50 protein-coding genes (2 of these 50 only partly in view) are annotated in these 57,671 nt (G+C 33.7%); 24 read left to right on the top strand and 26 right to left on the bottom strand.

The genetic code is table 11. The features are described 5' to 3' along the window. Together BC781_RS18885 and BC781_RS18880 are read right to left on the bottom strand one after the other, a co-directional pair. Window positions 1–1,144, bottom strand: partial view of a hypothetical protein gene (locus BC781_RS18885; RefSeq protein WP_109620736.1) — the 5' portion only. 425 nt of this gene lie to the left of the window's left edge; only the first 1,144 of its 1,569 coding nucleotides appear in the window; it begins with the start codon at window positions 1,142–1,144; the stop codon falls past the left edge of the window. A 10-nt stretch (window positions 1,145–1,154) separates the two neighbouring features. After that, window positions 1,155–1,931: a hypothetical protein gene (locus BC781_RS18880; protein ID WP_109620734.1), complete on the bottom strand. Its 777-nt coding sequence runs from the start codon at window positions 1,929–1,931 to the stop codon at window positions 1,155–1,157. A 393-nt stretch (window positions 1,932–2,324) separates the two neighbouring features. Between BC781_RS18880 and nth the strand changes: the two genes are divergently transcribed. From nth to lysS, 3 genes are all read left to right on the top strand, one after another. Next, a complete protein-coding gene (gene nth, locus BC781_RS18875; RefSeq protein WP_109620732.1) occupies window positions 2,325–2,960 on the top strand; it encodes an endonuclease III in 636 nt (211 codons plus the stop codon). Between the two features lie 67 nt (window positions 2,961–3,027). Then, window positions 3,028–3,663, top strand: coding sequence for a deoxyribose-phosphate aldolase (gene deoC, locus BC781_RS18870; protein WP_109620730.1), 636 nt, complete (start codon window positions 3,028–3,030; stop codon window positions 3,661–3,663). Between the two features lie 186 nt (window positions 3,664–3,849). Further along, window positions 3,850–5,616 carry a lysine--tRNA ligase gene (gene lysS / locus BC781_RS18865; protein WP_109620727.1) on the top strand — a complete coding sequence of 589 codons (1,767 nt, stop codon included), beginning with the start codon at window positions 3,850–3,852 and terminating at the stop codon, window positions 5,614–5,616. Window positions 5,617–5,674: 58 nt separating this feature from the next. Here lysS and BC781_RS18860 read toward each other — a convergent pair whose 3' ends face one another. Continuing rightward, a complete protein-coding gene (locus tag BC781_RS18860; RefSeq protein WP_109620725.1) occupies window positions 5,675–6,472 on the bottom strand; it encodes a PKD domain-containing protein in 798 nt (265 codons plus the stop codon). A 15-nt stretch (window positions 6,473–6,487) separates the two neighbouring features. Further along, entirely contained in the window at window positions 6,488–7,360 is an 873-nt protein-coding gene (locus BC781_RS18855; protein ID WP_109620723.1) for a PKD domain-containing protein, read from the bottom strand. Window positions 7,361–7,730: 370 nt separating this feature from the next. Here BC781_RS18855 and BC781_RS18850 point away from each other — a divergent pair, with 370 nt between their 5' ends. Further along, window positions 7,731–8,996, top strand: coding sequence for a flavin monoamine oxidase family protein (locus BC781_RS18850; RefSeq protein WP_109620721.1), 1,266 nt, complete (start codon window positions 7,731–7,733; stop codon window positions 8,994–8,996). A 93-nt stretch (window positions 8,997–9,089) separates the two neighbouring features. Continuing rightward, window positions 9,090–10,166, top strand: coding sequence for a LacI family DNA-binding transcriptional regulator (locus BC781_RS18845; RefSeq protein ID WP_317047245.1), 1,077 nt, complete (start codon window positions 9,090–9,092; stop codon window positions 10,164–10,166). Window positions 10,167–10,275: 109 nt separating this feature from the next. On the opposite strand, the gene hemN is transcribed toward BC781_RS18845, so the two are convergent. Continuing rightward, complete coding sequence (gene hemN / locus BC781_RS18840) at window positions 10,276–11,643, bottom strand: oxygen-independent coproporphyrinogen III oxidase (RefSeq protein ID WP_109620717.1); 1,368 nt, start codon at window positions 11,641–11,643, stop codon at window positions 10,276–10,278. A gap of 388 nt (window positions 11,644–12,031) precedes the next feature. Here hemN and BC781_RS18835 point away from each other — a divergent pair, with 388 nt between their 5' ends. Continuing rightward, the gene (locus tag BC781_RS18835; RefSeq protein ID WP_109620715.1) at window positions 12,032–13,858 is read left to right on the top strand and encodes a fasciclin domain-containing protein; all 1,827 of its coding nucleotides are present in this window, start codon (window positions 12,032–12,034) and stop codon (window positions 13,856–13,858) included. Window positions 13,859–13,951: 93 nt separating this feature from the next. Here the strand turns inward: BC781_RS18835 and BC781_RS18830 are convergent, their stop codons facing one another. Continuing rightward, window positions 13,952–15,451, bottom strand: coding sequence for a SusD/RagB family nutrient-binding outer membrane lipoprotein (locus BC781_RS18830; protein ID WP_109620714.1), 1,500 nt, complete (start codon window positions 15,449–15,451; stop codon window positions 13,952–13,954). Between the two features lie 14 nt (window positions 15,452–15,465). Then, the gene (locus BC781_RS18825) at window positions 15,466–18,738 is read right to left on the bottom strand and encodes a SusC/RagA family TonB-linked outer membrane protein (protein WP_109620712.1); all 3,273 of its coding nucleotides are present in this window, start codon (window positions 18,736–18,738) and stop codon (window positions 15,466–15,468) included. Between the two features lie 489 nt (window positions 18,739–19,227). Between BC781_RS18825 and BC781_RS18820 the strand changes: the two genes are divergently transcribed. Then, window positions 19,228–20,046, top strand: a complete 819-nt coding sequence (locus BC781_RS18820; protein ID WP_109620710.1) for an META domain-containing protein — start codon at window positions 19,228–19,230, stop codon at window positions 20,044–20,046. Between the two features lie 71 nt (window positions 20,047–20,117). Here BC781_RS18820 and BC781_RS18815 read toward each other — a convergent pair whose 3' ends face one another. The 8 genes from BC781_RS18815 to BC781_RS18780 all read right to left on the bottom strand — a co-directional run bounded on the left by BC781_RS18815 (window position 20,118) and on the right by BC781_RS18780 (window position 26,392). Then, complete coding sequence (locus BC781_RS18815; RefSeq protein ID WP_109620708.1) at window positions 20,118–20,366, bottom strand: GlsB/YeaQ/YmgE family stress response membrane protein; 249 nt, start codon at window positions 20,364–20,366, stop codon at window positions 20,118–20,120. 87 nt (window positions 20,367–20,453) lie between these two features. Beyond that, complete coding sequence (locus tag BC781_RS18810) at window positions 20,454–20,951, bottom strand: CAP domain-containing protein (RefSeq protein WP_109620706.1); 498 nt, start codon at window positions 20,949–20,951, stop codon at window positions 20,454–20,456. A gap of 52 nt (window positions 20,952–21,003) precedes the next feature. Then, window positions 21,004–21,867 (bottom strand): hypothetical protein, encoded by an 864-nt coding sequence (locus BC781_RS18805; protein ID WP_109620705.1) that lies wholly within the window; start codon window positions 21,865–21,867, stop codon window positions 21,004–21,006. 138 nt (window positions 21,868–22,005) lie between these two features. Next, window positions 22,006–23,400: a cell envelope integrity protein CreD gene (gene creD / locus BC781_RS18800; RefSeq protein WP_109620703.1), complete on the bottom strand. Its 1,395-nt coding sequence runs from the start codon at window positions 23,398–23,400 to the stop codon at window positions 22,006–22,008. 214 nt (window positions 23,401–23,614) lie between these two features. Further along, window positions 23,615–23,917: a winged helix-turn-helix domain-containing protein gene (locus BC781_RS18795; protein ID WP_109620701.1), complete on the bottom strand. Its 303-nt coding sequence runs from the start codon at window positions 23,915–23,917 to the stop codon at window positions 23,615–23,617. Then, window positions 23,914–24,516, bottom strand: a complete 603-nt coding sequence (locus BC781_RS18790) for a hypothetical protein (protein ID WP_109620699.1) — start codon at window positions 24,514–24,516, stop codon at window positions 23,914–23,916. Before BC781_RS18790 ends, BC781_RS18795 begins: the two co-directional genes overlap by 4 nt. A 76-nt stretch (window positions 24,517–24,592) precedes the next feature. After that, window positions 24,593–25,777: a hypothetical protein gene (locus tag BC781_RS18785; RefSeq protein WP_109620697.1), complete on the bottom strand. Its 1,185-nt coding sequence runs from the start codon at window positions 25,775–25,777 to the stop codon at window positions 24,593–24,595. A gap of 3 nt (window positions 25,778–25,780) precedes the next feature. Beyond that, window positions 25,781–26,392, bottom strand: a complete 612-nt coding sequence (locus BC781_RS18780; protein ID WP_109620695.1) for a DUF350 domain-containing protein — start codon at window positions 26,390–26,392, stop codon at window positions 25,781–25,783. 204 nt (window positions 26,393–26,596) lie between these two features. Here BC781_RS18780 and BC781_RS18775 point away from each other — a divergent pair, with 204 nt between their 5' ends. From BC781_RS18775 to BC781_RS18765, 3 genes are read left to right on the top strand one after another with little or no spacing between them, the layout of a single operon-like run. Next, complete coding sequence (locus tag BC781_RS18775) at window positions 26,597–27,079, top strand: CIA30 family protein (RefSeq protein ID WP_109620693.1); 483 nt, start codon at window positions 26,597–26,599, stop codon at window positions 27,077–27,079. Window positions 27,080–27,113: 34 nt separating this feature from the next. After that, window positions 27,114–27,797 (top strand): SDR family NAD(P)-dependent oxidoreductase, encoded by a 684-nt coding sequence (locus BC781_RS18770; RefSeq protein ID WP_109620691.1) that lies wholly within the window; start codon window positions 27,114–27,116, stop codon window positions 27,795–27,797. 24 nt (window positions 27,798–27,821) lie between these two features. Continuing rightward, entirely contained in the window at window positions 27,822–28,232 is a 411-nt protein-coding gene (locus BC781_RS18765) for a hypothetical protein (RefSeq protein ID WP_109620690.1), read from the top strand. Here BC781_RS18765 and BC781_RS18760 read toward each other — a convergent pair. Continuing rightward, entirely contained in the window at window positions 28,229–29,506 is a 1,278-nt protein-coding gene (locus BC781_RS18760; RefSeq protein WP_109620688.1) for a replication-associated recombination protein A, read from the bottom strand. The two genes, BC781_RS18765 and BC781_RS18760, sit on opposite strands and share 4 nt — an antisense overlap. Before the next feature lie 282 nt (window positions 29,507–29,788). Between BC781_RS18760 and BC781_RS18755 the strand changes: the two genes are divergently transcribed. From BC781_RS18755 to BC781_RS18735, 5 genes are all read left to right on the top strand, one after another. Next, window positions 29,789–30,454, top strand: coding sequence for a hypothetical protein (locus BC781_RS18755; protein WP_109620686.1), 666 nt, complete (start codon window positions 29,789–29,791; stop codon window positions 30,452–30,454). Window positions 30,455–30,500: 46 nt separating this feature from the next. Further along, on the top strand, window positions 30,501–31,085 hold the full coding sequence (locus tag BC781_RS18750) for a hypothetical protein (RefSeq protein ID WP_109620684.1): 585 nt from the start codon (window positions 30,501–30,503) through the stop codon (window positions 31,083–31,085). A gap of 169 nt (window positions 31,086–31,254) precedes the next feature. Continuing rightward, a complete protein-coding gene (locus tag BC781_RS18745) occupies window positions 31,255–32,085 on the top strand; it encodes a hypothetical protein (RefSeq protein ID WP_109620682.1) in 831 nt (276 codons plus the stop codon). A gap of 40 nt (window positions 32,086–32,125) precedes the next feature. Continuing rightward, window positions 32,126–34,741, top strand: coding sequence for a leucine-rich repeat domain-containing protein (locus BC781_RS18740; protein WP_109620680.1), 2,616 nt, complete (start codon window positions 32,126–32,128; stop codon window positions 34,739–34,741). Window positions 34,742–34,802: 61 nt separating this feature from the next. Beyond that, entirely contained in the window at window positions 34,803–35,300 is a 498-nt protein-coding gene (locus BC781_RS18735) for a hypothetical protein (protein ID WP_109620678.1), read from the top strand. Between the two features lie 89 nt (window positions 35,301–35,389). Here the strand turns inward: BC781_RS18735 and BC781_RS18730 are convergent, their stop codons facing one another. Then, window positions 35,390–36,343 carry a hypothetical protein gene (locus BC781_RS18730; RefSeq protein WP_109620676.1) on the bottom strand — a complete coding sequence of 318 codons (954 nt, stop codon included), beginning with the start codon at window positions 36,341–36,343 and terminating at the stop codon, window positions 35,390–35,392. A 231-nt stretch (window positions 36,344–36,574) separates the two neighbouring features. Between BC781_RS18730 and BC781_RS18725 the strand changes: the two genes are divergently transcribed. Then, complete coding sequence (locus BC781_RS18725; protein ID WP_158281524.1) at window positions 36,575–37,648, top strand: acyltransferase; 1,074 nt, start codon at window positions 36,575–36,577, stop codon at window positions 37,646–37,648. A 49-nt stretch (window positions 37,649–37,697) separates the two neighbouring features. Here the strand turns inward: BC781_RS18725 and BC781_RS18720 are convergent, their stop codons facing one another. The 3 genes from BC781_RS18720 to BC781_RS18710 all read right to left on the bottom strand — a co-directional run bounded on the left by BC781_RS18720 (window position 37,698) and on the right by BC781_RS18710 (window position 41,344). Continuing rightward, entirely contained in the window at window positions 37,698–39,263 is a 1,566-nt protein-coding gene (locus BC781_RS18720) for a cation:proton antiporter family protein (RefSeq protein ID WP_109620674.1), read from the bottom strand. Window positions 39,264–39,456: 193 nt separating this feature from the next. Next, window positions 39,457–40,377 (bottom strand): YeiH family protein, encoded by a 921-nt coding sequence (locus tag BC781_RS18715; protein ID WP_109620673.1) that lies wholly within the window; start codon window positions 40,375–40,377, stop codon window positions 39,457–39,459. 79 nt (window positions 40,378–40,456) lie between these two features. Beyond that, the gene (locus BC781_RS18710; RefSeq protein ID WP_109620671.1) at window positions 40,457–41,344 is read right to left on the bottom strand and encodes a LysR family transcriptional regulator; all 888 of its coding nucleotides are present in this window, start codon (window positions 41,342–41,344) and stop codon (window positions 40,457–40,459) included. Window positions 41,345–41,812: 468 nt separating this feature from the next. Here BC781_RS18710 and lgt point away from each other — a divergent pair, with 468 nt between their 5' ends. Both lgt and BC781_RS18700 read left to right on the top strand, forming a co-directional pair. Continuing rightward, complete coding sequence (lgt, locus tag BC781_RS18705; RefSeq protein WP_109620669.1) at window positions 41,813–42,634, top strand: prolipoprotein diacylglyceryl transferase; 822 nt, start codon at window positions 41,813–41,815, stop codon at window positions 42,632–42,634. Window positions 42,635–42,766: 132 nt separating this feature from the next. Then, window positions 42,767–43,693, top strand: coding sequence for a WD40 repeat domain-containing protein (locus BC781_RS18700; RefSeq protein WP_109620667.1), 927 nt, complete (start codon window positions 42,767–42,769; stop codon window positions 43,691–43,693). A 57-nt stretch (window positions 43,694–43,750) separates the two neighbouring features. Here BC781_RS18700 and BC781_RS18695 read toward each other — a convergent pair whose 3' ends face one another. After that, window positions 43,751–44,416: a LolA family protein gene (locus BC781_RS18695; RefSeq protein WP_109620664.1), complete on the bottom strand. Its 666-nt coding sequence runs from the start codon at window positions 44,414–44,416 to the stop codon at window positions 43,751–43,753. A 193-nt stretch (window positions 44,417–44,609) separates the two neighbouring features. Here BC781_RS18695 and BC781_RS18690 point away from each other — a divergent pair, with 193 nt between their 5' ends. Further along, window positions 44,610–45,608 carry a hypothetical protein gene (locus BC781_RS18690; protein WP_146201732.1) on the top strand — a complete coding sequence of 333 codons (999 nt, stop codon included), beginning with the start codon at window positions 44,610–44,612 and terminating at the stop codon, window positions 45,606–45,608. Here BC781_RS18690 and BC781_RS18685 read toward each other — a convergent pair. Continuing rightward, a complete protein-coding gene (locus BC781_RS18685; protein ID WP_109620660.1) occupies window positions 45,547–47,994 on the bottom strand; it encodes an ABC transporter permease in 2,448 nt (815 codons plus the stop codon). The genes BC781_RS18690 and BC781_RS18685 overlap by 62 nt on opposite strands. Window positions 47,995–48,006: 12 nt before the next feature. Then, window positions 48,007–48,693 (bottom strand): ABC transporter ATP-binding protein, encoded by a 687-nt coding sequence (locus BC781_RS18680; protein WP_109620657.1) that lies wholly within the window; start codon window positions 48,691–48,693, stop codon window positions 48,007–48,009. Between the two features lie 354 nt (window positions 48,694–49,047). On the opposite strand from BC781_RS18680, the gene BC781_RS18675 reads away from it, so the two are divergent. Together BC781_RS18675 and BC781_RS18670 are read left to right on the top strand one after the other, a co-directional pair. Then, entirely contained in the window at window positions 49,048–49,443 is a 396-nt protein-coding gene (locus BC781_RS18675) for a type III secretion system chaperone family protein (RefSeq protein WP_109620655.1), read from the top strand. Window positions 49,444–49,454: 11 nt separating this feature from the next. Then, the gene (locus tag BC781_RS18670) at window positions 49,455–50,171 is read left to right on the top strand and encodes a PspA/IM30 family protein (protein ID WP_109620653.1); all 717 of its coding nucleotides are present in this window, start codon (window positions 49,455–49,457) and stop codon (window positions 50,169–50,171) included. A gap of 73 nt (window positions 50,172–50,244) precedes the next feature. Here BC781_RS18670 and BC781_RS18665 read toward each other — a convergent pair whose 3' ends face one another. Next, window positions 50,245–52,293, bottom strand: coding sequence for a TonB-dependent receptor plug domain-containing protein (locus BC781_RS18665; RefSeq protein WP_109620651.1), 2,049 nt, complete (start codon window positions 52,291–52,293; stop codon window positions 50,245–50,247). 206 nt (window positions 52,294–52,499) lie between these two features. Here BC781_RS18665 and BC781_RS18660 point away from each other — a divergent pair, with 206 nt between their 5' ends. Then, on the top strand, window positions 52,500–53,459 hold the full coding sequence (locus BC781_RS18660) for a magnesium transporter CorA family protein (protein ID WP_109620649.1): 960 nt from the start codon (window positions 52,500–52,502) through the stop codon (window positions 53,457–53,459). 21 nt (window positions 53,460–53,480) lie between these two features. On the opposite strand, the gene BC781_RS18655 is transcribed toward BC781_RS18660, so the two are convergent. Together BC781_RS18655 and BC781_RS18650 are read right to left on the bottom strand one after the other, a co-directional pair. Next, the gene (locus tag BC781_RS18655; RefSeq protein ID WP_109620647.1) at window positions 53,481–54,587 is read right to left on the bottom strand and encodes a hypothetical protein; all 1,107 of its coding nucleotides are present in this window, start codon (window positions 54,585–54,587) and stop codon (window positions 53,481–53,483) included. Window positions 54,588–55,083: 496 nt separating this feature from the next. After that, on the bottom strand, window positions 55,084–56,469 hold the full coding sequence (locus BC781_RS18650; protein WP_109620645.1) for an NAD(P)H-dependent flavin oxidoreductase: 1,386 nt from the start codon (window positions 56,467–56,469) through the stop codon (window positions 55,084–55,086). 349 nt (window positions 56,470–56,818) lie between these two features. Between BC781_RS18650 and BC781_RS18645 the strand changes: the two genes are divergently transcribed. Continuing rightward, complete coding sequence (locus BC781_RS18645) at window positions 56,819–57,397, top strand: PhnA domain-containing protein (RefSeq protein ID WP_109620643.1); 579 nt, start codon at window positions 56,819–56,821, stop codon at window positions 57,395–57,397. A gap of 195 nt (window positions 57,398–57,592) precedes the next feature. Then, window positions 57,593–57,671, top strand: the beginning of a protein-coding gene (locus BC781_RS18640) for a carboxypeptidase-like regulatory domain-containing protein (protein WP_109620641.1). 5,843 nt of this gene lie beyond the right edge of the window; the window shows 79 of its 5,922 coding nt (coding positions 1–79); the start codon lies at window positions 57,593–57,595; its stop codon lies beyond the right edge, outside the window.

Raw genomic sequence — 57,671 nt, 5'->3', positions numbered from 1 at the left:
TAATAGCATCCCCATCTTTTAAATATTTCCACGCATAACGAAAGATTAAGCCTGTTTCTGTATTTTCCAATCCACAAGGGTAATATCCTTCAGGTAAATTATTGAGGTTTATAATTACACGAGAATTCTGAGTACAATTTGCTGAAGAAAACCAATCAAGATTCCAATATGATAGGTGATCAACTTCCATTCTTGCATATAACTTCCCTGACTGACTATTCAACTCTACTACAGTTGTCCCTTCTAATTCCCATTGATTTGTTGAAGTACTCATGCTCCAATAAGGAATTTCATCTCCTTCTCGTATAGTTCTTCCTTCTTCAGGATTATATATTTCGGAGTTAATTTCTATATCTACCAAGATTGACTCTGAAAAAGTTTTTACACTTTTTCCTCCGCTTTCCATCGTAATATTAACCAAACCAGCAGAGGTAAAAACACCTGCCTCTGGCTCATTATTATCGATGTTAGCATACACTTCTAAACCTCCAGGAAATGCTCTAAGAGCTTCTTCAGAAGTAGGATCAAAATAGACTAACTTTACTTCTAAATCTCCTTCTATTTGATTTCCATTTTGAGCAAAGACTTGAGTACCTTCTGCAATTTGAATGTAAGCGGTTGTTTCGGGGGCTTGTTCTGGGCTAGCGCTAATTACAGTATTAGCAGTAATTCCATCACTACTATTTTCTATTTGTGGAGCTGTTGCATAGACTCCCTCGGGTGTATTATCAGGATGTACTAAACCTAAAACATAACTATTTATTTCTTCTCCATAAAAACTAATATGAAGAGAAGAACTGACATAACCATTGGCATTTACTGTAACATCAAAATCTACTCTTTCTACATTTTCAGAACTATGTTGAATAGCAAAGGTGATAATACCTTGTTCATTTACATTAAAATTCTTTCCTCCATTAAAATTGACAATAGAACTTTTGTCAGCACCTGAAAGAGTTAGAGTTAGATTATTAGGAACCTCACCTGTCACAGCATCCATAATTTGTAATGTTGCTATTGGCTGAACTTCTTCTTTTAGTGTAACTATTATATTAACTCCATCAAAAAAACTGGAACATGAGCTACTAAAAAGTAAACAGGTTAATGCTAAAGCTAAGGTAGATTTTATTTTTTTAAGTATCATCGTAAGAGTATTAGTGTAGTCTATAAATTAGTTTTACTGAGAGATTTGGATAGAATTGAAAGAAACTGAGATTACTTTCAACTTGTTCTTGTTGCTCACTATTTCCTTCCAAAAAGTTTGTCCCAACCAAATTAACTCTTGGTTTTCCATGATAAATTAATCCTAAATCAAATCCGATTTGATACTTAGCCCTTCTCTTATTGGGTACATTCCAAGCAGAACCTAATCCCAAATAAGGAGCTACTCTATTCGTAGAAACAGTCGCTACCACATCACCAATTTCTGAGGGGCTATACTCTGTTCCATTCAAAACAACTCCATTCATTCGATAAGCCTTAGCATGATATTTCACATAAGCGAAATATGTTAAGCCCATTACAAACTTAAAATTCCGTTTAAAATTAGTGAGACGCCCTCTCTTTTTATGAAAAGGAAAATATTCATAATAAGCCTCTATAGACATATTTTGAATAGTATAGTCCACATTAAAATTAGCTCCTGCTAATGTCATTTCTTGATCTGTCCCAAAACCAAAATAGTTTATACCAAATCGGACACCAGAGAGTTTATTTATGGTATATGCATAATTTACTCCTACACCTAAAGCACCTAATTTCAATGCGATATACTGATGGGGTCTATGATAATAATTTGTCTTTACAGGAGCTATTGTTGCTCTATCTTTATCCGTTTTACCTTTTTCTTTATCTGTACCTAAAGCAGTTAGGTTTAATAAGATGAAGAGAAATAAAAACATACCTGTAGAGATCCTCTGACTTTGTTGCATAGTAGTTATTAGTAATGGGTATTAGTAGTTCTAGCTTGCCTATGTTTTGATAGTAAACACACATGTACGATGTTAAGAAAGGAAAAAAAATAAGAGAAATGGAACTAAAGCTTTTCATGCATATTCTAAAGAATGCACAAAATTGTATTCAAAATATTATCGATTATTTATAAAGTGACCGTAATCATTATTCTAAAGTGTCCATCATCAATGTTATTAAAAATCAAACAGCCTACATTTGTTCTTGAGTTATGAGATGAGATAATTACAAGATTTATTTCTTGTTTAAAATCCGATTATTCGGAAGGAGAGTCCTATTTTGATTGAGATAGGATTCTTTTTTTTTAGATAAAAACTATATTTGCCATCAACTTTTCAATCTAAATTAGATCAATGACAAAAAAAGAGAAGGTAGAAGATATCATAAACATCTTAGACAAACTTTACCCTACCCTACCGATTCCCCTAGATCATAATGATCCATATACACTATTAATAGCAGTACTATTATCTGCTCAGTGTACTGATGAAAGAGTAAACAAAATAACTCCACTTCTATTTGAAAGGGCTGATAATCCTTATGATATGGTTCAGCTCACAGTTGAAGAAATCAAAGAAATTATTAAACCTTGTGGATTGTCACCAATGAAATCTAAAGGGATTCATGGTCTATCAGAAATTCTCATTCGAGAACACAATGGAGAGGTACCAGTATCGTTTGAAGAATTGGAAAAGTTACCAGCTGTTGGCCATAAGACTGCTTCTGTAGTCATGTCGCAAGCATTTGGTATTCCAGCATTCCCAGTAGACACCCACATTCATCGCCTAATGTACAGATGGGGATTGACCACAGGAAAAAATGTAGAACAGACTGAAAAAGATGCTAAAAGATTATTTCCAAAAGAAAAATGGAATGACTTGCACCTTCAAATCATCTATTTTGGAAGAGAATATTGCCAAGCACGAAAGCATGATCCTAATGAATGTCCTATTTGTAGTAAACATGGACGAAAAACTTTGTTTAAATAATATAAAGCAATCTTAGGTTGATTATAAAATCTTTCAAGATGCTAATTAAGGTTGTAAACATATTTTTATGCTTTCCACAAATAGTTCTATTGAACTTACAAACTTAAAGCCTATAGTTACTGAATCCGAAATAATAGAATTAGTTGAAGAGGCTTTAATGAAAAAATATAAAGCTGTATGTATTCCTCCATATTGGGTAAAAAAAGTAAGAAGAGAAATCCCAAGCTCTGAGGAATTGCAATTGGTAACTACAGCAGGCTTTCCTTTTGGTTTTAGCAGATCCGAACCAAAACTACTAGAAATAAAAAAAGCTTTGGAAGAAGGTGCTGATGAGATTGACGTGATGATGAATCTAACAGCATTTAAATCTGACGTAAAAGGTTGGGCTAAAATTGAAGTGGCTCAATTTGCGAATATTATTCACGAACATCAGAAATTATTCAAACTTATCATTGAAATGCCCTACCTCAATGATGAAGAAGTTGAAACTGCATGTCAAATAGCTAAAGCTGGTGGAGTTGATTTTATCTCTGTCACTTCAGGTTTTGCCACAAGACCTGCTACAGTTTTCGATACAATGAAACTAAAAAAGTTATTAGGTTCAGCTGTTGAAATAAAAACACAAGTAGATTCTACTTTGGATGTTGAAGAAGCTGTACAACATGGAGCAAACCGTGTTGCTGTAGTTTGGGGTAAAGAATAAATGATCAGTTACACAGATTATTGAGAACGTTTTATACAATTTATCCTTTATAATCTTAAGGAAATACCCAATAATTTGAAATCTGATCTTAAAGTGAACATTTATTTTCTATTTTTGCATTCTGAATTAGTGTAAAGTTTTAAATATATACACTATTCTTTTGCACGAATACTAGATAGCAATAAAATGCAAATACTTAGCGAACAGGAAATTTTAAGAAGGGAGAAGAGACAACAACTTATGGATATGGGAATTGATCCTTATCCAGCAGAAAAGTTTGAAGTAAATACTACAGCAAAAGAAATGCTTGCTGAGTTTGACTCAAACGAAGGCAAATTCGAAGAAGTCTCTCTTGCCGGTCGTATTATGAGCTTTCGTGTAATGGGGAAAGCTTCATTTGCTGAACTTAAAGATGCTACAGGTAGAGTTCAAATCTATGTAAATAGAGATGATCTTTGTCCTGGAGATGACAAAACACTTTACAATACTGTCTTCAAAAAGATGATGGATATTGGTGATTTTGTTGGTATCAAAGGTTTTGGCTTTAAGACTCAAACAGGTGAAATCAGTATCCACGTTAAAGAGCTTAAACTTTTAACTAAATCACTGAAACCCCTGCCTGTCGTAAAAACAGCTAAGGATGAAGAAGGTAATGAGACTGTTTATGATGCATTCTCTGATCCAGAACTTAGATACCGTCAGCGTTATGTTGATTTAGTAGTAAATGATGATGTGAAAGATGTGTTCATGAAACGTATCAAAGTCATCAACGCTATTCGTAACTATTTCAATGAAAATGGTTATTTAGAAGTTGAAACACCAATTCTTCAGTCAATTCCGGGTGGTGCTGCGGCAAGACCATTTATCACACACCACAATGCTTTAGGTAACGATTTATATTTGAGAATTGCGAATGAGCTTTACTTGAAAAGATTAATCGTAGGTGGTTTTGATGGTGTATATGAGTTTTCTAAAAACTTCCGTAACGAAGGTATGGACAGAACTCACAATCCAGAGTTTACAGCAATGGAAATCTACGTTGCTTACAAAGACTATATCTGGATGATGGAATTCACTGAAAACCTTTTAGAGCGTGTGGCTACTGAGGCTATCGGTACTACTGATGTTCAATTTGGCGATAAGCAAGTGAGTTTTAAAGCACCATACAAGCGTATTACAATGTATGATGCAATCAAAGAATATACTGGTTTCGACATTTCAGGTATGAATGAAGCTCAACTTCGTGATGTTTGTAAAGAACTTAATATCGAAGTTGATGAAAGCATGGGTAAAGGTAAACTTATCGATGAAATCTTCGGTGAGAAATGTGAAGGCAACTTCATCCAACCAACTTTCATTACTGATTACCCTGTAGAAATGTCTCCACTTTCAAAACGTCATAGAGACAATCCTGAATTAACTGAACGTTTTGAATTGATTATCAATGGAAAAGAGGTTGCTAATGCTTATTCTGAGCTTAATGACCCTGTTGACCAACGTAATCGTTTTGAAGAGCAAGTAAAATTGCAAGAAAGAGGTGATGATGAGGCAATGTTTATCGACCAAGACTTTATCAGAGCTTTGGAATACGGTATGCCTCCTACATCAGGTCTAGGTATCGGTATTGACCGTCTTGTGATGATGCTTACAAATAATCCTTCTATTCAAGAGGTATTATTCTTCCCTCAAATGAAGCCTGAAAAATGGCCTGTAGCTTCAAAAGTTGAAGAATGGGAAGCTATTGGTGTTGAAAGTGGACTAGTTCAAGTAATGCATAAACTTGGCATGTACATGATCATTGACCTTGCTGAGGCTTCTTCTGGTAAATTCATGAACGACTTTATCGGTATGAAGAAAAAATTGAAGCTTAAAGAAATCAAAAATCCTTCAAGAGAAGATTTCGAAGCTTGGATTGAAAAAGCTGTTGCAATTAAAGAAGAATCAGAAAATTAATACTGGTTTTTATTTAAAATATTAAAAGGTGTGAGTGTTAAAACTCACACCTTTTTTTCTATTGTAAATCATCTAAAGTCGTTACTTTCTCGAGATAAACATTCACATATTCTCCCAGTGTTATTTTGAAGGTTCCATTTTCTTCAACTACTTGTGAAAAGGGATCTCCGATATCTGCGACTAACATAATCTCCGATGTAGATTCTTCATTTGCATCTTCATCATCCAAATCAAAGCAAGCAAACTGATAATTTGCATAAGTGAAAATCATAGGTGAAACTTCAAACTCTACAGGCAAGTTAGCCGTATTGAAGTTTTCATAAAAATCAGAAATTCCCGAAAATTCACCAGTATTCGCATTATAAAAAGCAGTAACTAAATCTGGGTTTGCTGCATCTCCTTCATTAGTTGCATCCCAAGCAACTTCTATCAATTCCGAATTTTCATCTTCAGGATCAGATAAAACTTGTTTCATTGAAGGCAACTGAAGTAATTCAACACGACTGACTGTATAAGTAAATACAGAAACCTCTTCTTTATAATTACCTAATACTTCGCCACTATTATTCTTTACCGTTAATCTTACAGTATAATCACCTGGAAGAGAATAAACATATCTCATAGTAGTTTTACTTACATCAACTTGGATAGGACTACCATCCCCAAAATTCCACTCATACACATCACCTACTTGACTTGTATTTACAGCTTCAAATGTAGAACCTAAAGGAAGATCAGTTGCTGTAAGAACAAAAGAGGCACTTACATCTGGTGTAGCGTCATCGCCCTCATCACATGCATGAAGTAAGACAAAAAGACTTAAAAGGAAAGTCTGTAGTATATATCGTATTTTCATAGGATTCTAATTGGATTACATTGAAAATTGATTCAGTTTATCTTCAATTCTTTTAGGTAATTGAAGTTCTTTTTGCTTACGTGCTGATTGTTGTAGGAAAACAGTATCAGTGAATAAGTATAGCTGAGATTGAAGACTTACTTCTAAATCACTTGTTTCAGTCTCAAAATCACCTGAAAAACTTAGAGGGTCAGAGGTAGAACGTTGTAATTCATTGAAAGGAGTTTCCACTAAGATTTCAGAATTCATTATGAATAGATTGCTAATCCCATCAACAGTATCTTCTTCTACCGTAGTTATGATGAAAGGGTCTCCGGCCAACCAAAAGCCTGACTGTTCAAAACCACTCATACTCATTGTTAGAGGAAGGTCAGTTTCTTCTAGATTAGGGTACAAATCAGATAAAAGATAGTTAGAGCCTGATTTCAACACTGCCAATCTAAGGTCTGGTCCACTATCCTCATCCCACGGGATTTCAGTAATTTGCCCTAAATTATCAATTGTATCCATCAACGGATAAGCTCTTAATTCTGCACTTTGTAACTCTAGTATCCCAACTCTAATAATCATTGAAGACTCAACTTCTTCCCCACTAGAAGAAACAGAAGTAAGATATACATGAAAATTACCGACATTGGTAAAAGTATGTTGTACAGGTGTAAACTTATCCTTCAGCTCTTCTTTCGCCGAACCATCACCAAAATCCCAAATGTATTTTTCAGCATCATCACTCGTATTCTGAAAAACTACAGTTTCTCCCATTCTCAGGAAGGTTTGGCTTGCTGTGAAAGTAGGTGTAGGCGGCAAATCACCTGCACTGTCTTCCGTGCAATTGGTGAATAAAAAACCGATTGGGGCAAGTAATAAAATGACCAGCCTAATTTTCATAAGAAATTGTATTGAGTTAAGAAATTGGATTATAGCTTAGCTTTTAATAATAATTGAAGGGTTATAACTATTTGAACATAAACATTGTAATTTTCTTCATTAAAGAGATTGATTGAGTACTTTTCTCATAAACCCTACTCAAGTATAAAAAGCTTAACTTTTATAAAAAATAAATTATAGCTTGACGAACCCATATCCAATTCACAATGTTACTAAAGCTTTTTTTTCACAAAATTAAACCACAAATTCAAGGCTATATCCAACTATTCAATCATATTGTTTTTAGTAGTTAGAAGTTTTTCTTATTTATACATATTGAAGCAAATAACTTAAGATGTCAGTTAAACTTAATTTTTAACCATTTTTCAATATGAATAGTATAGTAATCGTAGGAGCAGGAATTAGTGGACTTTATGCGGCCTTTTTACTAAAGAAAAGTATCTCAGATATAGACATTAAAATACTGGAATCTTCTGACCGAATTGGAGGACGTATATATTCTAAAGTTGAGGAAGATACTTTCTTTGAACTTGGGGCAGAACAAATTCATGGTAGAAACCATATATTTTTTGAGCTACTCGAATACCTTAAAATAAAGGTTTATCCCGACTCAGGAGATTACTACTACTTTTGGAAGGATCAGTTAATAGATGAAGATCATTCGCATTCAGTACCAGAATTACTTCAAGCAAAGCGTTTTTTCAACTCTTTTGAAAATTATGATGGCCCAACAGAGAATCTTAAGGATTACTTAAATGAAAAAGGATACATGTCTTCTGAAAGTGAACACTTATTTCAAGGATTTGCGGCAGAATATGGTACTGATTTAGATAGTTTGGAGATTCAAAGTTTAGTAAATGAGGAGAGATTATGGACTTCTGGAGAAAAGAATTATCACTTAAAAGGTCCGATGAATCAAATCATTGATTTTTTTAAACAAGAATTGAGTGATAATATCATTTTAAATACTGAAGTTGAAAAGATAGAATACAGTAACGATCTAATAAAAATACAATGTAAAGACTCAAAAAGCTTTACTGCTGACTCATGTATCATTTCTACTTCATTAGGGATTCTCAAGCAAGATAAAATAACGTTTTCTCCTTCACTTCCTCCTCCTCATAAAAATGCAATTGAGCAGCTCGGGTTTGATAGAGGTTTTAAATTTTTGCTTCAATTTTCAGAGAAATTCTGGGATAAAGATACTCGTGAAATTATAGGAGGACAGATTGCCCCACTCTATTTATTCAGTGATCAGGAACAGCCTGTTGTCTGTGCATATATGATGGGGAAAAATGCTAAAATCTTAGAAACCTCTTCCAAAGCATATATAGAAAGGCTTTTTGTCGATGAATTGAATCTGATGTTCAATAGAAGAGACTTAGGCTTACTCATACAGAAAAGTATTTTTCATGATTGGGGTAATGACCCTCATACTTTAGGAACCTATTCTTATGCCGTACCGCATAGTTTAAAACTCAGAGAGAATTTATCAAAACCTATCGAGAACAAACTCTTTTTTATTGGAGAAGCTTGTAATAGTGAAGGACATGCAGCTACAATTCAAGGGGCAATGGAAAGCGCTGAAAAATCTTGTGAAATTATTTTGAGTATCTATAATGAAAATAATTTGTAACAAAATTGTCCAATGTTTTTGCATTATTGTCAAAATAGATATCTTAATATTTGGTTAGAAAGCACAACTTTATGTAAAAAATACATTTAATGACTGCTCTCTAAAAATACAGAACTGATCTTAATAAATTATTTTATGCGGAAGGCTCAACTTACAATGCAGGATATTGCGGATCGATTGGGGATCTCGAAATCTACAGTTTCGAGAGCGTTGAAAGACCATCCAGATATCAGTGACGAAACTAAACAAGCTGTCGTAAAACTAGCTAAAGAACTCGACTTTCAACCAAACACGCTAGCACTAAGTCTTCGACAAAAGAAAACCAACAATATTGGGGTGATTATTCCTGAGATTGTACATGACTTTTTTGCCAAAATTATTACTGGTGTTCAAGAGGTTGCTTATAACTCTGGTTACAACGTAATTATGTGCCAGACCAATGAGAGCTATGAACGTGAAAAAACCGATATTAATGCCTTATTTTCATCTCGTGTAGATGGAATGCTTATCTCTGTTGCCAAAGAAACAGAGGATTTTAGCCATATCACAAATATCTACAATAAAGGAATGCCTATTGTATTCTTTGATAGATCATGTGACTTGATACATACATCTAAAGTTGTAACTGATGATTTTGATGGAGCATTTCAAGCAACAGAACACTTGATAAACCAAGGCTGCAAACACATTGCCCACTTGTTGGGACCAAAAAATCTTGATATCAGTATTAGTAGATTGGAAGGCTATAAAGCGGCTCTCACGAAGTACGGTATAGAGATTAATGAAAACCTAATTGTGAAATGTGGTGAAGGGACTCAAGAAGAAGCTGCTCGGGTCACAGACTTGATATTGGAAGAGGGAGATACTAAAATTGATGGTATTTTTGCCAACAACGACATGGCCGCTCTTGGGGCTATGCAATCAATAAAAAAGCATAACCTAAAAATACCAGATGATATAGCAGTAGTGGGATTTTCAAATTGGCAATTAGCCGAAATTGTTGATCCTCCTTTATCATCGGTTTCTCAATCGGCTTATGAAATAGGTATAGCCGCGACCAAACTCCTTCTCAAAGAAATTGAGAGTAATGAAAATGAGGAAATAAAGCCAGAAACAAAGGTTTTAAAACCTCAACTAGTGATTAGAGCTTCTTCACAGAAGAAAAAATAAAATCGATTCTGCAATATCCGCAACGTGTGTATTACTAATTAACGTAAAGAAAAAATCCTGAACTCAAAATTGAGCTCAGGATTTTTTTATTTCTCACTTGTAGTTAATATTATACCGTCTGAGAAAAAATTTGATGAGTTGGCTTATCTCTAAGCATTCTTCCATCAAAGGTCATACAAATATTTCTGACAAAAGGATATCCCTTTGGAGTCACTACAATTTGTTTGTCTTTAAATTCTAGCAAACCATCATTAAGCATTTCTTCTAGTCGAGGAAGTACTTCATCTAATACCTCAGATTGCAATTCTTCCTCATTCCAAGAAGTCTCAAAATGACACATCACATTTAGAATGTGCTGACGTAAAATCAAGTCTTCTTCATTTAAGATATGACCACGATAAAACGGAAATTCTCCGTTATCTACGGCAGCCTTATAGTCTTCGACTTTTTTGATATTCTGAATAAATGCTCCCCATGAATCTGAAATTGAAGAAGCCCCTAAACCAACCATCAATTGGGTATAATTATGCGTATAGCCCATAAAATTACGGTGTAATTTTTTCTGATCGGTTGCAATAGCCAACGTATCAGAAGGAAGAGCGAAATGATCCATCCCAATCTCAACATAACCATTCTTCTCAAAAAGCTCTTTACCTAATTCGTATAAAGCTCTTTTTTCTTCATCTGCAGGCAAATCTTTTTCTGTAAACTTTCGCTGTCCTGGCTTTACCCAAGGAATATGAGCATAACTATAGTAAGCAATACGATCTGGCTTCAGTTCATTCACAAGCTCAATAGTATTTCTTACTGTTTCAATTGTTTGAAGGGGCAAGCCGTAAATTAAATCGTAATTGATAGAAGTATAACCAAGTTCTCTTGCATAGTCAGTTACTTCTTTTACTTCTTCAAAACTCTGAACACGATTCACAATTTCTTGAACCTTCGGGTCGAAATCTTGAATACCAAGACTTAGACGCTTAAACCCTATGTTATATAAAGTCTCTAGGTGTTCTTTTGTGGTATTTTGAGGATGAGCTTCAAAACTAAATTCAGCATCTTCAGTTTTTTCATTTCCTTCCAAAATACTTTCAATCATCCATTTCAAGTTTTTTGGACTAAAGAAAGTAGGCGTTCCTCCACCTAAATGAATTTCTTTAATTCTTACTTTTTCACCATTGAAAAGAGACTTATACAAGTCCCACTCTTTTAAAAGTGTACGAATGTAAACCTCTTCAACTTTATGATTTATCGTTATACGCGTGTTACAACCACAATACGTACAAAGACTTTCACAATAAGGCAAATGAATATAGATACTGATTCCATCTTTGCTATTGCTAGCATCAAACGCAGATTTCACTTGAGATTTCCAGTCTTCTACAGTTGGAGGTGTTTTATCCCAATAAGGAACTGTTGGATAACTAGTATACCTTGGCCCTGGAATATTATACTTTCTGATTAGTTCTTTTTCTAGCATGGATAATTCTTCTATGTTCAGTGCAAAAATAAAAGCTACACAAAACCCTTTTGGTGAGGAAAGTCAATAAATAGCCAATTAATATACAGCCTTAGGTAAGATTTTATTCTTTTCATTAAAAATTGTTAGGGTAAATAATAACAAAGACCATATTTCAAAGTCAATAGCCCCTCTCTATCGCCTTAAAATATGAGGAAAATGTAGAATCAAGAATCTACTTACAATCCAAAAAAACTCATTTTCATAAAGAACAATACATCGAACCTTTGATAAAGTTGAATTTCAAGATAATTATTACGCCAAATTACATTTAAGGTCTTTCGTAAATCATTTTTTTTAATCTTCACATACTCAACAAATACAACTAAGGTTAACTATTATTTTACCCATGAAAAAGTCAATATTATTATTTTTCTATTTACTCTGTATTTCTATTATCATCCCTTCGTGTGATGACGATGATGACAATGGTTCTGGAGGTGGTACCACTGAGAACATTCTTGAAGTACTTGAAAGTAATGAAGACTATAGTCTTTTAGTTTTTGCAATTAAAGAGGCAGGACTTGAAAGTATCCTAACAAGTGAGGCCCAAGATTTAACGCTATTCGCTCCATCAAATGCTGCTTTTAGTGCTGTAGGTATTGATTCAGCTGCTATTGAAAGTATCAATACAGACACCTTGGCAAGCCTATTAAGTTACCATGTATTAGGCTCAGAAGTAAAATCAACAAACTTACCTGAAGAACCATCTTGGGTGACAACTCTAGGCCCTTCTGGATTTGGTGAAAGTTTATTCTCATTGTATGTAGATGCAGGTAATCTTACCTTAAACGGCTCTTCTCCGTTAGATACAGACAACCTTGACATAGATGCATCTAATGGAGTCATCCACGGTCTAGATGCAGTACTTTCTCCACAAAGTTTAGAGGAAGTTCTTGACGTGACAGATGACCTGAGTACACTTGACTCAGTTTTAATGGTATTAGACCTTACTTTTGATGAAGAAGAAGGTCCTTACACATTGTTTGCACCAGATAATGATGCATTTGCAGACCTTGTAGATGACCTCATGGATGCTGATGAAGAAACTATTATCGGTATTTTATCGAATCATCTTATCATGGGTGTGAATGTAAATTCAGGAGATTTAAGTGACGGTCAAGAAATTGAAATGGCTAGCGGATTAATGCTTACAGTAAATATTGATGGAGATGACATCACTTTAAGTGCTGATGGCTTTGAAGATGCAGAGGTTACTGTAGCTGATATTCAGGGTACTGATGGAGTTGTACATATTATTGATGAAGTGATTGTTGAAAGCGATGGTGACATGGGGGGCAATGCCGATGAGGACTTACTTTCAGTATTAAAAGCTGACGAAGACTATTCACTATTAGTATTTGCACTAGGTGCTACTGATCTAGATTCTGTAATAGCAGACACAACAGCCGAGTTTACAATCTTTGCACCAGATAATGATGCCTTTACGGACTTAGGTCTTACTGATTCAACTACTATTGCTGATTTCGATACAGATACACTTACAAGCATCTTGTTGTATCATGTATTGACATCTAAAGTAACATCTGAAGATCTTCCTGAAGATGGGACTTATGTTTCAACAGCCTCTCCTATCTCATTTGTTGATGGAGATACTGTAAATGCCTCACTACTAATCAACACTGAATCATTGAAACTAAATGGTGATATTGGAATTGAAGCTGATGATATTGATATCATGGCTAAAAATGGTGTAATACATGGTATTGAAAGTGTACTATTAGTTCCTTCTTTGGCTGATGTTATCGGCTTTGATGATAGATTAGAAGGATTAGGAGCCGCTTTAGACACTGCTGGTATAGACTTAGGAACACTAACAGCACCGTCTACTCTTTTCGCACCTGATACAGCCGCCTTTAACAGTCTAGGTGATGATTTAGGGGATGTTCTTAGCCAATTAAACTCAGATGGTGATTTGGAAGGAATTCTTCTTACTCATGTTGTTGCTGAATCAAATGTAGTGTCTAGTTCAGTAGAAGATGGAGGTACAGCTGATGCTGTAAGTGAAGTCACACTTACATTTGGCGTATCTGGAGATAATATTACTGTATCTACAACAGAATCTAGTGGAACAGTTCAGATTGCAGATATTCAAACAACTGATGGAATTATTCATGTGATTGATGGTGTCTTACTTCCACCATCTCAACAGTAATAATTTCAATAATACAAAAAAAGGCTAAGCTATAAGCTTAGCCTTTTCCAATCCAATTCAATTATATTTTATATCATAAACTATTCCGTCAGTCTAATTTACATCCCACCATACTTTAGTAGTGATACTATTTTCACCACCAATTCCATCTATTGCTGCGGTAGTATTTATCGGATTCATATTAACTTCAGAAATAGGATAAGGTAACCTTGTCGCTATATCTGCTTGAGTCAATTGTCCAGAAACTAATACTGGAGGAGTCAAAGCCGGATAATCTAAACGACGTTGTTCAGCAAAAGCTTCTGAAGATTGAGGAAAGAAAGCAATATATTTTTGCGTTCCTATTTTCTGTTTCCAAGTACCTTCAGCAGTAGCATAAGCTACATCTGGTCTAGATAAATAAGTAGTGATCGCATCACTACCTACTTCCCAATATTCCAAAGAAGCTGTGACAGCGTTTGTATAATGCAGTGCTGCATCACCACCAATAAAACCTCTTTCAACTGCTTCTGCCTTTAAAAACTCTACTTCAGCATAATCTATTAAAATATGAGCCCAAGGGTAATCTCTTTCATCTCCATATCTGAAATTCCAACCCAAAAATGCATACCCCCAATCGCCATGAGGAAATTCTCCTTTTGTCTGATAAGTTAGTGGATAACCATTAAATGGTTTATCCTCTGGTCCCCACCCATACATCATATACCATCTTCTTGGGTCTTCTACTTCATTTACAACATCCGTAAACGTTTCACAAATCAAAACATCTACCCAACCGGCTTCACCATCATTTCTTCTCAATGGACTCATAAATGCATTAGCCGTATTAAAATAATATTTGATGTTATCATTATTTGAATCTAATACTCCAGCTGTTAGAGCCTCATTGACAGCTGTTGAAGCCACAGAAGGATCAATATCTGCTAAACGCATAGCTAATCTGAGCTTCAAACTATTAGCAAAAACTACCCATCTGTTCATATCTCCATCAAAAAACACATCCGTAGGGCCAAAACCTTCAGCAGAAGTATCAATTGACTCTACAACAGCCCCTAGTCTTTTGATAAGATCAGGATAAATATCTGATTGCTTATCATATTTAGGCGTAACGATATCAGGTGATTGAGCTGCTTCAGAATATGGAACATCTCCAAATTGATCCGTCAATTGATGGAAACACCAAATTTCCATGATTTCAGAAACAGCTTTTCTGTTATTTAAAGCGCTTTGTGATAATCCGTTATTGTATGGAGCAACTTCTACCAAACGAGCTATATCTCTAAAAACAGCAATGCTTCTGTATAAACTTCCCCAATGTGTATCAAACATATTTCCTCTAAAATCATATATGTTTTCATTGGTATAATCATACTTGGCAAAATATTGAGAGAATGTACCCAACTGGTTTTCATTTACCGCACCTGTATAAACATGATGATTCATCAAGCTATTGAGTGCCGTTGGCAAAATAAAACTAGGATCAGTTTGTCCAATTGGTGTTTTAGGGTCTGTATTTAGCTCTTCAAAACCATCTGTACATGATGACATAAATATGAAGAAGCCTATCAATAATAATATAATCTTTTTCATCATTTCTTAATTAGGGTCTAGAAGTCAAATTTCAAGTTAAAACCATACGATCTTTCCGTTGGTAGGAAACCGATTTCCATACCTTGGAAATTACCAACACCATATGTCAACTCAGGGTCAATATGTGGGCTATCTCTTTTTAGAATAGCAAGGTTTCTACCAGTTGCTGTTAGTGTTAAATTTCTTATTCCCCACTTTTCTGTAATTTTATTTGGCAACTGATATGCTAGACTCACATCACGAAGTTTGATATACCCAGCATCAAATACCGAAGCAGATTCTGGATTGTGGTAATCCGCAGCAGCACCGTTATAATTCATTGCTACTCTTGTTGTATTTTGAGAACCATCTTCTAAAACACCATTCAAGATCACACCACCAGAAGTATTATCCTCAGTAACTGGGTTACGAACAGGATTTCCTAAATCATTATTACCAACAGTTTCTTCCAAAAGACCGTTACTTACCCCCCATCTATGGGTTTGAGAGAATAATTCTCCTCCTTGACGCATATCAAATACAGCAGATAAAGACAATCCTTTATATGTAAATGTGTTTGTAAAACCAGCAACCCAATCAGGGTTAATATCTCCTATAACTTTTGGATCAGAAATAAGGTAATAACCATCATCACCAATCATTTTCTCTCCTTTGTCATTGTAGACATAATCAGTACCTACGATAGAACCATAAGGCATTCCTGGTCTATGGACAAGGCTCACATCATAAATTGAACCGATTGTCAATGACTCTGTTCCCTCTGCAATTGTAATAACTGTACTCTGTGATTTTTCGAAGTTAACTCCAATGTTCCATGAAAATGCTTCCGTTCTGATTGGTGTAGCATTTATCATCAATTCAAATCCTTTTACTTCTATTTCGCCACCATTTCCAAAGCTTCTATAATTTCCAGATGAACCAGGAATTGGCTGATTGACAAATTGGTCACTACTTAATTTGTTATAATAAGCAGCATCTAAACTGATTCTATTTTCTAAGAATGAAAGTTCAAGTCCCACCTCTCTTTCAACTGTAACTTCTGGTAATAAATCTGGAGAAGTTAAAATGCTAGAAGGATAATACGTTGGTAATTCACTGTCGTACTTGCTTCCAGGATAATAATAATTTCCTAACAAGAATGCGCCTGGAGCATTACCTACCTTAGAAATACCAGCTCTAATTTTACCAAAAGACAATACTCTAGAGTCTGATAAGAATGGTAATTCACTGAAAACAAAAGATGCTGAAGTTGATGGATAGAAGAATGAATGTGACGCAGGTAAAGTAGATGCCCACTCATTTCTAAGCGATGATTCTAAGTAAATCATATTTTTATACCCAAAAGAGAACACACCAAAAACTGCTTGTACTTCTTTTGGAATATAATTCTCTCCAAATCCTACATTATCATTTGCAGTATTACCAATAGAATATAGATCATCTAAAACCAAACCTTGACTTGTTGATAGTCCCATGTAAGTCCATCTCTCAGTTCTACGATTTGCACCAATTTGAGCTGAGAAATTCAGGTCACTAGTAATATCCTTATTAATCATCGCAAAAGCTTCATAGTTCACCTCTAGATTGCTTCTCATGCTTCTGCCGTAAGCTGGATAAAGACCTCGATCTACAAATTCAACAACTCCACCTTTAGCAGTTCTATTTTCTCGCTCTTCATTGTAATAATCCATTGCAACTCGTCCAACGAACTTTAACCAATCTTTTACTTCTAAAGTCGCCTCCCATTTCCCATAAAAACGATCCTTATAATCATTTACATAGTTTTTCTGGCGAGTCCAATAAGGATTATCCCAATATGATGCTGCATAAACTGGCACATCAGTATTTGGTCCATAATAATTTGGATTATGCATATTCCAAGTACGCTGAACACCATTTGCATTTTGGTATTGTTCCATTCTCGACAAATCCAATTGACGTTGGTGCCATAGACCAAATGAAGCCATAATCGCATTACCATCAGCAGCCGCATAACCAGTTCCCGGACGTCCAATAGTCTCTGTTTGAACATAGTTTGCTAGTACAGTTGAAGATAACTTGTCAGTAAGTTTAACAGTCGAATTGATATTCAAGGTATTTCTAACTTGATTACTATTTGGTAGTGTACCAGTCAAATCGTAGTTCGTAAAACTCACTCTAAAGTTCCCAAACTCTCCCGCTTTTGATAAGGATACATTGTTGTTATAGATCACTCCAGTTGAAAATAGGTGCTCAATTCCATTCTCTGTTGGAGACCAAGGACGTAGTTTACCGAAGTTGTCAGTATCTGTAGGATCCCAACTATCCCAATGTCTAACTAGAGTACCATCAAGCTTTGGTCCCCAACTTGCATCATCTCCATAGGCAGCAATCAAATCTCCATCAAATTGAGCCCATTCGGCAGGGTGAATAGAGGGATCAAAAGTAAAAGTTTCAAACTCTTGAGAATAACCTCCACCATATTCATTCTGATAATTAGGTAAAGTAGCCTCATTTATTTTTGAAAATGTAACTCCTGTATTTACAGAGACACCCCATCCCTTAGTTTTCTGACCTGATTTTGTAGTAATTATAATTACACCATTTGCACCTCTAGAACCATAAAGAGCTGTTGCACTTGCCCCTTTCAAAACAGTCATATTTTCAATATCATCTGGGTTGATATCAGCTGCGCCATTTCCATAATCTCTACCACCAAATGCTCCACCTGCAGAATAGTTATTTGAGACAGGTATTCCGTCAACGACAAATAACGGTTGGTTATTACCACTAAGAGAAGAGTTTCCACGTATGATAATACTACTTCCTCCACCTACATTACTACTTGACCGAACCTGTACCCCAGCTACTTTACCCGCTAAAGATTTTACAACGTTATCGGCTTTTACCGTTGCTAAACTTTCGCCATCAACTGTTTGCACAGCATATCCGACGGCTCTTTTCTCACGAGTTGTACCTAAAGCAGTTACAACTACTTCCTCTAATTGATCGATATCTTCTTCCAATACTACATCTACGATAGAACGAGAGCCAATATTAACTTCTTTTGTGATGTAGCCAATCCCTGAAAAGACCAAAACAGAAGTACCTTCAGGAATTGTCAGTTTAAAATTCCCATCTAATGATGTAGCCGTTCCAAGATCTGTATCTTTAATTATGACTGAAATTCCGGGAATTCCAGTTTTGTCAGTTACCGAAGTAACTTGACCGCTTATCACCCTTTCTTGTGCATAAGAGAGTATGCTCACTAAAGAGATAAAAAATGAAAGTAATAAAGTTTTGAGCTTCATATCTGTGTTCTTATTGAATAAAAAATAAGAGTACCACTCATACAATTTGTGTGGTCATCTGATCGTCTGAAAAGCTGAATAACAAGACAAATCCCGGGCTGATGTCTGTTATTTAAAAGACTACATATTTCAAATCTTTGAAATAATTGAATTTTACTTTTCTCAAAATTAGTAGGAAGCTATCATACTTTACTCTCCATAAATTACCCCTTTATTTACATATATTAACCTTAGATGTATTAGTGATACTTAATTTTATTCTTTGAAACTTGTTCAGTCGAAATAATCTCTCGAAAAACAGAGAATTATAAGAACATCTACTACCCTTAGTTTTAAGAAGTAAAACATCGCATTAAATTCATTTCGCGGAACGTTAAACATAAATAGCAACTATATTAGAAAGTATAGTATGTAGTCATAGAAGAGAAACTATGCAATGAAAAAAAGGCTTTATAGAAATGACTAAAACTCACTAAAAAAACTAGGCTAATGAGATTGTTGAAATATTTATCATCCATATTATTAGTAGGACTCATCACTTATTCTTGCTCTCCTCAAAAAAGTAATGAAACAACTGAAGAGAAGCAATCAAATGATATAACAAGTAAAACTTCAAACCCTGAAGATTGGAAAGATGAGTTTGACGATGGCTTCCACTTCATTGGAATAGGTGAAAATCATGAATGGACTATCAAAGTAATTTTTGATAAAAATGTCACATTCAATCACCCTAAGAAAAATATTACTGTCTCGCATCCTTTTCCAGATGAATTTCATAATGGAGAAAATATGGTAATTGTGAAACATATTTCCGAAGATTCAACTGGGTATAAGCTAGTCATCAAAAAAGGGGAATGCCATCTTACTGATGAAAAAAATATGCCTTTCAAACATCATGTGGAAGTTGATGTGCGAAGAGAAGAAGGCGTTGAAACTTTTATGGGATGTGGGCTTTTCATTAATGATATTAAATTGAATGATATTTGGGCACTCGTGGAAATGAATGGTGAAAAACTCAAAACCGAAAACTTCCCAGACGGAATGCCACGATTAGAATTTAATATTTCTGATAGTCGAGTAAATGGAAATGGGGGCTGTAACGAAATAATGGGACCAATGGATGCTGAAGGTGACCGAATTACTTTTGGAATGCTTGTAGCCACAAGAAAAGCTTGCCCAAATATGGACTTTGAACAAAAGTTCTTAACTGCTTTAACCAAAAAGACTCTTAAATATGTTATTGGAGACGGTCTTTTAACTCTTGTTGGTGATGATGGTTCTAAACTGACATTCAAAAAAGTAGATTAAACTATAAATAAAAAGTCTCATCAAGCTTGTATTGATGAGACTTTCTTTTTGAAAAATACTTAAGACATTTTCTAGCCTTTTATCTTTCGATAAGCGAAAAGAAGTACTAAAGCACCTCCAATTGCCGTAGCAAAACTCTTGATATTGAACCCGTCTACTTCACCCCATCCAATTAGTGAACCAATATAACCTCCTACTACAGCTCCAACAACACCAATTACGATAGTGACAATAACCCCTCCAGGGTCATCGCCTGGCATTATCCATTTCGCTAAAGCCCCTGCTATCAATCCAAAAATAATCCAAGATAAAATACCCATTATACTTTATTTAATGTTCTGCTTTAGCAACATTACAGTATAAAGAGAGGTTCAATACCTACTAACTATGATCTAGAAGATATTCAGTTATTCTTTACCTAAAACCATTGTCCAGTAGTTTCCTTGATCTGATTTGGCTACTCCAATCTCAGTTGCATTTCCAATCATGATATTCTTACAGTGTCCAGGACTATTCATCCAGCCTTTCATTACTGCTTCTTCAGAACTATACCCCCAAGCAATATTTTCTCCCATTGGTCGTCCTTCATAACCTGCATTAGTTGCTCTTTTACTAAAGTTTGTTCCATCTGGGCTAGTGTGACTGAAATAGTCATTATTGTACATATCATTAGAATGGTCTAAAGCAGCCTTAGCTAACTTATCATTCCATTTCAAGGCTGGAACAGATTCTTTTGCTGTACTACCACACATTGCTCCTTCCCAACGGGATTGATTGACTAACTCAAGTATCTTTGCTTTATCGAGGTTTACTTCTAATTTCCCAACATTTGGTTCTACATCTGAATCACATCCCACAATAATAAATAGGCTAATTGTTAGTAGATAATTTCGTATTCTCTTCATTGTAAAAAAGGTATGTAAAGCTAGTTATTAAATACAGTTTGCTATTTTCTTTCTAAATATGAACTGCAAGCCCAAAAGCCATACCATTGATACGAACATCTCCTATTTTAGTTAACCTGTAAGATGTAAATATTTTCAAATTTTTAATATAAAAACCAAGGCCTGTTTCACCTTGAAGCATGTCAACTAACTCTCCTTTGTGAGCATAGCTTCCAATGTGCCATTTCGATTCTAGATGAAAAGGTTTTAGGGGGAACAATTCTAGGCCTGTACTAAAAAGAGGTGCCCAAAATGTTTTATCATCAAGGTTCAAAAAGCTTAAACCTCCTCCCCACCAAAATGCAATTTTTGAATGTCGCGCCCTTATGTAATCAATGTTTAAAATACTCTGATTCATTCTGTCATAAGTATCCTTTGTTATTTTTTCAAAAAATTGATTGTGCTCAAAGTTGATTTTAAAGGTATGGGACAAATAGTACTTTATATCGAGTTTATAACTATGTAAGGTAGATTCATCTTTTAAATAACTAAATCTTAGTTCTATATCTGAGTTCTTTGGTATCGATTCTTCTAGCGAATACTTGTGAAATCGTCCCTGCCCATCATTTTGATATGGGTAATCTGAAAGTACGAATTGTCCAAAAAGTGGTTTTTTAAAAGGAGAATACTCTTCTGGGAAGACTGTAAGAGACCAAAATGGAATAGCTACAATTGGTACGAAAATAAGATCATAAAATAAACCTTCTAAGATTCCTAGTTCACTATCATAAGGATTTGAACTTGAAGAAGAATAAGCTCCTCTAGTAGTCTTTACTACTGAATTTGTAAACTGCCCTCTTACTTTATCAATAGTTTGAGCAGAAAGAACTTGAATTTGGAAAAACAGGATGGTTATTAATAAAAGATGTTTCATCATTTAGCTATTATTTTCAATCAGGACAATAGCTTCTTTGATGTTGACAGTACTCAAAAACTCATTTAACACTGTTTAATCTCATATTAATATAAATTAAAAGTATAGGGCAAATCATTCCCTGAATTGCCCTTTAATCTATTATTCATTCCCATTACTATCTTCTTCAAGTAATTCTGTTTCTTGATCTTCGGTAGCTATATTATTATACCAATTGACATCTTTCGAAATAAACATGACAACTCCTAAGACAACAAAAAGACCAATACTTCCCATCAAAAGGGCGTAATCTTCTGACTGAATAATTCCAAATACAAACCAATAAACCGCCAAAATACTTCCAAATAAAACTCTAATTAGTTTAAACCTTTTTACGATTGATCTGCTATAACTACTAATCAGTATTACTGTGGCTGTACTTGCTATGAGATAACTAAAATTGAAAGATATATGCTCCGAAAGTGCTACCAAAAGGATATAAAAAACACATAAAGCAAAACCGACTAATCCATATTGAATGGGGTGGATTTGGACTTTATTTTTGACCTGAATGAAAAAGTAAACTAAGAAAGTTAATGCTATAATCAGCATTGCATATTTTGCAGAACGCATACTTTTCTGATATTCGTCAAGTGGTGTTAAGAAATTAACTCCAAAATCTGAAGTATGTAAATCTTTAATCTTTGAAGTAATTAATTGAGGATAGGTTCTATTTAAATGTATCAGTTTCCAGCTTGCTGTAAATCCATCTTCTCCTATTTCTTTCTGATCTGGGAAATGTGCTCCATCAAATTTAGGATGTAACCAATCTGATTTAATTTCTACTTTTGTATTTTTTCCGAAAGGTGAAAAATAGAGATAAGAGCTTCCGTTAAATATTAATTCTGTTTCAAAAGAGATACGCTGTCCTTTTTCTTTGAAAACTGAAATATCAACAGGACAAGACATTCCCGTAAGGCTCGTAGGCATATGTTCATCTGCTGTTTCAAAAGGTACTTCATCTTTTCCCCATTTGAGAATAAGATTCTCTTTTATACCTCTAAAATCACTCATTCCTAAATGAATTTTAGCATCATCCCATTTTATATCCTCCAAAGGAATTCCAGACTTCAAAATTTCATCTCCGATAAAACTTCCTTTTATATTTAACTGAGAACTATAGACTGGCACCTCAAAAATCCCTCTGGCTCTCTTGTCTGTTTTAGTATCTCCACTTATTAATAAATCATCAGCTAACAAATACATTACCCGATCAATTATGACTTTTTCTTTTAAATTCTTGTCATTCGTAATTATCTCTTCTTCAGTATAAGGAATAGATAAAATGAAAGCTGAAATGTGCTGTGATCGTCCCCATTTTTTATGAATCTCTTCTGTTGCTTGCTCTTGTCTTTTACTTCTTTCTTCAATCAGATTCATAATGCTACCTATAGGCCAACTGAGAATCAGCATTATAAAACCTATAAGTAATAATCTAAGTGAAATAGAATTAGAAATTTTCTCATTTGTACGCTCAAAAACATTTTTTTCTTTCATGAATTATAATTTTTAGTGTTAGAAAATAGAATAATTATGCCCCTGACGATATACCAAATGAGTCCTTTCAAAAAATGGTATCGAGGCTTATAATTATTGCTTTTGGAAAACAGTAACAATACGATCAGGTAAATGATAAATTTGAATCTTAACATAAAGTACTTTGCATTTCAAAGTGTATATTTCAAATAAAACCCCATTTCTGGGGTGTATTCTATTTATAGGGGTTTTTAATTAGCTCTTCAAGGGCATTCAGGTGGTCAGTGAAAGCTTTTCGACCTTCTTCTGTGAGATGAAAAATCGTCTTTGGCTTTTTTCCGACAAACTTCTTTTCGATAGATAAATACCCTAATTTTTCTAAGGAATTTGTGTGGCTAGCTAAGTTCCCATCAGTAGCCTTCAAATGTTCTTTCAAAAACAGAAAATCAGCCTGCTCATTAGCTATCAGAACTGACATTATTCCTAGCCGAAGTCGATTTTCAAATGCCTTATTTAACTTACTCAGTATATCTTTCACTTCTCATATTTTAAGTACATCACTAGGCCATAAATAATATGCAAAATACCAAAGCCTAAAGCCCAAAACAACAATCCGTATCCTACAAAATATGCGGAAAGTAAACCTAAGGATATTTGACACAAGGCTAAATACCTGGTTTCTAAATGTGTATATTTACTAGCACCCCACAATCCTAAGCCATAGAAAATCAGTGTCAGAGGAGCTATGAACTGTCCTAAATTCCAATACATAAACTCTAAGATCAGTAATCCTCCAACTACAAGTGGTAGAAATAAACTGACTAGAAACTTCAATGTAGAAGGATTCCAAATTCTCTGATTTCTAATCTTTGCATTACGGTAAGTAAAGAAAAAACCTGTAGATAAGGCAGCTAACAAAACTGATGATGCCAATAGTATAAATCTTATTTTAATATTCTCATCTATACCATTTTCATAATCAATATATATCCACTTGTAAGCTATAGTTGCTCCTACTAAGGCATAAATACCTGCAAAAATACCCGAAAGACCACTTAAAGAGAGAAACCTACTCGATTCTGCCATCATAGAACGAATATGGGCGATATCTTCTTCTACTGATTTATATTGCTTCATATTTAAAGTACTTTGTAATTCAAAGTAAATGTATAAATCTAAAACATAGGTTCAAAATTAAATTGAAAATAATTGATTAATTAAACTCTAAGCTATTACACACACCTCGTTTTATAGTCACATTTGTTTTCCAAAGATCACCAGCATCATTCTCTGCTCTTAAGCGATAGATACCTTCTTCAAACTCAAGATTAAGTGCATATTCATTACCACAATCAGGCTCACTCTCAAAATATACCCCAATCTCACCTACACTTTCATCATCTATAAAAATTTTGAGGTTTCCCCCCTCAGATATTGAAGACCAAAGCATAAGTTTTCCATTATTGGCTCCACTGGTATCTTCAACAATTTGATTTTTAATTGTAGCTTCATGATTACTTTCATGAGCTTCAACTTCAACTATTCGATACTCCTTTCCTGCTTTACCATAAGGCAACCTTGCAACACCAACAGGCTCACACAATACATATTTTTCATTTTTGAATACAAATGAATCATCATAAGGACCTGGAATCCCTTTAATCCCAATTAAAACATGCGATGGTGTATGTAAAAAAACTCCTTCTATATCTTTAAAATGAGATAAAATAGACATAAAAAGTGTTGACTTCGAATCACAATCACCGTATCCATTGACTAATAATTGAGGAGGTACAAACACACCACCTAAGTGTGTATTTCCCATCATATTTGGAGGAACACCATAAGGAATGTCCTGACAAAAGCGAAGCACATGATCTATCAATTCCCTCTTACTTGATGATTCTAGTTGTTCACTTATGAATTGAGCAATTGACTTTGTGTACGGTGAATAATAATTTGAAATTGAACTAAGGTCTGGTTGAACCATCCCTTTATGCTCCTTCCATAAAGCTTCATTTAACTCTTGCTTTCTCTGTCTATCTACTTGTGGGGATGGGTAATAAGGATCAAAAAATGATTTTGATATACCATATTTGAGTATTGCCTTATCTGTAATTTGTTTTGACCAATGAGACTCCCAAATTAATTGGTTGTTAGATGGACCAAAATATGAATATTTGATACTGTAAACCTCATCTGATTCCTCTAAAAAGAAAGAAACATGATCACTTTTTTCGTAACGATCGGGTGTTTTATTCCAAAAAATTGATCTTCCATCATTTTGTTTCAAATTTCTAAAAAAGCGATGATAGGCATATTCATTAAGAAATGAAATAGAAGCAATACTGATTAAAAAGATACTGAAAGCTAATAGGTAAAATGATTTATTGAGCATAAACTAGTCTTTGCTTTTAGATATTTTAGGCACTACTTGTCCTTTAGTTTCTTGTATTTTTTGAGGTACTAAAGGTCTACGTGTGATTTTTTCTACTTGTTCATAACTTACCAAGCTAAAAATAAATCTTTTCAAGGCTGGTTGAACTGTAATAGTTGTCCCTAAAATGACAATTGAAAGTATAACAGCAACAGCCGTATTCTTATTGTCTAATTCTTTCATTTCATCTATTTCAGTAGTAGCATAGGTATAAACCTTAGTTGTAAGAAAAATCAAGCCCATACTGAACGAGACAGAAACTGCAAAAAATAGAAGAAAATAGATAAAGGACGTAAACAGAATATCTAAGGTAAACCCATCTGCTGATTGGATAACTACATTCAAAGTATCTACAGCAGGTAAAAAGCTTGAATGTACCAACAACAACGTGCATAAAATGAGTGTCCCCGCAAAAATAGCTAATGCTAAATTTCCAGTCCTTTCTGTATGATTCTCATCTTTTTCTCTCAGAAGCTTTACACTTAACCACTTTCTCACTAAAAAAACAGTTACAAGACTGAAGGTGATCGAAAGTATCAATTCGTAAGATGCGAGGATAAAATTATTCCAATTCATAAAAAAATAAATGTTGAACTAAAAAGTGATGCAGAACAAATATAAGGATGCAGAAGTTATCAAGTTCTAATCCTTTATTGAGTCAAAACAATTAGACTCATTTTCGTACAATACCTTCTTCAAATAATAGAAGATCAAATCAAAATGCTACATACATTACTTTACATTTTCTTACTTATACTTCTACCAATATCTCAAAATCATATGACTGAAATCTTATCCTCTTTTGAGTCAGAAAATGAAAATAAATGGTACACCATTAATGATGATGTCATGGGAGGTATTTCAGATTCTCAGTTTTATGTAAATGATGAGAAAATCGGAATTTTTAAAGGAGAAGTTTCACTAGAAAATAATGGAGGTTTTGCCAGTTGTCGAATGGATTTGAATTCTCAGTCTTTATTTAAATCTTTCAAATTAAAGGTCAAAGGTGATCAGAAGACCTATAAATTTAGAGTCATTTCTCAAGAAGGAATTACTTTCCAAAAGACATTTGATACAACTTCTGATTGGAGTGAGATAGAATTACAATTTCAAGATTTTCAAGCTGTATTCAGAGGACGACTCTTAAATTATAAAACTCCTAAATATCTCAATCCACGAAGTATCGGAATTCTGATTTCGGATAAACAAGAAGGAAACTTTGAGCTAAAAATTGATTGGATCAAAGGAGCTTTATTCAACTAAGTAAAAAACGTTTAGCATTATAAATAAGCCCAAAATGAGTAAAATACTAATTGTAGGAGGAAGTAAAGGTATCGGACATTCTCTTCTTCAAAAATGCCTTGATGAAAAATACGAATGTGTCAATATCAGTAGATCAGCTCCTCAAATTTCACATCAGAATCTTACAAATCATTCGCTAGATATTACAAAAGACGAACTCCCTGATATTGAAGGGATTTCTTCAATTGTATATTGCCCCGGTACCATAAACCTAAAGCCTATTTCCTCATTAAGTGAAGAAGATTTTTTAAATGACTTTCAAATAAATGTTCTAGGAGCTGTAAAAGTGATCAAAAAGTACTTTAGAAAGCTAAAAAAAGCAGAAAATGCCTCTATAACCTTATTCAGTACAGTAGCAGCTACACAAGGAATGTCCTTTCATAGTTCAATAGCTACTTCAAAAGCAGGCTTGGAAGGTTTAGCTCGTTCTCTAGCTGCTGAACTTGCTCCCGATGTAAGAGTCAACTGTATTGCGCCAACGCTTACAGACACCGAATTAGCTGCTGGTATTTTGAAAAATGATGAGGCGGTCGAAAAATCTAAACAAAGACATCCTCTTAAAAAGATTTTAGAAGCCGAAGACCTTTCTGAAATGGCACTTTACCTCATCAGTAAAAAGTCTAGAGCTATAACTGGTCAAACTTTTCTTATAGATGCGGGTTTATCAAGTATAAGTTAGAAGTGACTCATAAACAACCACCTTATGCTTTACGATGTATCTTACCGCGATGACAATATCACAAGAGCTATAAACTTGAAAGTAGGCAAACCCTTTTCAATTTGGAGAAGATTCAAATTGAAAGGGATTGGCTCTAGAAGAATGGTAATCCATAAAATCAGTACCTCTCACAAAGAGAAGTTACATGGTTTTCAGGACACGATTTATTCCATTATTGAACTAAGACCCAAAGGAATTATCGTTTACATCAATAATGGTCTGCAAACTTTAGCTTGGGTTGTTCCATTTCATCTTCTTACCATTCAAAAAGCACGATTTATCAGCTTTCATGCAGAAGGTCAATTTATTCAATACAAAAGTAGCTACGCTAATATTAAAAGCTTTGTAGATAAAGTCTTTAAGATGAGATATGAAGCTTTACGAGCAGCGAGTTAGTAATTGTATTTATCTCCCCAGAAGAATTTCATTCTCTTTCTGAAATCATTTTCTCTTGGATTATCCCCTGGTTCGTAGAAAGTTGTCCCTTCAATTTCATCTGGTAAATAATTTTGTTCAGCAAAGTTATTAGGATAATCATGTGCATACTTATACCCTTTTCCATAACCTTGGTCTTTCATCAACTTGGTTGGCGCATTTCTGAGGTGTAACGGAACTCCCAAATCTCCAGTTTGCTGAACAAACTTCATAGCATTATTTATTGCCATATAAGAAGCATTACTTTTAGCAGAAGTAGCTAAATAGACGGCAGTCTGAGAAAGTATAATTCTGGCTTCTGGCATCCCAATCATAGTAACGGCTTGGAAAGTATTGGTAGCCATAATCATAGCTGTTGGATTTGCATTCCCAATATCTTCAGAAGCAGCGATCAACATTCTTCTTGCAATAAATTTTGGGTCCTCTCCACCTTCAAGCATTCGAGCAAGCCAATATACTGCGGCATTCGGGTCACTTCCCCTAATCGACTTTATAAATGCAGATACAATATCATAATGTTGTTCTCCATTTTTATCATACAAAGCTGGCTTCTTCTGAACAACATCTGTGATAAGCTGATTTGTAACTTCTAAAGGATTTTCAGGATGTGCATCTGTTACTACTTGAATGAGATTTAGTAGCTTTCTGGCATCACCTCCTGATAGTTGAATCAAGGCTTCATGCTCTTTGATCTCAATTTTTCGTTGAGAAAGAATACCATCATTTTCTAAGACCTTTTGAGTAAGGTCTAATAATTCTTTTTCTGTAAGTGCTTTTAGAGTGTAAACTTGGCACCTTGACAGTAAGGCAGAGTTTACTTCGAAAGATGGATTTTCAGTAGTAGCTCCAATAAGTGTTATCACTCCTTGCTCGACAGCCCCTAATAAAGCATCTTGTTGGGATTTATTAAATCTATGAATCTCATCTATAAATAGTACAAGATTAGAAGTTCTTCTAGCTTGCTCAATAACTTCTCTAACTTCCTTCACACCAGAGCTAATAGCACTTAAAGTCTTAAAAGGTCTATTTACCTCTCTTGACAGAATTCTTGAAATAGTTGTCTTTCCAATACCAGGAGGTCCCCAAAAAAGGATAGATGGTAATGAAGATTGTGCAACCATTCTTCTAATTGGACCGTTCGGTCCTACAAGATGCTGTTGTCCGACAATGTCATCAAGATTTTGAGGGCGCATTCGTTCAGCTAATGGTGGCGTAGATTTTTTATCAAAAAGCATATGTATAGAAATTTCAATTGTTACAAAAATAGTGAATTTTCTACACAGAATACAATATGACTCTATTCGATAAGAAATTAATTACTTAATAATTCTACAAGCTGAGGATGAAGTGATTTGTTAGAATTGAATTCCAACAAGGAATAATATGTTCTAATAAAAAACCTTAAAAATCACATCTGTCTTACATTTGGGCACGATTTATTTAACAAATAGTTTATATTTGGCTTACAAGTGTTTGAACTTTTCAATACAAATTATAAGAATTCAATGTTGCTAAACATGAAGACATTTAAACTGGCAAGAAAGATTTTTACTTTCTCATTAATCGCATTAATTACTCTAGGAGGGGTTTCCTCATGTAAATCATCTAAGAAAGCAGCAGAAGAAGCAGCAAAGAAAGAAATGGCTGAGAAAATTAGTACAGCTAAATCTGATCTTAACGCAATTCTTGCAGCAGATCTTAGCACGATGGAAGCTATTGATGAAAATCAGGCTAAACTAGATGCGATCAAACAAATGAACTTACCTGACGAGGAGGTGAAAGCTTTAACTAATCAAGCAGAAGAAGCTATTGCAGAAGCTAGAGGAATCTTAGAAGAGCAAAAAAGAAAAGAAGAAGAAGCTAAACGTATTGCTGCAGAAAAACAAGCTGCTTTAGAGCGTGAAAGCAAAGATATCTATTATTATTTTGATAAAGTTGCAGGTTCTGCCTCAACAGGTCAAGCAAACCAACTTATCAATGAAGCACTTGGTCTTTTCACTTCTCCAGATGCTGATGTTCTTATTCTTATCTACCAAGATGGAGAAGATAAAGATTACGATGAACCAACTACAATTGAAAAATACCTGAATTACATAAAAGATAAAGAAAAATCTCCTTACAAAATCAATGAGATTGAAAAGGATGATAACGGAAAAATTAAATTATTGGAGTTGAAAAAATAATTCAGTTGTAGATTGATTTCATTCCAGAATCCACTAGCATACAATTATTATGAAACATATACGTATTCTATTTCAAATATTCTTCATAGTTGCATGGGGCGCAACTACTGCTTACGCTCAAGAGCCATCTTTATCTCCAGGTCGTAAAGCTGCTGTAGACTCCTTAGCTCTTGAAAAAGTAAGAGACCTTAGTAAATACATTAGTATTATTGGTGATAAATCTACATCATTCTCAGAAGCTAACAGGGTTATAGAAAGAACTTTAGAGCTGTTTGCTCCAGATGCTCAAATGGGGGTTTCATCACTTAGCAGTGACAAAATCAGATACTACCCTATCAGACAATACTTAGAGCGTTTAATGCGTCTGAATTACAAAAAAGTAGAAATTGAGTGGTTTGACATTCAGTATATCTCTGATTTGGAGCCACAACCAGATGGTACTTTTGTAGGGGTGATCACAATCTATCAAAGATTTGTAGGTACTAAAGAAGACGGTCTGAAGTATCAAGATACTACCAAAAAAGATATCACAGTTTATGTAAAACGTAAATATACTCAGATTCAAGGACGTCAGATCGGATTCTGGGATGTATTACTTGGTGATATTCGTGTAGCTGAAACAAGCCGTTAATCTATATAGAAAATTACCCAAAAAAAGGGACTACTTCTCTGCAAGGAGAAGCATTCCCTTTTCCTATTTAATGACATGTGCATGATATGCGCTAAAAAGACAAACACTCTTCAGTCAAAGATGCTTAATTCATCATTGATTAATAGGGGGTAAAACGAGATCAATTTTAATGAAGAAGCTTTTTCTAATTGCTTTCACTCTTTTAAGCTTTTTGGAGCTTAAGGCTCAAAACTTGAATTACTTTAAAGGAAGTGAAGGAGAACTTTATGCAGAAACTAAACAGGTCAACCAATTTATTCGTCGCTTTAACAACGAAGAAGACCTCTCTGGAAAAAAATTCGCTCCAGACTCTCCAGAATATAGAGATAATACACGTAGGTCTGGCTATGTAAGAATATTATTCGATGGGAAAGACCCTAATTTAACCACTGAGATCAAGGAAAAATTTATAAAAGATGTAACTAAAGCTGATAATCCTCAATTTTTAGAGTTTAGAGGTAAAGATTGGTATGCAGAAGTTACAGCACATTTTTACTATAAAGGCAGAGAAGAAGAAGGGAAAATATTTTTAGCCCTAGAACAAGAAAATATGGGATTCAAATGGAGCCTTGTAGGCGCTCATTTTGACTTCTTTGACGAAATGTTTCCTGCCAAACACGACTCAACAAATGGTTCTTTTCTACACCCTATGAGTCATGAAATTGACTTCATGAACTTGAAAAAAGCCTTGAAAAATGATGAATCGTTGCTGGATTACACTAGAAAAGACTTCTACCCAGATCAACTCACACTAATGTTTTATGAGATTGAAAAAGGGAATTTAACTTTTGAGACAATCAGTAAAGTTTATTTCCACTTTTTCCAAGTTGACGGATGGTATTTCAAAATTTCTGAATTCAACCGATCTGGTTACAATTCAGGCTGGCTCATCTCTAGTATTAGTGAGGTGGAGAATAAAGACAAAGAAGTTTTAAAAAGATATATACTTAGACAGGATTAAATTTTTTCAATATTTGATCAAAGAATACAGCTTATAGATTATGACAGCATTCAATAAATTCAATACATCTTGGGCATTTTGGTTCTTGGGTTTTCTTTTTACTTGTTCCGTAGCAACGGCTCAGAAAACAGGTAAGAAAAATGAATCTGATGCAGCTTCCATTCAAAAGTATTTGGAAGAAGCTAGATTCCTTATTGCATACCTTGAAGCAACTCTAAATGAACTTGGAAATGATGAAGTTCCTCCAATTGAAAAAAATACAATCGTGAAGGAAAGCTATATCAAAATCTTTCAAGATAGTACAGTTCAAATAGAGGATGACCTTGATGAAAATAGAGACATTCCTACCAACAAAGATGTTCAAGCTTATCTGCAAGACGTTGATTATTTTTTTAGAGATGCTAAATTCCACTTCACGATTAATGACATTTCAAATAATGTAAAGGATGATGGTACGGTTTATATCCTAGTTGAAATGGAACGTCATCTTGAAGCAATTACAATAGATGATGATACGGTAAATTCAGTTAGAGAGAGGTATGTAGAACTGAACCTTGATCAGACGAATAATGAATTAAAAATTGCCAGTTTCTACACGACTAAGCTGTCTAAAAAAGATGAACTTTATAGCTGGTGGAATGAGCTTAGTGATGAATGGAAAGAAGTATTCGCATCTGAAACTGCAATTGATGACTCTACATTTTTAAATCAAATTAGCTTTATCTCTGATGATTTTATGCTGTCAAATATTGGAGATACTATTCCAAGTAACACAAAGATTGTAGAGCACTTAGAGAAGTTTCATACGACTAAATATCTAGACGTTTCTGGAAATCTTTTGATCTCTGATTTGAGTCCTATTTCTAAAATGAGAAAACTTGAATCGATCAATATTTCAGATACAAACATAAGTGACTTAATGCCACTCAGAAGTTTGACAAAACTCAAAGAGCTATATTTTGAAAATACGTTAGCTTATGATCTTAGTCCTTTAAGATATTGCTTACAACTCGAAGTCTTGGTTTTCAACAATACAATGATCAATGACTTAGAACCTGTTATAAACTTTGAGCGACTAAAAGTACTTCAGTTTAATGAAACTCCTGTCCAAGACCTTTCCCCACTTGAAAAACTAGAAAACATTCAAGAACTGTGGAGTGCTCAAACTAGTATTAATGATATTTCTGCTATTTCAGCATATCAAAATCTGATCAATTTGAATATTGCAAATACTGCTATTCACGATCTAAATGATATTCAAGAAATAACTTCTATGGAAGTTCTAAATATCAGCGATACAGATATTGATAATTTAGATCCTTTGGCAAAAATGGATGACCTAAAAGTTCTTATTGCCAATAACACTAAAATAGATGTACTAACACCTCTTTACGATGTTTCAGCTATCGAGAACATCTATTGTGACAATACAGGAATTAATGCACAAAAAGCAAAAGCATTCACCAATAAGAAACCTAAATGCTTAGTAGTTTATGGTACTGACCAGCTAAAATCCTGGTGGAATGAAATGCCTGAAAACTGGCAATCGGTGTTTAAGAAATATATCCCAGTAGAAAATCAACCAAGTATTGAGCAACTTCAAGCGATGGTCAATCTTAAAATAATTGACATTAGCAATAATCAAGAAATATCAACTTTTGATCCTCTTGCTAGATTGATCAGTTTGAAAGAAATAAATGCTCAAGGTACTGCTATTACCAATATTTCTTCTCTTAGAGCTTTGACTGATGTGAGAGAATTTAATATTTCTCAAACTCAGATTGAAGACCTTTCAATTTTGAAAGACTGGAAAGCTTTAAACGATTTAAATATTTCTAATACACCAGTTAAAGATATTAGTAGCCTTGAAGAATTAAGAAGGTTAAGTACATTAGATATGTCTAATACTCAAGTATCAGAACTTTCGGCCCTCAATGAAATGAGTTCTTTGAAATCTGTGAATTGTGACGACACTCAAGTATCTACAGAAGATGCTAAAGATTTTGCCGTATCTCACCCAAGTACTTTATTAATATTCAGAACAGAATTATTGAATTCTTGGTGGGCGGAATTAGACCAAACTTGGAAGGGTATTTTCAAGAATGCAATCAAAATCCAAGATAGCCCAAATTCTGTGGAACTTCACAAGATTGGAAGTCTTGAGAAGCTCAATATAAACGGAGAAAGAACCATAAAAGACCTCTCTCCTATTCGCCAATTGTTTATGTTGAAAAATCTAGATATTTCTCAGACAAGGGTTAATAATATCGCTCCAGTTTCAGTTTTAAGTGAACTTGAAAAGCTGAATTGTTCAGAGACTCCACTAAATGATTTGACAAAATTAGGAGGCCTGAAAAAACTGAAAGATCTTAACCTTGCTGGTACTCAAGTTGATAAACTTGATCCTATAGCAAGTATTAAAACATTAGAAAAAGTCAATATTTCTGATAATATCAGAATAAAGAAGTTTAAGGCACTAAGTCAATTATCTGAACTTACCGAACTCTATTGTAACAACACAAATATAAAGAGCTTTAAAGATGTACAAGCACTCAAAAATTTAAAGTATATTCGCTGTTACAATACAAAATTGAAGAGCAAAACAGTCGATAAATTCAGGGAAGCAAAACCTGATTGTGAAGTTGACTTTTATTAAAATATTGCAAACCTCCTGAAAAAACAGGAGGTTTCATTTTCTATAAAGTGTAGAAGGAATTATGAAGTTATTATCAGTTGAGATATATAAAGCACTGAAAAACCTTAAAGGTGCATCATTAGAACAGGTTGTCTACCATGTATGGACAAACACTGCAAATAAAAAAGAAATGTTTGAGTGTTTGGATTGGATGGAAATCAGGTTTACAGACAAAAGCCGCATCACCCTAACAGCAGGTGAGGAAAGTGATGGAATCAAAGTTGTAAGCTTAGATCTAGTTAAAGAAAGAAAAGAAGTTATTGATAAGTTTAATGGACAAATCGATATTCTTTCTTATGATATGAATGATTCTAAGCTTTGGGAGCCAATTATTTCTAAAGAAATCTTGGATGTAAAGTTCAATACAAATAGAAATGGAGAAGCTTTTGATGATGAATTATATCTCCACTTTGAGGTTAAAAACGAAGAAGGTGAAACAGAACCTTATATTGTACTGATTACATTGAGTCATGAAGAAGGACTTATCGCTGAATTCTATGAGGAATTAGAGGATGAATAAGACTTCGACATTATCGATCTGATACTTAAAAATAAATCCCATCATAAGAATTCTTATGATGGGATTTATTTTTAGTTTCAAGAGTAACCTTATTTACAATCAAATGATAGTTGGTAATTTCTATTTCCATTACTCTCAACCTTAGTAACCAATAATGGTACACTAGAAATTGGGTCATAGCTATATTCATAATTTGTCACTAGATTTCCTGAATCTAATATAACTTCATTTTCAACTTCCAACCACGAATGTGTTTCTTCTGTGATGTTATTAAAGTAACTTGGATTTGGATAATCTAGAATTGAGAAGAAAGATGATGCCACAAATGGATTTTTAATTCTATTTCTGAATATTGAAACTTTATCGTCATAACTGAAAGAATATGTCTCGTTAAACTGATAGCCTTCTCTTTGAATTTGATAACTCCATTCAGTTAAATCACTATTCTCATTAAATACAAATTGAAATTCTCCTCCTAAATTATCAATTGCTCCTACAGGTAAATTATTACCATCTTCATAAATGAAAGCATAAATTACTTCATACTGATTTGCAATCTCTGAGGCTCTCTTATTCCCTAATTCTCTTAGTTTCTGATAATATTTAACATTTGATTTTTCTTCTGAAATACGAGAAGATGAGCTACTCAAATTAAAAGCAAAAATATCTTGAACAGCTTCTAAAGTGCTGTCTTTATAGTAAAAATTCAATTGATGAGCATCTCCTGAAACCCATGATTCATTATATAATACTAAAAAACCACTATCATATCTTAAAGAGTGATTAGATTCAAGTTGTCCATTATCATATTCTATCGCTTCAACAAACTTTCCATCACCATTAAATGTATATTGGAATAAATCAGTTGTATGATAATCTATACTGTCTTTAATGTAATAATGATCTACATCCATACTTGTCAGATAACAGTCATCCCCTGTAACTAAATCGGTTGTTATTGTATTATCTGTACAAGCTCCAAAAGTACAAATCACTAAAAAAGACAAACTTACACACTTAAAAGTCTGATAAAAAAGATTCATTCTCCTCAAAAGATTAATTAACATTAGATCAATTCAAGCGCAAGTTAATAAAATTCAACAGACACTCCCGAAAAATACAATTTAACTCTGAACTAAGGGGTAGCTGTTAACATTCATATTCCAATACTAAATCATTATAGTTTGATTAAGAATTATTCCCAAAACGAATAGTGTAGATTAGTCAGTTATAGATTTTCTTTACCTAATTTATTACCGATAATGAAAGTAAATATGAAAACTAAAGAAAGAGTAATTTATCTAGACCTAATCAGGGCATTAGCCATTTTTATGGTGCTCATCACCCATGCTACAGAAGTATTCTATATCACAGGGGCTGGTCAAATGGAAATTAAAGATGGAGATGGCATTTGGGTTAATTTAATTAATTCGGCCGTAAGAGCTTGTGTTCCTCTTTTCGTGGTTGTTTCTGGGTATCTTTTATTGCCAATTAAACAATCAGCATCTGATTTTTATAGGAAGCGTCTATCTAAAATATTTATACCATTTATCATTTGGTCATTGCTCTACGTTTTTGTGCCTTTACTTTGGGGAGGTACGAATCAAGAGCGAATACTCGGAGAATTAACTCGCTTGACATACAATTTCAACTGGGCGAGCGGTCACCTTTGGTTTATGTATATGCTATTAGGCATTTATTTATTCATGCCTATCATTTCACCTTGGCTCAAAGAGTGTTCAAGAAGATTTGAGGAAGGTTTTCTTGCAGTATGGGCTTTTACCACACTATACCATTACATAACTCAATTTATTCCTGATCATATGATGCTCGGTGAAGCATTCTGGAATGAGTTTGGAGCTATTTGGTATTTCTCAGGATATATCGGCTATATCGTACTTGGGCATTACATTAAAAAGTATATACATTGGAACAGACAAAAACTGATGCTTGTAGGAAGTTCATTATTTATAATTGGATTTGCCATAACGGCTCTAGTCTTTGACTATCAAATGCACCATACGGATAATATTAAAGACCTAGAGCTCAGTTGGAGGTTCTGTACGATCAATGTAGCATTGATGACTGCTGGTATATTTTTAATGCTTAAAGATGTGAATTTCACCAATGAGAAAGTCAGAAATATGATTGTCTCTTTCTCTAAATACAGCTTTGGTATCTACTTATGCCATATGTTTACTCAGAAGTTGGCATTTATGATTATAGGAGATACGCTAGCTACTCCAATAGCTATTTTTAGTGCAGCTATTCTGAATTACATTATTGCCTATATTGTAGTTAGGCTGATGGCCTTTCTCCCGAAAAGTGAATATGTACTAGGTACTTAAAAGAGTAAATAAAAAGCCTCAGATTTTAACATCTGAGGCTTTTATATTTTTAAATACCTAATTTTTCTAACGTATCTTCAGCAAAACCATGCCCAACCTCTGTATATAAATTAAAGGTTATACAGCCCATCGATTCAAGTTCTTTTTGCTCTTCTTCAAACCTACAGATCACAGATATTGTACCTTTAAAATTATTCTTTTGTAATAACTTAACTACAGCAATATTTTCTTTATGAGTAGTAAGGCTTACAAAAATCAATTCGCGGTCTATCAAATTAGCTCTTCTTAAAAACTCTCCATCAGTCACATCGCCAAAAACACATTTTACTCCTTCATTATTAAGCTCTTCAACACGTTTTACATTATTCTCAATACCTATGGAAACACCCTCATAAAACTCTTCCATATACTCATAAATACTTGGACCAATTCTACCCATACCGAAGATTACAAAACGTGCATTACCTAGCTCAACATCAGACTCTTGAAGAATAAGGCTTTTTCGTTGAAAACGGATTATTTTATCATTATAAAGATCTAAATAAGAAATTGCTCTCACATTGATTGGTATAGATATGAAGAATGAAAATGTGAGCGCCAATGCAATTACCGTCATCCATTCTTGAGGAATTAATTCTACAGAAACAGCAAGAGCTGCTACGATCAGTCCAAACTCACTATAATTAAAAAGACCTAAGGAAGACAAAACAGACGACCTAGCACGAAGCTTAAAGGCAACGAACATAAAGAAATAGAGAATAGGTCGAATTAATAAAACTCCACAAAGTATCAGAGCAACAGAAATGATTTCAATATTAGGTAAACCATAGTGCCCAATACTCAAGAAAAAGCCAATTAAAAATAAGTCTTTCAACTTAGACATCCTCTTGTATAGCTCATCACTTTTCTCTGTATTCCCCATTAACATTCCAAACACCAAAGCACCCAACTCACCTTTGAGGTAAAAGAAATCAAAGATTTCGGCACCTATAACTGCTACAGAAATACCATAAAAAATCAACAATTCATCATAGCCAACCTTATTTAATATTCTAATTAATAACGGTCTTAAAAGTGGTAATAACAAAAGACAAAAAGCCCATACAGATGGCATTTGTCCTTTAGATAAAACCAAATAGACCACAGCTATGATATCTTGAATAATAAGTATACCAATAGTGACACTTACATACAAAGAAGTATTACTAGCACCTCTATCATCAAAAATTTTAATTGCTAAAACTGTACTCGAAAAGGAAAAAGCAAATGCTAAATTGAACGCAGAATGATTATTCTCGAATGCTAAAACATCTAAGAACGGATTTAAAGCAATTAAGACTAAAAATATGACTCCAACCCATAAGAGCATCTGTATTATAGCTGCCCCCCAAACCTGAGGAGGTTTTAATTCTTTGACTCTTAGTTTTAGTCCGATAACAAACAACATCAAGTTTACTCCAAACTCCCCAACTTGCTCTAAGACTTCTAAATCTCCAATACCAAAAGCACTCGAAATAAACCCAACGATGAGGTATCCTAGTAATGGTGGATAATTCAGCCTTTTAAAAATAAATCCGGCAAAAAATGCAAACAGTAATTCTAATGGTTCTAGCATAAAATAAAATTCAAGTCATGGCTAAGTGCTATATTTTTAATAAGTTCCTTAGATTGTCTACAATTAAACCCTCACATAAGTTTCGAGATAAGCTGTTAAAGAATAAAAAAATCCTTCATATTAAATTACATATGAAGGATTTAATTGAGATTGTAAAATAATATATAACAAAGAGGATTAATTAAGGTTGGTATTAAATTATATAAATTAAGCTGCTTGCACCAATAAATATCCAGAGAAGGATTCCTAGTAAGAATGATTTAAGTCCAGCTTTTTTAGCATCTTCAATTGAAATACTCGATCCAATTAAAAAAAGCGCAGCAATCATTCCTTTTTTACCAAACCAAGCTAGGTGGTCAAATGAAGATTTCCATTCAGGTAAGAAGTATGCAATCAGAATAGCGATTACGTAGAAAGCAATGAACCAAGGCATTTTTTTCTTTCCACATTCACTTGTACCGTAAAAGTATGAAAAGGCTGCACACAAAGGAATAATCCATAGAGCTCTAGTCAATTTCACCGTAGTAGCCACTTCCAGTGCTTTCTCACCATAAGCAGCACCAGCTCCTACTACCGAACTAGTATCATGAATAGCAATAGCGGCCCATGTACCAAATGTTTCTTGTGATAAATTGAAGTAATGCCCCAAAACAGGAAAAATGAATAAAGCTACAGCATTCAATACGAAGATTACGCCCATTGAGAATAAAATCTGATGGTTTTTTGCTTTTATCACTGGAGCAACAGCAGCAATTGCACTACCACCACAAATAGCTGTTCCTGCTGCAATGAGGAGATAAACACTTTTTTCGATTTTCAAGAGTTTACCCAAAAGAATACCTACAAGGATTGTAAAAACTACAGACATAGCCGTTAAGCCCATTCCTGTTTTAGAAGTTTCAATCACTTGAGTCAAATCCATCCCAAAGCCCATTGTCACAATTGAGATTTGTAACAACAAAGACATTTTTCCAGAAATTGTAGGATTTTTTATTCCTATAAGTGACAAAAACAACCCTGATACCAATGCCATTGCTGGTGACATAAAAGGCATGAAACATAAGAATATGCCTAAATAATAAATAGCATTCGCTTGTTGATTACTTACTCTCATCACGCTCTCCGTTTAATTACAATACAAAGATGCATGATTTAAATAATTAATAGAAATACTAAATTATTATATACAATAACTAAAAGTTATACCTTGAAATAAAATCAGCAAATAGAGTTGGTATACGTAATTCTGGCCCTCGACGAAATGCAATACGGAAATCGCGAGAAATATAAAAGTCTTTGATATTCAGTTTTACAATCCTTTTCAGAAGTAACTCCTTCTCTATTGCACGCTCAGAAATCAGGGAGAGACCGTCAAAATCGTTTAAAAAATTCTTTATGGCTTCCGTACTACCAAGATGGAAAACTGTATTTAGTTGATTTATATCAACCCCTTTATCATGTAATAACTTTTGGATCACCTGTAAAGTACCTGAGCCTTTTTCACGAAGTACTAATGGAATTGCACTCAAATCATCAATACTCAATAATTTCTTTTTGGCATAAACACTTTCTCCTTGAGTAACAGCTACTAGCTCATCTTCTAAAAAACTGACATATCTTATATCTGGATTACTTTCGATATTCTCAACTAAAGCTATATCTATCTCATTAGCTAAAAGCTTACGCTCCATTTCTAGTGAGTTACCATTATACAACTCCAATTTAATTGAAGGAAATTTCCGATAAAATGCCGCAATTACAGAAGGTAAAACATATTGGGAGATTGTAGAACTAGCACCAATAAATAGAGTTCCCTCAAAGGCTTTATTTAATTGCCCCAACTCATATTCAAGTTCTCTATATTGTTGTTTTATACTTTTAAGATATCTGTAAGTAAGCTTTCCTGCTTTTGTGAGGTAAACCTTATTTCCTTTACGTTCAAAAAGAGCTACATTATTTTTTCTCTCTAGCTCTTTAATATGCTTTGTTACAGCTGGTTGACTTATAAACAAAGCTTCTGCTGCTTTTGAAAAATTTAAATGTTCGGCAACAGTCATAAAAACCTCATCACGATAATCCATAGGTGTTATTTTTCAATAAGAGCAATTATTTTTTTCAAGAATTCAAGGTATATTTAACTCATTTAAAATTTCATCTACTCAAAAGTATCAGGGTTGATGAAAATGTGTATACCAAGTAACTATCTAAAACTACATTTACTGTGAAAATCATTTTATTAAACTTGCACAAGTTTAAACTCTTGTGCACGCATCTTGTCATTCTCATTTTGTATCCAATCAATATTACGGTTGGAACAATTTTGATGCTCCTTGTTAGTACTATCAATTATTTAATCAGAAAAATAAGACTCAAATTGAAGTTAAACTTAAATAGTCCCAAAAAAGAGTTACTTTTTCTGTAAAATCATAGTAGTTACAAATAAATCCTTGTTACTTTGTTTATATTAGAATTGTATTTTAGAAGGAAAAACGAATACTTAAGCTTTTCTTCTAAAGATTAACAAAAGTGAAACAGAGAGATAAAATTACATGATGGCTTTTTTGAATTTCATTCATTGGAACATTGATCCTGAAATATTCTCATTAGGACCTTTATCAATCAGATGGTACGGACTACTTTTTGCACTTGGCTTCTTTATCGGTCAATATATCATGACCAAGATATATAAAAATGAAGGTAGAAAACCAGAAGATGTAGACACACTTACCATTTACGTAGTAATAGGTACTGTAGTAGGTGCAAGACTTGGACACTGCCTGTTTTATCAGCCAGAGTACTATTTAGCTGATCCTATAAGAATCCTAAAAGTATGGGAAGGTGGTCTAGCTAGCCATGGTGGTGCTATCGGCATTTTGCTAGCCCTTTATTACTATACAAAAAATAGAGCTGGCCAATCTTACCTTTGGGTAGTTGACCGTCTCGTCATTCCTGTAGCTTTAGCTGGTTCTTTTATCCGTTTAGGTAATCTGATGAACTCAGAGATTTATGGGCACGAAACGAACCTACCTTGGGGATTTATTTTTGAGCGTAACGGGGAAACATTACCAATGCATCCAACTCAAATTTATGAGTCATTGGCATATCTTTCTATTTTCTTCATTCTTAAAACAATGTACAACAAGACACAAGGGCAAACTCCTCATGGGAAACTATTAGGATGGTTCTTAATTCTTGTTTTTGGTTTCAGATTTGCGATTGAATTCCTTAAGAATGATCAAGTTGCTTTTGAAGCTGGTATGCTTTTAAATATGGGACAAATACTTAGTATCCCTGCCGTTCTTGGAGGAATTTTCCTTGTTTACAGAGCATCAAAAAAAGGATTAGTACAAGAAGAAGAGTTAGTAAAATAAAAGCTAGTTCTATTTTCAAAGAGATATTAGCCACTTCTAATTAATTAGGAGTGGCTTTCTTTTTATAAGAATCTTTAAAACCAAGTTGAATAGAAAGAGTTCTATCTTTGCAGTTCAATTAAGATTAAAACTATGATTACATCTAGAGATATAAATATAGAAAAATTAGGAACTTTCACAGGACACAAAGATTCACTTTATGCATTGGCTCCTTCCAATCAAAAAGGTGTCTTTTATTGTGCTGGTTTAGATGGTATGATCACTAAATGGGATATAAGTAAACCTGACCAAGGAGAATTGGTGGCAAAAGTCCAAGGAACAGTTTATGCCATGTTTTTTAACCCAGTAAAGAATGAACTTATCGTAGGTCAAAATAATGAAGGATTGCATTTGATTGATCTAAACGAGAATAAGAAGATAAAAGCCTGCCCTACTGGGCAACATCAAATATTCGACATAAAATTATTTAATGGGAAAATCTATTTAGCCCAAGGAGATGGCTTCCTAAGCATAATTGATTATGAAAAATTTAGCGTTGATAAAAAAGTAAAGCTTTCAGATAAACATTCACGATCGCTTGCTATTCAGCCAGATCAAGATTTAATATTTGTAGGTTCTAGTGATAATATCATTAGAGGAATTTCTCTTGCAGATTATAATATTGTCCATGAATTAACTGGCCACGAATTCTCTATTTTCAGTTTAAATTTCTCAAAAGATTACAATTATCTCTTGAGTGGAAGTAGAGATGCTCATCTTAAAATTTGGAATAGTAATCTAGACTATGCTTTAAGTCAGGATATTGTAGCACATATGTATACCATCAACCATATTTCATACCGAGAAGATGGAAGATACTTCGCTACATGCAGTAAAGATAAATCAATTAAGATTTGGGATGCAGAATCATTCAAATTACTTAAAGTCATTGATAAAGCCAGATACGCAGGCCATGGCACTTCTGTAAACAAATTACTTTGGCTCGATTCAACTACTTTAGCATCTTGCTCAGATGATAGAAGTATCTCAATTTGGAAAGTAAATGGCTTACCCGAATAAAAAAATCCCCGATTCAATTATGAATCGGGGATTTATTATTTATGCAATAATATTTTATTATCGTAGATCAATAACCTCTACATCTGGGTATTTTGCTTCATCAAAAGTGAATAGATTATCCTCTAAGCTATTTGCTTTAAAGTTAGATACTTTAAACAGATTCCACTTAGAATTTCCTTTCATATAAACTTCCCATCTATCTAATTGATGATTAGCTTTATTGATATACATAACTAATCTATAGAAGTTAAATTCATCGTTTTTATGGTCTTCAGGAGAAAGATCAATTACATCGTATTGAGCACCATTCATAGACTCACTACCCTTATACAAATATTTAAATCCTTCCTCATAAAGTGTATAAATAGCTGAAGGATCAGACATCACATCATCGCCCTCTTCTTCTGGGTCTGTTACGGTAACTTCTTGATCTGATTTCATAAAAGTATATACAGCCTCACCATTATTGTAAACCACCTGATCTCCTAATGTCAATCTGTATTTATTACCTTTTACAGCAATCTCAATGAGATTAGACCCTAGAGGTTTATCATCACCTGTTTTATAGTCTTCTTGTAAAATATTAGCTTCAAAACCATCAAGTGACTTATACATTTCACTCATTTGATCTAATACTTTTTTAGCCTTTGCATCTTTTTGTGCAAAAGTCACATTTGATAAAACCATGAAAAGCCCTAAAAAAGCAGTGAAAATATGTTTCATAAAGATAAAAGTTTGTTTATTCAAATCTTATTAACTTCCAAAAAGACAATTTAATTGATGAATGTGCAGATAATTTCAGATTATTTAAGAATACTATCCTTTTTTAACTTTTTTTCGTAAAAAGCCAAGAAAGCTTTCTTATTCGACTTTTAAATACTGAAATTACGCTCAGTTTTTAAGCGAAAAAATAAATATGAAAAAGGCCCATCTGACTTTTCTACTCATATTATTAGTCAGTATTACTAACTGTTCAAAATCCGCTAAAAATAATGAAATTTTAGATCGGAATATGTTTCCTCATAGTAAATCTTTTGGATTTAGATTTAGACAAGTCTTAGATCAAAACCATTTATATGAAGAAGCTTCTGGCCTTTGTTTATCAAACCAAAAAAAAGGACTTATTTGGATTCACAATGATAGTGATGGTGAAAATGCCTTGTTCTTAATAAATCCTTCTGACGGCTCTTATAAAGGTAAATTGATCATAGAAGGAATTTCCAATAGAGACTGGGAAGATATTTGTTCTAGTTATGATTCTACATCAAAAGAAAGCATCATTTACATTGCAGATATTGGTGACAATCAAAATATTTTTAGCACGAAGTATATCTATGAAATAGAAGAACCAAAAATTCCTAGTTACAATGACTTTATCATAAAAACGAAAGTAAAAGAAATCAGAAAGTTCTTCTATCCTAAAGATCCTCATCAAGATGCCGAATCCATATTTATAAACCCTGAAGAACAAAGATTATATATTATCAATAAGAACGAAACTGTTTCAAGCCTATATAGTATAGATCTCACCTTAGCTAATCATCAAGTTTCAGCAGCTAAATTTGAAACGCTAATACCGCTTAACTACATTACTTCAGCTGATTATAATTCGAAGAGGAACTGGCTCATTCTAAGAAATTATAATGATATATTTCTATGGAAAAAAGATAGTATTCCTTTCGATCAAGTCTTCCAATCTGATCCAATAAGGTTAGTCAATAAGTACGAGCCTCAAGGAGAAGGCATCTGCTGGAATGAAGATGCAACAGGTTATTTTACCATTCATGAACAAGGCAAAGGTATGCCTGTCGGAATTTCATTCTACAAGGAATTACAAGATCAGAAAAATAATGCTACGCCGACTGAAGGTCTTCCACTGGAGACTTCAAAGAAGCTTGAATCGTATGATAACTAATGGTTAGGAACGTTAAAATAAACAAAGTAAAACTTCCGAGTAAAAATGGCCATATAGTTAATTCTATTGATTGCTGATAAGAACTCAACCAACCATTTAGGACTAAATATGCTAAAGGAACACTTACCAACAAGCCTTTACAGGTCAGAACGAAGAATACCTTCAGTTGAATTAAAAACATCTGCCAACTTGTTGCTCCAATTGCTTTTCTGACCGCTAATTCTTTACTTCTTTGTTGAGTCAAAAGGAAGGACAATCCAAATAAACCCGTACAGGCTATAATTAGTCCTACAATTGTGAAAATTGAAGACACCAACATTAAGAATTCTTCAATATTATAATGTTGTTTCATCTTTTCAGTTAACCAAAAAGCAGAGAACTGTTTTTCACCAATATTCTCATTCCAAACCTTCTTCACTTCTGAATAAACTTTTTCTTGATCTCGGTTATTTACTCTTAAAACAAAGTACTTTGTCCAATATGAAAGTTGATTCAACTCAAAGTTCAGATCAAAAACTATTGGTTTTATAGCATTATGAAGGCTTTCAAAATGGAAATCTTCAACTACTCCCACAATCTTTTCTTCTATGCCATGTTGATTTATTTTCAATGTATGACCAATAGCTTCATCTGGAGTAGCATAACCTAAGAGTTCAGTCATCTTACGATTTACTATTAGCGCATAAAACCTTTCCTCAGCTCTTTTTCTAAAACTCCTACCAGCTATTATATTAAATCCATAAGCCTCTATAAAGTCGTCATTCACCCTCACAAATGGAAGGAAAGCCATATCTTTAGAACCTTCTAACATAAAGTTACTAGTTTGTACTCCTAGACCGACGACCTCGTCAACAGCTGTAACAAACTCAACTCTTTTAGACTCTTCCCAACCTTCTTTCAGATTTTTATATAATGATTTCTTTTTCCACTTGTTGTTCATATAGGTATACCTAAGATCTGACATAGGTATAACCAATATCTTCTCACGGTCAAAACCGACCTCTTTATCTTCGAGAAAATCCAATTGAGACTTGACAACAATAGCACTTACTAATAAGAAAAAGGAAATACAGAACTGTGTGATTACTAAAATTTCAGAAAAAAGATTACTCCCCCACGAAATATGAGAACCTATTAAAACAGCAGGCTTATTATTACTCAACACATAAGTAGGATATATTGAAGATATAACACCAACTGTAAAGGCAGCAATGACCATATATGTCATTAGTGATTCAAAATCATATTGGGAAATGGAGATAAATTCAAACTCAAAGAAGATGCACATTTCTGTGAATACTTCTAGAATCATCATACCAAAAAGTACCGATATTAAAGTCACTAAAAGTACTTCAACTAAGAATTGTTCTATTACCTCTGATCTGTAAGCTCCTACTGACTTTCGAATTCCAAACTCTTGTACACGTTGCGAGGCAATCGCCACTTGCATATTTATGAAGTTGATTGCCGATATAAAAAGTAGCGTACAGGCGATTCCTAAAAAGATTAGAATACTTTGAATATCTCCTTTCTGAGCTAAATCATAATCGTATTTTTCACCAAGATGTACCTCCGTAAGTGGCTGTAAGCTTAATTCTAAATTAGAATGTAAAAATGAAGGGAATTTTTTTTCGATGATATTGGGGAAGAAAAACTCTAAATCATAAGGTTCTACCTCTTTTTTTAAAAGAATATATGTCCAACATGGATTCCAAACCCATTCTTTCATCTTATACACCTCAGGTTGTAAGTCTCTTAGCGAAGAAAAAGAAATGAGATAATCAAATTTGAGATGGGATTTCCAAGTTTCCTTTTCTAGTACCGCGACGACTTTAAGTGGATATATTTGTTGAAAATAGATCTTCTCTCCTAACGCTAATTGTGGGTCACCAAAAAGTTCTTTAGCCTTCTGATATGATAAAACTACATTATTTTTTCCTCTTAAAGGCTCCTGTATGAGCTTATAAGCAATAGGAAAGTCAAAAATATCAAAGAACTTTTCATCTGCGAAGTAGAGGTGTTCTTCATTATAACTTTTAAGGGCATCTTCTTTTTCGAGTGAAACCGTATGATGAGGAACTTGCATGTTATACAGCCTTACGACATCCTCAACATAACTTGAATAATTTTCTTTTAAATATGGCGCAAAACCAATCGGTAAACTTGAAGAACGTTCGCCAAAATTATCTGAATTTATTTCCTCTATTACTCGATAAATACGATCAGATTTTGAGTGAAATTGGTCAAAACTCAACTCTCTTTTCACCAAAAGTAATAGTAATGCAAAAAAACTTATACCAACAGAAAGTCCAAGTATACTTATCAGATAGTATAACCTGTTTTTCAATAAGTTTCTGTATGCTATAATCAGATAATTCTTAATCAAAACCCTTTAATTTTAACGCCCCAAATGAATATTTTCTGTCACTAACTGACCATCAAAAAGATGTAATACTTTCTGAGCATAATCTGAACAAAACTGAGAGTGGGTAACCATTACTACAGTTGTTCCATTTTCATTCAATTCAGCTAGTAATTCCATAACCTCTTGCCCTCTTGCCGAATCTAAATTTCCAGTTGGCTCATCTGCCAATACAAGTTCAGGTTTTGTAACCACTGCCCTAGCCAAAGCAACACGCTGTTGTTGTCCTCCAGAAATTTGTTTAGGAAAAAATGGCTCTTTATGCAGAATATTCAATCGCTCCATAACTTGATGAACCCTTCTTTTTCTTTCTGAAGGAGCAATTTTCTGATAAACTAGAGGTAATTCTATATTTTCATATACATTCAAACTATCAATTAGATTGAAGTTTTGAAATACAAAACCGATATAGTCTCTTCTGAATGATGCACTTTTTTTAGGCGAAAAAGTACTTACATCTTCTCCTTTATAAAGAATTTGACCTTCTGTTGGGGCATCTAAAAGTCCTAATAAATTTAAAAGTGTCGACTTTCCACAACCCGAAGGTCCCATTATAGAAATAAAGTCTCCTTGATTAATCGTCAAATTAATATCTTGAATACCAGATGTTTCAACATTATAATTTGAATAAGACTTAGATAAATTTATAGTTTGTATTAGCATATCAATTCATTAAAAAAGTCACCCTATTCAATATCAACAAACAGACCATAAGATTATACCACCTTATTTTTCAATGTTTTGCACAAATAATCACAACAACAAAAAGTGTCCGATAATGAAAAGCTAAAGTTCATCTTGGTCAATTATGAACATGAAATTTAAAGAATAACCTATCCTAAATTCGTTCGTATACATACAACGAAAACGATATAAAAATAGGACTTATAAAAGGAAATCTAAAACTGCTTTTATAATGTCATAACGATTTATATTAATCTTATTATTTTGAAGCTAACTTAATTTCATTGATCAATAAGTTTCAATATTTTTTATTCATAAAATAATACCTATAAAATGAGTGTTCATTTTGATAAAGTAAAAGGTTACCTTCTTGAATTAGGTTTTGATATTAAACATGAAGACCAAAAAGAAGAATTATTTATCATCGATTCAGAAGACGATGGTATTGTAAATTTGGTAGTCGATTGCGAAGATCCAATTCTTGTAATTGAGATGATGCTTTTCGACATCAATACACCTTCTCAAGATATGTTCAAAGAGCTTCTGATCAAGAACAGAGAAATTGTTCACGGAGCATTTGCTCTTAATGAAGAAGGAAATAAACTATTGTTTAGAGATACCCTACAATTAGAAAATCTTGATCTAAATGAGCTAGAAGGAAGTATTAATGCACTTTCTTTACTCATGGGTGAGTACTATCAGAAATTACTTGAATTTGCTAAAAATTAATTTACTCCTATATGTCAATTTTTAAACGCTTATTTGGAATCGGATCAGCTGAAGTGAACAGCGCATTAGATAAATTGGAAGACCCTGTAAAAATGACAGAACAGGGTATCAGAGACTTAAAACAAGACCTTACGAAGAGTATGCAAGGGCTTGCTGAAGTAAAAGCTTTGACAATCAGAACTCGTAAAGAATATGAGTCAAACAAAGATAAAGCTGAAGAATACGAACGTAAAGCAATCTTACTTCTTCAAAAAGCAGAGTCAGGTCAATTAGTTCCTGAAGAAGCGGATAGGTTAGCATCTGAATGTTTGTCTAAAAAAGAACAAGCTATGACAGCTGCTCAAACGCATCATAAAATGCTTTCTCAAAATGAGGGACAAGTTGCTAAAATGGAGCAGAATATTCAGAGTCTCAAATCTCAAATTTCAAAATGGGAGAATGAAGCTAAAACACTTAAGGCTAGAGCTAAAGTAAGTGAAGCTTCTGCCAAATTGAATAAGACTTTAGCCAATGTTGACTCTTCTAGTACAATTAATCTACTAGAAAGAATGAAGCAAAAAGTTGAAGAAAAAGAAGCTTTAGCAGAATCTTATGGAGATATCGCGTCACTTGAAACAAGTGTTGATGATGAAATAAATAAAGCAATTGGTCCTGGAACTGGCAATTCTACACCTCAACTTGAAGCCTTAAAAGCGAAGTTAAAACTAAATCAGAATAACCCTGAGTAGTTGAAACTTTAGGCATCAAAAAAACCGAATATGAGTGATCATATTCGGTTTTTTATTTTAAATCGCTTTTGAATTATAAGTTCAAATCTAATTTCAAACCAGCTTTAATCCATCTTCCTGGTTGTTCGACAGAAATAAAATCTACATAATCGACATCTAATAAATTCGATGCTTCAACATAGAATGTATAGAAATCTTTTTGATAATAAACTCTAGCATCAATCAACCAAACAGGTTCAAAAGGATTCTCTGTTTGATCTTCCAAACTCCAAGTATTATAAGCTCTATCTTGATAGTTGATTTGCCAATTTGCATATAGATTTCTGAAAATCTGATGATCTAGACCAAGTACTAATTTATTACGAAGATTTGAAAGTACGTATTTAGAAACTTCCTCTTCACTCTCATTTGCCTCAACATTTAGATAAGTATAAGTCATTGTGACCTTTCTAATTGGCATAGACTTCCCAAAATCCATTTGAGGAGAATACTGAACAAACAGATCAAAACCTTTAGTGTCTAGTTCTTGAACGTTTGTTGCAACAAACTGTCCACCTTCTTCAGTTTGTACCCAGTCAATTATATTTTTTCCCAATCTATTAAAAGCTGAAATACTTGCATTCAATGAGGACTTACCAAATTTGAATCCACCTTCAAAAGTAATCGACTTTTCTGCTTCTAGATCAGGGTTTCCTAGATCTGTTGGTCCCGAATAATACATATCAGTAAATGTAGGAAGTCTCATTGCTGTATTCACAGAACCAAAAACACTATAGCCCTTTCCTAAATCATAAGCCAAATCTACACCTGGGAAAGTATTGAAAGTATATGAATCTCCTTCATATTTCTGACTCCAGTTAGCCATAACTCCCAAAGAAGCGGTAAACTTATTTAGATATAAATTATGCTCGAAATAAGTAGATATATTATGTCTAGACTCAGATTTAGTAAATAATGATTCTTCTCCAGGTATTTCTTTAGGCTCGTCCATATCAGTACCTAAAACAGTACTTAAAATATTTTCAGACCTAAAATCAACTCCAATAGCAGTGATACCAAACTTAGATTCATATTCTGCTGATAAGTTAGTACCATAAACATCTGTCATATGGTAATTATGATCAACATACCAATCAGCAGCATTATTAAAGTCTCTAAACAACTCGAATCTATCTTGACTACGATTCCAGTAAACTAAAGGAGAGAATTTTACTTTTGTATTAGAAGTAAACTTAAGACTTGTATAAAGAGAGGAGTTTTCTTCAAACTGATCTGGGAAATTTGCAGAGTAAAAAGTACTAGCTCCAAAAGCTTTATTTCCATACCCTACTTGCAAATCTAAATCTCCTATATAAGTCTGTAGGTTACCATTGTAATAGTATGTTTCTGTATTATAATCTGTATTACGAGCAAATCCATCACTTGCTCCATTACTTACAGAAACAAAATGAGTCATATTTCCTGAATTATAAGTACCTGAAAGTGCAACTTTATATGTTCCAAAGTCACCACCCATTGCATTCAATGAAATATTATTTTCTTTACTTTTATTGGTAATAATATTAATTGCACCACTAAAAGCACTTGGGCCAAATACTCTAGAACCTGGCCCTTGAAGAATTTCTACAGCTTCTACGCTTTCGATATCTACAGGGAGGTTTAAATTAAGGTGTCCAGTTTGTGGGTTATTGATATTTACTCCGTTTAAGAGTACCAATGCTTGGTCGAACGATCCTCCTCTGATACTGATATCGGCCTGTATACCCATCGGGCCTCTTTGTTGAATATCCACTCCAGATACATATTCTAATAGTTCTTGGATACTTTGAACTGGAGCTTGTTTGATTTGATCTTTTGTGATGACATTCACTACCCTAGCTTGCTGGGAATAGACGGCAGGAACACGCTGTGTTTGCACAACCACCTCATTTAGTAATACCTCCTCTTCGGCATACTCTTTTGAGGTTTCTCTTTCCGTTTCGCTTTCAGCTTCATTTTGTGCCATTACCTGTTGTGAAAAACTACCTAAAACTGTCGTTAGAAGTACACAGATTTTAATTGATTTCCCTAATGTGTTGAAAAGAGCATAGCCTTTTCTTGTCCAATGTTTAAAAAAAGTCATGATCGTATATTGAATATATAACCTAAAAATTTGCGCAAAAATACTAAAGTTTTACTCTATAAACATTTTTAGAGCAAACTTTAAAAAACAAATATTAACCCTTATAGAATTGTATTTTTTGCTGTTTCTAATTAAATGTTAATTACTCAAATCTTATTTTTAGATCTAATGACTTAGCTTACCCCTACTTTATAATCTTGATACCCATGACGAAACTAGTTTTAAGGAAAATATCACAAAACGAAATACATACTGTCGAATTCCCCAAAGACATTTTTAAAGAGAAAACGGATGATAAATACTGGCTTCAGATAAAAACCACTAAAAAAAATGAACTAAATGCCTTATTTAATGAACTTCAACTTTCCCAAAAAGCTATTGACAATATCGTAGAGCCACAACAATCTACCCATGCTCGGAGTATCTCATCGTGTTTGATTTTCAATTTGAAAGTTTCACAAAAGATTGATCCTTACAGATATGACTTTATGACATTCTTACTGAAAGAAAATTTTTTAATTACGATATGTACACCTGATAATGAGGTTTTTGAAGAAATAGAAATTGAATCTTGGACTACTGAGAAAAGTCTTAAAGCTAGCCTTGGGCATGTTTTAAATCTAATGATCAATGAAATCATTCAAGATGATATCACGAACCTTGCACAAGCTAGAGAAATAGTAAGATCAATTTCAAAGGAGATTGACTTCAATTCTCCTGAAATAAATATGAATACCATCATCTCTACAAAGCAGAATATCTCTAGACTTCATAATATTATAGAAGACCAATTCAACATGATCAATGTGATTCCACTAATAGAATGGTCTGATTTTAATAAAACTTTTTACAAGGAGTTTCTAGACACCATTAAAGGTTTTGACCATTTACTTAGTGCTGCTGAAAGACTAGATAGAAAACTCAATGTAATACAATCTCAACACCAATTAATATTACAAGAAAAAGGAAACAGAAGGTTAAATACCTTAACGATAATTCAATCTATATTTACACCACTCACTTTTATTACGGGAATTTATGGTATGAATTTTCTAAATATGCCAGAATTAAAAATGAACTCTGGATATTTTGTTGCACTTGGTTTCATGTTATTAATTACTCTAGGACAAATTTGGTGGTTTAAATCAAATGGATGGTTTGATTAGTATTTTTAGATTTGAAGATGATTAATCTTGAAATTGGGCTAACTGTAAATCAACCTGCTGTCTTTTAGCTTTCATATTATTTTCATCTAACTCAAGTACTCTTACATACTTTCCATTATTAGCTGTGACTTTACAAGTATAATTTTTCACCTCTATGCTATGCATTCCTTTTTTTGAGGTAATTAAGAGCTTATCCTCTCCCTCTAATTCAAATTTGTATTCTAACTTCCTTTTAAAAGCACCAATAAATTCATCTCCAATGTAAAGCCCAAGCCACCTTCTAGACTCAGGTTTCATTTTTATATTATGCGCATTGAAAAAGCGGAACATTTCAGTGTGCTTATCCCATTGCAATTTGAAATCATTTGGACTAAAATTGAAAAGCTTATCACCATCAAAAAAATATTTTTTATCTGTTTTCAGATCAGAAACAATGAGGAAATTACCTAAATCATGTTCAGCAACGTAGTTTTCTTTCATAAACTCAGCCGTTTCAATGATTTCTGAGGGAATATCATTTACTGACATAATTGAATAAGGATCTATTTCAAAGTTATAAGGGTCATACTCTACCAAAAATTGTTCAAAAATATTTAGTCCTAAAACCCTATTCGGAAGATGTATTCTTCGGTTAGCTACTGCTTTAGCATCAGAAGCATCAATAATGTCTAAATCTGAGTTTACTTTTTCTATACCAAAAATCTTAAACTCTGCCTTACTTTCATTCTTTTCAATCTCCTCCTCTGCTGCATCTACTAATGCTTCTTTAAATCCATTTTGCTCATCAATTAAACTCATCTGAACGATTCTTTCTTCAAAATATTTAATTGAACAATCCCTGATTCCCCCCAATCTAATTGAAGCTAACCACTTATTGTCAGTTCTGACTCCTATCCACCCCTCCTTACCAAATGGTATTTTTACATTCCGGCCATATTCCTTTAAAGAGAAATGATATTTTTCTCCATCAATTTCCGCTACCACTTCCAAATCATTTAAGTTTTGGTAACGATCAACAAAGACATGAAAATTACTAGCTGAGTTTCTGATTAAAAGAATTGCTTCCCATTTTGGCTGCCCCATTCCTAACAATAAAAAGGCAAAAAGAAGTAGATATTTATATTTCATATTAAACTATATGATTTTAGTTAACATGAATATCTTCTTTGCTTTTGTATTGTTTATAAAAAATCAGCGCGATTCATTACACAGCTTTTATTTGAAGCAAATGTGACTCAAGCTAAAAGTTGAAAAACAAGGGATATTTATATAATCTCACAAATAAAAAAAGAACCCAAGAGATAATCCCCCAGGTTCTTGATAATAGGTAAAATTAAAAAGCTTTTAGTCTGTACTTAATTTTATACTTTTCTGCATAAGTCAGAAGAACTTCTTTTGCTTATTGCTCAAATTTCTTTTTCAACTAATTATTTAAAGATGATATTCAAAATTAGAATATCCGCATATAAAAGTCTATACCCCAAAATGGGTATTTTTTATACTTTCCTTGAAAAAATACCAATGGAAGCCGAGTTGTAGAATTGATTTCAACTGAATTTATATCACGAAAGTCTATAAAAACAAAAGGCTGTCATTTCTGACAGCCTTTCTCAAATAGTGAAACTTATTTGAATTGTACTAGCTGGCTTACTAGTTCCTTAACGCTTGGTATATATCCATCCTTGTATAAAGGATCTTTTTGGAATCGAAAAGCAGAGTGTCCTGCAAACATCAATTGTTTTTCTGCATCTTTATCGTCGACCAAATATTGTAAAGTATTCATTATACAGAAACTACGTGGATCCATACGGTTTCCTGTAGTAAATCGATGCTCTTCGCTTGCTGCCCACGAACTAAACTTACAGGCTGCCAAACATCCCGAACACCCTTGCTGATCTGCTTTTATTTGTTTTGCTTTATCTTCACTCACATACATCAATGTATCATCTGGTGTACGCAAGCCTTCTGTAAACCCACTTTCAATCCAAGAAGTAACTCTTTCTTTATCTTCTTTCTTGATGAAATATCTTCCGTTAGGGATTTCAAATTCATCATCTTGCTCTTTTTTGAACTCAACTTGTCTATCTGACATAGCAAATTGTTCTTTCAAAAAGTCATTGATGATTGCTGAAGAATAAAATCCTGTTGGACTAAATTTATTAAGTGTAATATCTTCTGGTTGAAGATTTAGAAGTTTCTGTTTAAATGCATCAGGAATTGGGCTTTCCTGTGTAAGAAGAGGTCTTGTACCCAATTGGAAAGCAATCTTTCCAATTTCTGGATTATCAATCCAATCTTTAAACTCATCTATTGTCCATACACCACCTGCCATAACGATAGGAACTTCTTGAAGTCCAAATCTATCCATCATTTTACGTAGCTCTACTACTCTTTCGTATGGAGGCTCTGGCTTTTCTGGATTCTCTTTATTACTCAATCCATTATGTCCGCCTGCTTTCCAAGGGTCTTCATAAACTACACCACCTAACCATTCTGGGTGTTTATTATAAGCTCTTTTCCAAAGTACCATAAAGGCACGAGCAGATGATACGATTGGATAATAATATGTTTTGTGTTCAGCACAAATTTCTCCAAGCTGATATGGCATCCCTGCCCCACATGTTACTCCATGAAGTTTTCCTTCAGCTTGCTCTAAGACTCTACGGATAATTTCTTCTGTACCCATCATCCCCCAAAGTAGGTTCATATGAATACGTCCATTTCCGTTTGATTTATTATGTGCTATTCTAATCTGAGATAAAGCACCTTTGATAGCATACTCTATTCTTTCTCTAGTTCTTTCAAGGCGATTCTTACCCTTCAAATCCATAGGGACATAGTTCCCTTCTTCATCATACAACAAGGCGTGTACTCCAGAAAAAGTACCAACAGCACCGGCTGCAGCAAAAGCACCTGCAGTTTCTCCATTTGTGATCCCTACACCTTTTCCACCTTCAATAATAGGATAAACCTCTTTTCCAGAGATCATCATTTTCTGAATACTTTTCATCTTGGTCAATTTTTATAAAAAATACTTGGTCGTCAACTCCAAGACTAGAAAAGAATTCGTTTGTGACATTCTTAGATATTTTTTTCAAAAATAAAGTAACAAACAACTGTTAATAAATACATTTACTTCATAATCAGCCCGATTAAACATCAACAAACAACTTATATAAAAAACTGTAAATGTGCGCGTTCCGATTAACAAAAGAACCTTTATATCTACGATCAGATAGTAGTTCAAATAAAATCTTAGTTTAAATGATATCTTTGTTTAAAAATTTGTTTTAGGGTAGAACGATTCAATTTCAAGTCTTTTGAAATTTTTATATTCTATCAATTAATTACAATTAGAGATGAGTATTGAAAAAGAGCTAAGAGCTCGAAGCGGTTCAAAATGTGAACTCTGTGGTAGTGAAGAACACCTACAAGTATACAATGTTCCTCCTGTACTTGGCGAATCTGTAGAGAAATCTGCTCTCGTTTGTGGTACTTGTCATGAGCAAATTGAAGACGCGAGCAAAATGGACTCGAACCACTGGAGATGTTTAAATGATAGCATGTGGAGTGAGCACACTGGGGTACAAGTGATTGCATGGAGAATGTTAAACAGGCTACGCTCAGAAGGTTGGCCCCAAGATTTGCTAGATATGCTTTATTTGGACGAAGAGACCTTAGCATTTGCTAAAGAGACGGGAGATCATTTAGATGACTCTGAGAAAGTAATTCATAAAGACAGTAATGGCGTTACGCTTCAAAATGGTGATTCTGTAGTTTTGATAAAAGATCTGAATGTGAAAGGATCATCAATGGTTGCAAAAAGAGGAACTGCTGTTAGAAATATCTCATTAGACCGAGAAAATGCCACTTATATTGAAGGTAGAGTGAATGGTCAGATGATTGTGATTCTTACACAATACGTCAAGAAAACCTAACCAATCATTTTCAAGCTTTATTGATAAGAAAAAAGACTCTAAATACGCTGAAAGGCTATTTAGAGTCTTTTCTATTTAAACCCTTGATTAGATAACTTTTTTTAATAATTAAAATTCAACCTTTCCTCTAAAATGTTCTATTTTTAGACATCATCCTATTTTCATAAAAGATTCTGTAAACCTCATTTTTTTGATATGCTACCAAAACTCTTTCCAATAAAAGTTCTACTCGGGCTAAATGTATTTTTTATACTCTTCCTAAGTACATTCTCAA

The sequence above is a fragment of the Sediminitomix flava genome (assembly GCF_003149185.1).
Classification (GTDB): Bacteria; Bacteroidota; Bacteroidia; order Cytophagales; family Flammeovirgaceae; genus Sediminitomix; species Sediminitomix flava.
This window is presented reverse-complemented; position numbering and strand designations above follow the sequence as displayed.

What these genes read in the sequence shown, in the direction of transcription:
- BC781_RS18715 (WP_109620673.1), bottom strand. Translation starts at nt 40,377, where the DNA reads ATGAGAGTAAGTAATCAACAAGCGAATGCTATTTATTATTTAGGCATA.
- lgt (WP_109620669.1), top strand. Translation starts at nt 41,813, where the DNA reads ATGATGGCTTTTTTGAATTTCATTCATTGGAACATTGATCCTGAAATA.
- BC781_RS18645 (WP_109620643.1), top strand. Translation starts at nt 56,819, where the DNA reads ATGAGTATTGAAAAAGAGCTAAGAGCTCGAAGCGGTTCAAAATGTGAA.
- BC781_RS18830 (WP_109620714.1), bottom strand. Translation starts at nt 15,451, where the DNA reads ATGATGAAAAAGATTATATTATTATTGATAGGCTTCTTCATATTTATG.
- BC781_RS18680 (WP_109620657.1), bottom strand. Translation starts at nt 48,693, where the DNA reads ATGCTAATACAAACTATAAATTTATCTAAGTCTTATTCAAATTATAAT.
- BC781_RS18780 (WP_109620695.1), bottom strand. Translation starts at nt 26,392, where the DNA reads ATGAATTGGAATAATTTTATCCTCGCATCTTACGAATTGATACTTTCG.
- BC781_RS18670 (WP_109620653.1), top strand. Translation starts at nt 49,455, where the DNA reads ATGTCAATTTTTAAACGCTTATTTGGAATCGGATCAGCTGAAGTGAAC.
- BC781_RS18855 (WP_109620723.1), bottom strand. Translation starts at nt 7,360, where the DNA reads ATGAAAATTAGGCTGGTCATTTTATTACTTGCCCCAATCGGTTTTTTA.
- BC781_RS18700 (WP_109620667.1), top strand. Translation starts at nt 42,767, where the DNA reads ATGATTACATCTAGAGATATAAATATAGAAAAATTAGGAACTTTCACA.
- BC781_RS18665 (WP_109620651.1), bottom strand. Translation starts at nt 52,293, where the DNA reads ATGACTTTTTTTAAACATTGGACAAGAAAAGGCTATGCTCTTTTCAAC.
- BC781_RS18765 (WP_109620690.1), top strand. Translation starts at nt 27,822, where the DNA reads ATGCTTTACGATGTATCTTACCGCGATGACAATATCACAAGAGCTATA.
- BC781_RS18805 (WP_109620705.1), bottom strand. Translation starts at nt 21,867, where the DNA reads ATGATGAAACATCTTTTATTAATAACCATCCTGTTTTTCCAAATTCAA.
- BC781_RS18745 (WP_109620682.1), top strand. Translation starts at nt 31,255, where the DNA reads ATGAAGAAGCTTTTTCTAATTGCTTTCACTCTTTTAAGCTTTTTGGAG.
- BC781_RS18660 (WP_109620649.1), top strand. Translation starts at nt 52,500, where the DNA reads ATGACGAAACTAGTTTTAAGGAAAATATCACAAAACGAAATACATACT.
- BC781_RS18850 (WP_109620721.1), top strand. Translation starts at nt 7,731, where the DNA reads ATGAATAGTATAGTAATCGTAGGAGCAGGAATTAGTGGACTTTATGCG.
- BC781_RS18785 (WP_109620697.1), bottom strand. Translation starts at nt 25,777, where the DNA reads ATGCTCAATAAATCATTTTACCTATTAGCTTTCAGTATCTTTTTAATC.
- hemN (WP_109620717.1), bottom strand. Translation starts at nt 11,643, where the DNA reads ATGCTAGAAAAAGAACTAATCAGAAAGTATAATATTCCAGGGCCAAGG.
- BC781_RS18775 (WP_109620693.1), top strand. Translation starts at nt 26,597, where the DNA reads ATGACTGAAATCTTATCCTCTTTTGAGTCAGAAAATGAAAATAAATGG.
- lysS (WP_109620727.1), top strand. Translation starts at nt 3,850, where the DNA reads ATGCAAATACTTAGCGAACAGGAAATTTTAAGAAGGGAGAAGAGACAA.
- BC781_RS18695 (WP_109620664.1), bottom strand. Translation starts at nt 44,416, where the DNA reads ATGAAACATATTTTCACTGCTTTTTTAGGGCTTTTCATGGTTTTATCA.
- BC781_RS18860 (WP_109620725.1), bottom strand. Translation starts at nt 6,472, where the DNA reads ATGAAAATACGATATATACTACAGACTTTCCTTTTAAGTCTTTTTGTC.
- BC781_RS18710 (WP_109620671.1), bottom strand. Translation starts at nt 41,344, where the DNA reads ATGGATTATCGTGATGAGGTTTTTATGACTGTTGCCGAACATTTAAAT.
- BC781_RS18730 (WP_109620676.1), bottom strand. Translation starts at nt 36,343, where the DNA reads ATGAATCTTTTTTATCAGACTTTTAAGTGTGTAAGTTTGTCTTTTTTA.
- BC781_RS18835 (WP_109620715.1), top strand. Translation starts at nt 12,032, where the DNA reads ATGAAAAAGTCAATATTATTATTTTTCTATTTACTCTGTATTTCTATT.
- BC781_RS18735 (WP_109620678.1), top strand. Translation starts at nt 34,803, where the DNA reads ATGAAGTTATTATCAGTTGAGATATATAAAGCACTGAAAAACCTTAAA.
- BC781_RS18655 (WP_109620647.1), bottom strand. Translation starts at nt 54,587, where the DNA reads ATGAAATATAAATATCTACTTCTTTTTGCCTTTTTATTGTTAGGAATG.
- BC781_RS18675 (WP_109620655.1), top strand. Translation starts at nt 49,048, where the DNA reads ATGAGTGTTCATTTTGATAAAGTAAAAGGTTACCTTCTTGAATTAGGT.
- BC781_RS18720 (WP_109620674.1), bottom strand. Translation starts at nt 39,263, where the DNA reads ATGCTAGAACCATTAGAATTACTGTTTGCATTTTTTGCCGGATTTATT.
- BC781_RS18650 (WP_109620645.1), bottom strand. Translation starts at nt 56,469, where the DNA reads ATGAAAAGTATTCAGAAAATGATGATCTCTGGAAAAGAGGTTTATCCT.
- BC781_RS18740 (WP_109620680.1), top strand. Translation starts at nt 32,126, where the DNA reads ATGACAGCATTCAATAAATTCAATACATCTTGGGCATTTTGGTTCTTG.
- BC781_RS18880 (WP_109620734.1), bottom strand. Translation starts at nt 1,931, where the DNA reads ATGCAACAAAGTCAGAGGATCTCTACAGGTATGTTTTTATTTCTCTTC.
- BC781_RS18770 (WP_109620691.1), top strand. Translation starts at nt 27,114, where the DNA reads ATGAGTAAAATACTAATTGTAGGAGGAAGTAAAGGTATCGGACATTCT.
- BC781_RS18815 (WP_109620708.1), bottom strand. Translation starts at nt 20,366, where the DNA reads ATGGGTATTTTATCTTGGATTATTTTTGGATTGATAGCAGGGGCTTTA.
- BC781_RS18755 (WP_109620686.1), top strand. Translation starts at nt 29,789, where the DNA reads ATGAAGACATTTAAACTGGCAAGAAAGATTTTTACTTTCTCATTAATC.
- nth (WP_109620732.1), top strand. Translation starts at nt 2,325, where the DNA reads ATGACAAAAAAAGAGAAGGTAGAAGATATCATAAACATCTTAGACAAA.
- BC781_RS18820 (WP_109620710.1), top strand. Translation starts at nt 19,228, where the DNA reads ATGAGATTGTTGAAATATTTATCATCCATATTATTAGTAGGACTCATC.
- creD (WP_109620703.1), bottom strand. Translation starts at nt 23,400, where the DNA reads ATGAAAGAAAAAAATGTTTTTGAGCGTACAAATGAGAAAATTTCTAAT.
- BC781_RS18725 (WP_158281524.1), top strand. Translation starts at nt 36,575, where the DNA reads ATGAAAACTAAAGAAAGAGTAATTTATCTAGACCTAATCAGGGCATTA.
- BC781_RS18810 (WP_109620706.1), bottom strand. Translation starts at nt 20,951, where the DNA reads ATGAAGAGAATACGAAATTATCTACTAACAATTAGCCTATTTATTATT.
- BC781_RS18790 (WP_109620699.1), bottom strand. Translation starts at nt 24,516, where the DNA reads ATGAAGCAATATAAATCAGTAGAAGAAGATATCGCCCATATTCGTTCT.
- BC781_RS18760 (WP_109620688.1), bottom strand. Translation starts at nt 29,506, where the DNA reads ATGCTTTTTGATAAAAAATCTACGCCACCATTAGCTGAACGAATGCGC.
- BC781_RS18690 (WP_146201732.1), top strand. Translation starts at nt 44,610, where the DNA reads ATGAAAAAGGCCCATCTGACTTTTCTACTCATATTATTAGTCAGTATT.
- deoC (WP_109620730.1), top strand. Translation starts at nt 3,028, where the DNA reads ATGCTTTCCACAAATAGTTCTATTGAACTTACAAACTTAAAGCCTATA.
- BC781_RS18825 (WP_109620712.1), bottom strand. Translation starts at nt 18,738, where the DNA reads ATGAAGCTCAAAACTTTATTACTTTCATTTTTTATCTCTTTAGTGAGC.